This is a genomic window from Rhodococcus sp. IEGM 1330 (assembly GCF_033142445.1).
Taxonomy (GTDB): Bacteria; Actinomycetota; Actinomycetes; order Mycobacteriales; family Mycobacteriaceae; genus Rhodococcoides.
The window spans coordinates 229213-286883 of sequence record NZ_JAWLSB010000008.1 but is presented as its reverse complement, the minus strand read 5'-3'; the positions used below and the strand labels follow the sequence as shown (position 1 = coordinate 286883).

At 65.5% G+C, this 57671-nt stretch carries 45 protein-coding genes and 1 pseudogene (2 of these 46 only partly in view); 27 read left to right on the top strand and 19 right to left on the bottom strand.

Translation table 11 applies throughout. From position 1 onward, the window contains the following. The 6 genes in view from R4P57_RS19570 to R4P57_RS19545 are tightly spaced (each overlapping or abutting the next) and all read left to right on the top strand, a layout consistent with a single transcriptional unit that may run on beyond the window. Window positions 1–866 carry the 3' portion of an FAD-dependent monooxygenase gene (locus R4P57_RS19570; RefSeq protein ID WP_317804493.1) on the top strand. The gene continues 394 nt to the left of window position 1, outside the view, so only the last 866 of its 1260 coding nucleotides appear in the window; the start codon falls outside the window, past its left edge; its stop codon occupies window positions 864–866. After that, on the top strand, window positions 863–2293 hold the full coding sequence (locus R4P57_RS19565) for an MFS transporter (RefSeq protein ID WP_317804492.1): 1431 nt from the start codon (window positions 863–865) through the stop codon (window positions 2291–2293). Before R4P57_RS19570 ends, R4P57_RS19565 begins: the two co-directional genes overlap by 4 nt. Then, the gene (locus R4P57_RS19560; protein WP_317804491.1) at window positions 2293–3144 is read left to right on the top strand and encodes an FAD binding domain-containing protein; all 852 of its coding nucleotides are present in this window, start codon (window positions 2293–2295) and stop codon (window positions 3142–3144) included. The genes R4P57_RS19565 and R4P57_RS19560 overlap by 1 nt, the downstream gene beginning before the upstream one ends. After that, complete coding sequence (locus tag R4P57_RS19555; protein ID WP_317804490.1) at window positions 3141–5507, top strand: xanthine dehydrogenase family protein molybdopterin-binding subunit; 2367 nt, start codon at window positions 3141–3143, stop codon at window positions 5505–5507. The genes R4P57_RS19560 and R4P57_RS19555 overlap by 4 nt, the downstream gene beginning before the upstream one ends. Further along, on the top strand, window positions 5504–6007 hold the full coding sequence (locus tag R4P57_RS19550; protein ID WP_317804489.1) for a (2Fe-2S)-binding protein: 504 nt from the start codon (window positions 5504–5506) through the stop codon (window positions 6005–6007). Before R4P57_RS19555 ends, R4P57_RS19550 begins: the two co-directional genes overlap by 4 nt. Continuing rightward, window positions 6004–6630: an SRPBCC family protein gene (locus tag R4P57_RS19545; protein ID WP_317804488.1), complete on the top strand. Its 627-nt coding sequence runs from the start codon at window positions 6004–6006 to the stop codon at window positions 6628–6630. Before R4P57_RS19550 ends, R4P57_RS19545 begins: the two co-directional genes overlap by 4 nt. Before the next feature lie 4 nt (window positions 6631–6634). Here the strand turns inward: R4P57_RS19545 and R4P57_RS19540 are convergent, their stop codons facing one another. Together R4P57_RS19540 and R4P57_RS19535 are read right to left on the bottom strand one after the other, a co-directional pair. Further along, window positions 6635–7300 (bottom strand): aspartate/glutamate racemase family protein, encoded by a 666-nt coding sequence (locus R4P57_RS19540; protein WP_317804487.1) that lies wholly within the window; start codon window positions 7298–7300, stop codon window positions 6635–6637. Between the two features lie 3 nt (window positions 7301–7303). After that, window positions 7304–8722 (bottom strand): MFS transporter, encoded by a 1419-nt coding sequence (locus R4P57_RS19535; protein ID WP_317804486.1) that lies wholly within the window; start codon window positions 8720–8722, stop codon window positions 7304–7306. 199 nt (window positions 8723–8921) lie between these two features. Between R4P57_RS19535 and R4P57_RS19530 the strand changes: the two genes are divergently transcribed. Continuing rightward, entirely contained in the window at window positions 8922–9596 is a 675-nt protein-coding gene (locus R4P57_RS19530; RefSeq protein WP_317804485.1) for a GntR family transcriptional regulator, read from the top strand. Between the two features lie 16 nt (window positions 9597–9612). On the opposite strand, the gene R4P57_RS19525 is transcribed toward R4P57_RS19530, so the two are convergent. Beyond that, window positions 9613–10731 carry a YbfB/YjiJ family MFS transporter gene (locus R4P57_RS19525; RefSeq protein ID WP_317804484.1) on the bottom strand — a complete coding sequence of 373 codons (1119 nt, stop codon included), beginning with the start codon at window positions 10729–10731 and terminating at the stop codon, window positions 9613–9615. Between the two features lie 155 nt (window positions 10732–10886). On the opposite strand from R4P57_RS19525, the gene R4P57_RS19520 reads away from it, so the two are divergent. From R4P57_RS19520 to R4P57_RS19505, 4 genes are read left to right on the top strand one after another with little or no spacing between them, the layout of a single operon-like run. Further along, window positions 10887–11186, top strand: a complete 300-nt coding sequence (locus tag R4P57_RS19520; RefSeq protein ID WP_317804483.1) for a type VII secretion target — start codon at window positions 10887–10889, stop codon at window positions 11184–11186. After that, window positions 11183–12166, top strand: a complete 984-nt coding sequence (locus tag R4P57_RS19515; RefSeq protein ID WP_317804482.1) for a hypothetical protein — start codon at window positions 11183–11185, stop codon at window positions 12164–12166. The genes R4P57_RS19520 and R4P57_RS19515 overlap by 4 nt, the downstream gene beginning before the upstream one ends. Further along, window positions 12163–13092, top strand: a complete 930-nt coding sequence (locus R4P57_RS19510) for a hypothetical protein (RefSeq protein ID WP_317804481.1) — start codon at window positions 12163–12165, stop codon at window positions 13090–13092. Before R4P57_RS19515 ends, R4P57_RS19510 begins: the two co-directional genes overlap by 4 nt. Then, window positions 13089–13619 (top strand): LpqN/LpqT family lipoprotein, encoded by a 531-nt coding sequence (locus R4P57_RS19505; protein WP_317804480.1) that lies wholly within the window; start codon window positions 13089–13091, stop codon window positions 13617–13619. Before R4P57_RS19510 ends, R4P57_RS19505 begins: the two co-directional genes overlap by 4 nt. Before the next feature lies 1 nt (window position 13620). On the opposite strand, the gene R4P57_RS19500 is transcribed toward R4P57_RS19505, so the two are convergent. The 6 genes and pseudogenes from R4P57_RS19500 to R4P57_RS19475 form a co-directional block, all read right to left on the bottom strand. Next, window positions 13621–14547, bottom strand: a complete 927-nt coding sequence (locus tag R4P57_RS19500) for an ABC transporter substrate-binding protein (protein WP_317804479.1) — start codon at window positions 14545–14547, stop codon at window positions 13621–13623. A 75-nt stretch (window positions 14548–14622) separates the two neighbouring features. Beyond that, window positions 14623–16947, bottom strand: coding sequence for an ATP-binding cassette domain-containing protein (locus R4P57_RS19495; protein WP_411742394.1), 2325 nt, complete (start codon window positions 16945–16947; stop codon window positions 14623–14625). A 262-nt stretch (window positions 16948–17209) separates the two neighbouring features. Beyond that, on the bottom strand, window positions 17210–18019 hold the full coding sequence (locus R4P57_RS19490; protein WP_317804478.1) for an HNH endonuclease signature motif containing protein: 810 nt from the start codon (window positions 18017–18019) through the stop codon (window positions 17210–17212). After that, a complete protein-coding gene (locus R4P57_RS19485; protein WP_317804477.1) occupies window positions 17946–18977 on the bottom strand; it encodes a DUF222 domain-containing protein in 1032 nt (343 codons plus the stop codon). The genes R4P57_RS19490 and R4P57_RS19485 overlap by 74 nt, the downstream gene beginning before the upstream one ends. A gap of 46 nt (window positions 18978–19023) precedes the next feature. Further along, window positions 19024–19275, bottom strand: a complete 252-nt coding sequence (locus R4P57_RS19480) for a DUF3253 domain-containing protein (protein ID WP_230596286.1) — start codon at window positions 19273–19275, stop codon at window positions 19024–19026. Window positions 19276–19290: 15 nt separating this feature from the next. Beyond that, a pseudogene (locus R4P57_RS19475) lies at window positions 19291–19419 on the bottom strand (DUF2256 domain-containing protein); the annotation flags it as partial. Window positions 19420–19441: 22 nt separating this feature from the next. On the opposite strand from R4P57_RS19475, the gene R4P57_RS19470 reads away from it, so the two are divergent. After that, on the top strand, window positions 19442–20008 hold the full coding sequence (locus R4P57_RS19470; protein WP_317804476.1) for a peptide deformylase: 567 nt from the start codon (window positions 19442–19444) through the stop codon (window positions 20006–20008). Window positions 20009–20021: 13 nt separating this feature from the next. On the opposite strand, the gene R4P57_RS19465 is transcribed toward R4P57_RS19470, so the two are convergent. Next, entirely contained in the window at window positions 20022–20462 is a 441-nt protein-coding gene (locus R4P57_RS19465) for a hypothetical protein (RefSeq protein ID WP_317804475.1), read from the bottom strand. Continuing rightward, window positions 20462–20794, bottom strand: coding sequence for a hypothetical protein (locus tag R4P57_RS19460; protein WP_317804473.1), 333 nt, complete (start codon window positions 20792–20794; stop codon window positions 20462–20464). Before R4P57_RS19460 ends, R4P57_RS19465 begins: the two co-directional genes overlap by 1 nt. Window positions 20795–20902: 108 nt before the next feature. On the opposite strand from R4P57_RS19460, the gene R4P57_RS19455 reads away from it, so the two are divergent. Both R4P57_RS19455 and R4P57_RS19450 read left to right on the top strand, forming a co-directional pair. Continuing rightward, on the top strand, window positions 20903–21316 hold the full coding sequence (locus R4P57_RS19455; RefSeq protein WP_317804472.1) for a DUF6992 family protein: 414 nt from the start codon (window positions 20903–20905) through the stop codon (window positions 21314–21316). 141 nt (window positions 21317–21457) lie between these two features. Then, window positions 21458–22726, top strand: a complete 1269-nt coding sequence (locus R4P57_RS19450; protein ID WP_317804471.1) for a DUF4185 domain-containing protein — start codon at window positions 21458–21460, stop codon at window positions 22724–22726. A 52-nt stretch (window positions 22727–22778) separates the two neighbouring features. Here the strand turns inward: R4P57_RS19450 and R4P57_RS19445 are convergent, their stop codons facing one another. After that, entirely contained in the window at window positions 22779–23735 is a 957-nt protein-coding gene (locus tag R4P57_RS19445; RefSeq protein ID WP_317804470.1) for a hypothetical protein, read from the bottom strand. 242 nt (window positions 23736–23977) lie between these two features. On the opposite strand from R4P57_RS19445, the gene R4P57_RS19440 reads away from it, so the two are divergent. After that, window positions 23978–25336 (top strand): acetamidase/formamidase family protein, encoded by a 1359-nt coding sequence (locus tag R4P57_RS19440; protein WP_317804469.1) that lies wholly within the window; start codon window positions 23978–23980, stop codon window positions 25334–25336. 75 nt (window positions 25337–25411) lie between these two features. Here R4P57_RS19440 and R4P57_RS19435 read toward each other — a convergent pair whose 3' ends face one another. Further along, window positions 25412–26029 (bottom strand): TetR/AcrR family transcriptional regulator, encoded by a 618-nt coding sequence (locus R4P57_RS19435; protein ID WP_317804468.1) that lies wholly within the window; start codon window positions 26027–26029, stop codon window positions 25412–25414. Between the two features lie 85 nt (window positions 26030–26114). Between R4P57_RS19435 and R4P57_RS19430 the strand changes: the two genes are divergently transcribed. Then, entirely contained in the window at window positions 26115–27467 is a 1353-nt protein-coding gene (locus tag R4P57_RS19430; RefSeq protein WP_317804467.1) for a cytochrome P450, read from the top strand. 2 nt (window positions 27468–27469) lie between these two features. Here the strand turns inward: R4P57_RS19430 and R4P57_RS19425 are convergent, their stop codons facing one another. From R4P57_RS19425 to R4P57_RS19405, 5 genes are all read right to left on the bottom strand, one after another. Next, window positions 27470–28333, bottom strand: coding sequence for an alpha/beta hydrolase (locus tag R4P57_RS19425; protein ID WP_317804466.1), 864 nt, complete (start codon window positions 28331–28333; stop codon window positions 27470–27472). A gap of 48 nt (window positions 28334–28381) precedes the next feature. Next, entirely contained in the window at window positions 28382–28678 is a 297-nt protein-coding gene (locus R4P57_RS19420) for an antibiotic biosynthesis monooxygenase (RefSeq protein WP_317804465.1), read from the bottom strand. Window positions 28679–28729: 51 nt separating this feature from the next. Beyond that, window positions 28730–29377, bottom strand: a complete 648-nt coding sequence (locus tag R4P57_RS19415) for a response regulator transcription factor (RefSeq protein WP_317804464.1) — start codon at window positions 29375–29377, stop codon at window positions 28730–28732. Next, window positions 29374–30453 (bottom strand): sensor histidine kinase, encoded by a 1080-nt coding sequence (locus R4P57_RS19410; protein WP_317804463.1) that lies wholly within the window; start codon window positions 30451–30453, stop codon window positions 29374–29376. Before R4P57_RS19410 ends, R4P57_RS19415 begins: the two co-directional genes overlap by 4 nt. A 240-nt stretch (window positions 30454–30693) precedes the next feature. Next, complete coding sequence (locus R4P57_RS19405; RefSeq protein WP_317804462.1) at window positions 30694–31632, bottom strand: UbiA family prenyltransferase; 939 nt, start codon at window positions 31630–31632, stop codon at window positions 30694–30696. A gap of 223 nt (window positions 31633–31855) precedes the next feature. Here R4P57_RS19405 and R4P57_RS19400 point away from each other — a divergent pair, with 223 nt between their 5' ends. The 11 genes from R4P57_RS19400 (at window position 31856) to R4P57_RS19350 (ending at window position 56628) form a co-directional block, all read left to right on the top strand. Next, a complete protein-coding gene (locus R4P57_RS19400; protein ID WP_317804460.1) occupies window positions 31856–32020 on the top strand; it encodes a hypothetical protein in 165 nt (54 codons plus the stop codon). Between the two features lie 97 nt (window positions 32021–32117). Further along, the gene (locus R4P57_RS19395) at window positions 32118–40652 is read left to right on the top strand and encodes an AMP-binding protein (RefSeq protein WP_317804459.1); all 8535 of its coding nucleotides are present in this window, start codon (window positions 32118–32120) and stop codon (window positions 40650–40652) included. Continuing rightward, entirely contained in the window at window positions 40649–41569 is a 921-nt protein-coding gene (locus R4P57_RS19390; protein ID WP_317804458.1) for a TauD/TfdA family dioxygenase, read from the top strand. The genes R4P57_RS19395 and R4P57_RS19390 overlap by 4 nt, the downstream gene beginning before the upstream one ends. Further along, window positions 41566–43662 carry a non-ribosomal peptide synthetase gene (locus R4P57_RS19385; protein WP_317804457.1) on the top strand — a complete coding sequence of 699 codons (2097 nt, stop codon included), beginning with the start codon at window positions 41566–41568 and terminating at the stop codon, window positions 43660–43662. The genes R4P57_RS19390 and R4P57_RS19385 overlap by 4 nt, the downstream gene beginning before the upstream one ends. Next, window positions 43659–48002: a condensation domain-containing protein gene (locus R4P57_RS19380; RefSeq protein ID WP_317804456.1), complete on the top strand. Its 4344-nt coding sequence runs from the start codon at window positions 43659–43661 to the stop codon at window positions 48000–48002. Before R4P57_RS19385 ends, R4P57_RS19380 begins: the two co-directional genes overlap by 4 nt. Continuing rightward, complete coding sequence (locus tag R4P57_RS19375) at window positions 47999–49612, top strand: cyclic peptide export ABC transporter (protein ID WP_317804455.1); 1614 nt, start codon at window positions 47999–48001, stop codon at window positions 49610–49612. Before R4P57_RS19380 ends, R4P57_RS19375 begins: the two co-directional genes overlap by 4 nt. 42 nt (window positions 49613–49654) lie before the next feature. Continuing rightward, the gene (locus tag R4P57_RS19370; RefSeq protein ID WP_231893662.1) at window positions 49655–49855 is read left to right on the top strand and encodes an MbtH family protein; all 201 of its coding nucleotides are present in this window, start codon (window positions 49655–49657) and stop codon (window positions 49853–49855) included. Beyond that, window positions 49855–51180, top strand: a complete 1326-nt coding sequence (locus R4P57_RS19365; RefSeq protein ID WP_317804454.1) for an aminotransferase class III-fold pyridoxal phosphate-dependent enzyme — start codon at window positions 49855–49857, stop codon at window positions 51178–51180. Before R4P57_RS19370 ends, R4P57_RS19365 begins: the two co-directional genes overlap by 1 nt. Continuing rightward, window positions 51177–53000 carry a non-ribosomal peptide synthetase gene (locus R4P57_RS19360; protein ID WP_317804453.1) on the top strand — a complete coding sequence of 608 codons (1824 nt, stop codon included), beginning with the start codon at window positions 51177–51179 and terminating at the stop codon, window positions 52998–53000. Before R4P57_RS19365 ends, R4P57_RS19360 begins: the two co-directional genes overlap by 4 nt. Then, window positions 52994–55144, top strand: a complete 2151-nt coding sequence (locus tag R4P57_RS19355; protein ID WP_317804452.1) for an MMPL family transporter — start codon at window positions 52994–52996, stop codon at window positions 55142–55144. Before R4P57_RS19360 ends, R4P57_RS19355 begins: the two co-directional genes overlap by 7 nt. A gap of 44 nt (window positions 55145–55188) precedes the next feature. After that, complete coding sequence (locus R4P57_RS19350) at window positions 55189–56628, top strand: serine hydrolase domain-containing protein (protein ID WP_317804451.1); 1440 nt, start codon at window positions 55189–55191, stop codon at window positions 56626–56628. Window positions 56629–56701: 73 nt separating this feature from the next. Here the strand turns inward: R4P57_RS19350 and R4P57_RS19345 are convergent, their stop codons facing one another. Next, window positions 56702–57671, bottom strand: the 3' portion of a protein-coding gene (locus R4P57_RS19345) for an NAD-dependent succinate-semialdehyde dehydrogenase (RefSeq protein ID WP_317804450.1). The gene runs 407 nt beyond the window's last position; the window shows 970 of its 1377 coding nt (coding positions 408–1377); its start codon lies beyond the right edge, outside the window — the gene reads right to left on this strand; the stop codon is at window positions 56702–56704.

The window sequence follows — 57671 nt, the reverse complement described above, 5'->3', positions numbered from 1 at the left end:
CCGATGCGAAGGTCGTCGAGGTCGACCGCACCAACCCGATGCGGCCCGTCGCGGTGACCGGAGCGGGACGTCGGTACGAATCGGATCTGCTCATCGGAGCCGACGGAATCCGCTCGACCGTACGCGATCTCATCGGTCTGCCCGACACGCTTGTGTTCTCCGGCGAAATGGCATACCGCGCACTCATTCCGGGCGATCGCATCGTCAAGGATCCGGCCACCCGCTGGCTCGTGGACCGATACCAGAGCACCATCTGGTACGGACCCGACCGACACCTGGTGCACTACATGATCCGCAACGGTGAATACCTCAATGTTGTTGCGCTGGCACCGTGTACCGACGAGGTCCGCGACGGCGGACCACGGCTCGTCGGGCCCGAGGAACTGATGGCGACGTTCCCCGACTGGGACGACCGCGCCCACGCGATGCTGTCCAAGGCGGACGAGAACGTACTGTGCCAGGCGCTCTACTACCGCAGGCCCGACCCGCGTTGGACCGACGGCCGCGTCGCGCTGCTGGGCGATGCCTGCCACGCCATGCTGCCGTACCAGGCGCAAGGTGCCTCGCAGGCGATGGAAGACGCCGCCGTGCTGGCCGAGGAACTCGCCACCGTGACCGCAGCAGGCATCGACGAAGCATTGGCGCGCTACGTCTTTCGCCGGGCACGGCACGCGCGGATGGTGCAGGACGCAAGCCTGAAGAACAAGACGTTCTACCACATACCCGATGGACCCGAGCAGCAGAAGCGGGACGCGACACTGGCGTCGTTCGATGGGGAGTCCGACATCTCGTACGACTGGCTGTGGAGCGGTACCCCGCTCGACGACAGTGACGACGAGAAATTCCATTACTCGTTCGTCCGATGACGACCTCGGACCACAACACCGCGCCGGAGGCTGCGATGAAGACTGGTGATCAGGTAGTACAGGAACTCCCCTGGAAATGGGGTGTGCAGGGCAAGATCTTCATCATCGGCGGGCTGGGTTACATGTTCGACGCCTGGGATGTGGCGCTGAACGGTTTCTTGACGCCGCTGCTCGGAAGTTACTGGGATCTGTCCCAGGCCGAGCGCGGGCTCGTCGCCACCGGCAACCTGATCGGCATGGCCGTCGGAGCCGTCGTGTGGGGAACCATCGCAGACCGAGTCGGGCGGAAGCGTGCATTCTCGTTGACGCTGTTGATCTTTGCGCTGTTCTCGGTCCTCGGTGCTTTCGCGCCGAGCTTCGAGATCTTCATCATCCTGCGGTTCCTCGCAGGGTTCGGACTCGGCGGCTGCATCCCGGTGGACTACGCGTTGGTCAGCGAATTCTCACCACGTCGCATTCGCGGCAAGATTCTGTCTGCGATGGACGTCTGGTGGCCGATCGGTGCCACCATCTGCGGCGTCGTGGCAACACTTCTGGTCCCGATCGACGGTGATGTTCGCTGGCGCTACATGCTGCTGTTCATGGTTCTGCCTGCGCTGCTGCTGTTCTGGGTCCGACGCGGCATCCCGGAGTCACCCATCTACCTCGCCAAGGTCGGCCGAGAAGCCGAGGCCCGCGCGGTCATCGACGACATGGTGACGCGCACCGGATCCGAGGCCGTCGAGTACGTCATCGTCGCCGATACCGCACCGAAGGGTCCGGGTGGTATGAAAGCTGCTCTGACACAGCTCAAAGCGGTCTGGCGCTACAGCCCACGCATCACCGCCGCAGCCTGGATGCTGTTCGTGTCGATAATGCTGCTGTACTACGCAGCGCTGAGCTGGATGCCGTCCATCCTCCGCGCCGAGGGCTACGGGGAGTTCGCAGCCTTCGCCGGTACGACGCTGATGACCGGTGTCGGCATCATCGGTGTGCTCACCTCCGCGTTCATCGTCGAGATCTTCGGCCGCAAGTGGGTCATCGGGCTGTCCGGCCCGATCGCGGGTAGTGCGCTGGTCATGTTCGCCGTCATGCTCGACATTCAATCCGCTGCGCTGATCTGGCTCGGCATCTTCGGATTCGTCATTCAGCTGACCATTCCGGTGCTCTACTGCTACGTCTCCGAGCTGTATCCCACCAACATTCGCGCCTCGGGATTCGGGTACGCATCCTCGGTGAGCCGGGTCGCCACGGGCTTCGCGCCACTGCTCTTCGGCTCCGTGATGTGGCCGATCCTGGGTCTTCCGTTGACCTTCGGCATCGTCACCGCGTTCGTGTTGTTCGCGGTGATCTGGATGGCGTACTTCGCACCGGAGACCAAGGGGCGCGAACTCGACACCCTCGTCGACGAACCCACCGAGGTAGTCGCAGGCGAGGCTCGGGTCTGATGAAGCCCGCACAGTTCGATTACCACCGGGCGCGCGACGTCTCGGGTGCAGTGCGGCTGCTGGCCGAGCTGGGCGAGGACGCGAAGATCATCGCCGGAGGCCAGTCCTTGGTCGCCATGATGAACTTCCGCCTCGCCCGCCCTGGGCATCTGGTCGACGTGGGTGGGTTGAACACTCTGCGATACATCCGGCGAGAATCCGACGGCCTGCACATCGGCGCGCTCACCACGCACCACGACGTCGAATCCGGCCACGTGGGAATGGACTTCGCTGTCCTTCGCGATGCCATGCGGTGGGTGGGGCACTACCCGATCCGTACCCGCGGCACCGTCGGGGGCAGCATCGCCCATGCGGACGCCACCGCGGAATGGTGCTTGCTCGCCATCCTGCTCGACGCCCGCATCGTCGTCGAGAGTGTGCGTGGGCGGCGAACCGTCGAGGCGGACTCGTTCTTCTTCGGTTACTACTCCACCGATCTCGCGTTCGACGAGATGATCGTCGAGATCGTGTTTCCGAACCCGGCACCGCACGCTGCGGTGACCGAATACGCAGAACGGCAAGGAGATTTCGCGATCGTCGGCGCAGCAGTGTCCCTCGATCTCGACGGCGTGGCCGTCGTCGGCGGACGCGTTGCTCTCGCGGGGGTCAGCGCGACCCCGACGCGATCTCCGGCAGGCGAGGCCGCGCTCGCCGCCGGTGGAACGTTCGCCGACTGCGCGGACGCCGCAGCCGAAGCACTGGAATTGGAGGACGAGGGCATGTTCACCGCCGAGTACCGCCGCACCCTGGTGCGCACGTTGGTGGCCGAGGCCTGCAGCGACGCACTGGTATCGCAGGGGGTGCCCACGTGAGCGTCGATCAGGTTCTCACGCCGAAATTCGTCGGCACCTCGGTCGCACGCCGGGAAGACCCGCGGTTGCTCACCGGCCGTGGCAGATTCGTCGACGACATCGCGATGCCGGGAATGTTGCACGCTCAGTTCGTACGCAGCACCGTTGCGGCAGGATCGATCACCGGACTGGACGTCGGTGATGTCGCCGGAGTCGAGGGAGTGCGCGGCGTCTTCACCGCGGCGGACTTGGACCTGCGGCCGATCCGCGCCGAATTGTCCCGTCCGCTGAGCGAATTCGTGCCCACCGACATGCCCGTGCTCGCGCACGACGTCGTGCGGTACGTCGGTGAGCCGCTGGCCATCGTTCTCGCCGCCGATGCCTACAGCGTCGAGGACGGGATCGAAGCGGTGCGAGTGTCGTACCGGACCGTCACCGCCGTCACCTCCGCCGATCAGGCCATGTCCGAGGGCGTGCCCCTGGTCCACGATTCGGTTCCGAACAACACCGTCGTGGACGTGCAGATGTTCGCCACCGACGGCATCGACGAGATATTCGACGACGCGCACACCGTCGTGTCCGTGCAATCGCGCACCGGGCGTCAGAACGCGCTTCCACTCGAGACCCGCGGATGCATCGCGTACTGGGACGACCGCGACGAGCAGCTGATCGTCCATATCTGTACGCAGGTGCCGCACCAGGTTCGGACCGTCACCGCGCTATGCCTCGGGCTCGACGAGCGCCAGGTGCGCGTCGTGGTACCCGACATGGGCGGCGGCTTCGGGCAGAAGTGCGTCGTCGGTCGCGAGGAGATCGCGGTCGCCGCGGCAGCGTTGAAGCTTCGCCGTCCGGTCAAATGGATCGAGGATCGCAAGGACGCACTGACGGCGTCGTTCCTGGCGCGCGAACAGCAGTACGACGTGCGGGCAGCGTTCGATTCCGAAGGGCACATTCTCGGCCTCGATGCAGATGTCGTGTGCGATATGGGTGCGTACTCGTGCTACCCATTCACCGCGGGGATCGAGCCGCTCATGGCCTCGGCCGAAATGCCTGGGGTGTACCAGGTTCCGGCATATCGGGTGAGGGGCCGCTCGATCTTCAGCAACAAGGCACCGACCGCGCCGTACCGAGGGGTGTCCCGGCCGCAGTACGTCATGGTGATGGAACGACTGTTCGAGCGAGCGGCTCGTGAACTGCAGCTCGATGCGGTGGAGATCCGACGGCGCAACGTCATCACCGCCTTCCCGTACACCGGCGTCAACAACATCACCTACGATCCGGGCTCGTACCTCGAGGCGCTGAACCTGTGCGAGCAGACCCTCCTCGACGGGGGTTGGTACGACTTCCAGGAGCGGGCGACCGCAGACGGCCGACACATCGGCATCGGATTCTCGTGCTTCAGCGAGCGAACCGGATACGGCAGCAGCGCATTTGCGGCGCGCAAAATGAACGTGGTGCCCGGGTTCGACATCTCGGAGGTCAGGATGGACACTTCCGGCACGGTGGTCGTGACGACCGGAACCATGAGCCATGGGCAGAGCCACGAGACCACCATGGCGCAGATCGTCGCCGATCGGCTCGGCATCGGCGTCGAACAGGTCAAGATCGTGCAGGGCGACACCGACCGCATCACCTACGGCTTCGGGTCGTTCGCCTCCCGCTCGATCACCATCGGCGGCAGCGCGGTGGCGTTGGCGTCGAACAAGCTGGGAGACAAACTGTGTGAGATCGCGGCGCACCTGATGGAGACCCGTGACGACAACGTCGAGCTGGCATCGGGGCGCGTCCGTCAGCGCGACGACCACTCGAAGTACGTCACCTACCGGGACATCGCCGACGTCGCGTATCTGAAGGCACAACTGCTACCGAAGGGCGTCGAACCCGGATTGTCCGCGACGGCCAGCTTCGACGTGTTCAACGACGGCACGTTCTCCAACGCCACTCACGGCGTCGTCGTGGAGTTGCACGAGGGCACCGGCCGAGTGGAGATCCTGAAGTACGTGTGCGTCGAGGACTGCGGCGTCGCCATCAACCCCAAGATCGTCGAAGGGCAGTGCCGGGGCGGGATAGCCCAGGGCATCGCCGGTGCGTTGTTCGAGCAGGTGTCGTACGACGACCACGGAAATCCACTGTGCGCCAGCTTCATCGACTACAAGGTGCCCACTGCCTGCGAAATCCCGGACATCGAGATCCATCACCTCGAAACGCCCTGCCTGTTCACCGAATCCGGAGCCAAGGGAGCCGGTGAGGGCGGCACGATCGGTGCACCCGCCGCCGTGCTGAACGCCGTCAACGACGGATTGCGTTCCACCGGAGTCGAACTGAACGACACACCGATCACCCCCGTGGCAGTACAGGCGGCACTGGCGAAGGGAAGGCCATGAGCAACAAGCAACTGATCGAACTGAACGTCAACGGCACCGTCCATGAGGTGATCACCGAACCACGCCGAACTCTGGTAGACGTACTGCGGCACGATCTGCAGCTCACCGGAACACATGTCGGCTGCGAGCACGGCGTGTGCGGGGCCTGTACCGTGCTGATCGACGGCAAGCCGGCCCGCGCGTGCCTGACGTTCGCAGCGCAGGTGGAGAACTCGGACATCGAGACCGTCGAATCACTGGGCGTCGACGGTGAATTGAACGATCTGCAGCAGGCCTTCGCAGACCACCACGGCCTGCAATGCGGTTTCTGCACACCGGGATTCCTGATGTTGGCCGAGGGCTACCTCGCCGACAACCCCGATGCCACCAAGGAACAGATCCGCGAGGTGGTGGCGTCGAACTACTGCCGCTGTACCGGGTACCAGACCATCGTCGAGGCCATCGACTCGTGCGCCGAGCAGCGACGCTGCGCCGGCTGTGTGAACGGAGTTCGTAAGTGATACTGACCAATACACTCGACATCGACGCCTCGGCCGAGGACGTTTTCAGGCTGATCAACGATGTCGAGAAAGTCGCGACCTGCGTACCGGGGGCCGCCATCACCGGTAAGGACGGCGAGACCTACCTCGGTGGTGTCAAGGTCAAAGTAGGCCCGATCAGCGCGTCGTACGCCGGCACGATTCGGTTCCTCGAGGTCGATGCCGAGACCCGCACGCTCTCACTCGAAGCCAAAGGAGCTGACTCGCACGGCAACGGCGATGCCGAGGCCCAGGTGAAACTGGCGGTCGAGTCGATCGGTGACCGTTCGCGGTTGACCCTGAACACCGATCTGGTGATCAGCGGCAAGATCGTCTCGTTCGGAAAGGGTGCGATCGTCGCGGTGTCGAACAAGGTGCTGCAACAGTTCGCCGTCAATCTCGGTGCGCTGCTCAGTGGTTCGGCCACGGCCGATCCAACCACGCCTGCAGCCGTGAGGACTGCTGTTGCAAGCCCGATCGGCGGCGAATTGAACGCGATGAGCCTGATGCCCGAACCGGTGCGTAAGTACGCACCGATCGCGGGCATCTTCCTCGCCGGAATGGTCGAGGGCTGGCTGGTGTCCAGGGCCTTCGGGCGACGGTAGAGAGCTAGCTGCGTACCGCGTTCGAGATTCTGTCGACGACCATTGCAACGGCACTCGGAACCGGCTCGATGACGTCCACGTCGGTGCGCAGCGCCAGCCGCCGGGCCGAATCGCTCAACGGTCCGCCGCCGATGACGACGGCGCTCGCTCCGGCGGCCACTGCTGCATCGACCGCCGTTCCCAGTTCGACAACGCTCGATGCGAGGTCCTCGGCCAGGACCAACGGCGATGACGCGGTGAGGAACACACCCGCGAAATCGCCGTCGGGCACGGTGGCACGAGTCAGTGCATCGAGTGGGGCGGCGAGATCAGCTGTGGTGGTTGCGATCGCGAAGCGGCGACCGCCTCGTGCGGCGTGCAGGATTCCTGCCTCGCCGATCCCGACCACCGGAGTGTCGACGAGGGTTCGGAGTTCGGCCGCACCGGGATCACCGAACGCGCCGACGATCACAGCGGCCGGGCCATGGTGCTCGATCGCATCGAGGGCCGCTGCTACGACATCCGGTCCGGCAGCACGCAACTGTTCGGTGCCGGTGATCATCGCCGGTCCGGTACCCGCGGTGACCCCGATGACAGTGAATTCTGTGTCGTAGAGCCGACGCCGAGCAATGTCGACGAGCAGCTGCGTCGTTGCAGCGTTCGAGTTGGGGTTGATCAAGAGAATCCTCACGGCTCAGCCATCTTCCGGCATGGGTTGTCCGAAGGTCTCTTTCGGGAACTGCACGGCAATTCCGCACACGATGAACAGGCCGGCCAGCATCGCGAACATGGCACCAACGCCGGACGAGTCCAGTACGGCTCCGGCAATGAGCGGGAACAGTCCGCCGGAGAGGGAGCCCAGCGCCAGGATCACCGACGTCGCGAGGCCACGGATTCGGGTGGGGTACTGCTCGGGTGCGAACAGCCAGATCGTCGTGTTGAGGATGATGACCGAGAAATTGAACAGGGCACCGAAGAACAGTACGAGGCCGACGGACGTTGCGAAGAAGCCGAATCCGAGCCCGGCGACAATACCGAGTACAGCGCCACCGGTCAGTGTCACCTTGCGCGGGAGTTTGCGAGCGATGAGCGCAGCGGTCAGCGCGCCGATCAGCGATCCGGACTGCATCACGAGGGTGTACCAGAGCGCACTCGAGATCGACATTCCTCGCTCGGTCAGGATGACGGGGATCAGCGTGAGCATCGAGATCTGTGCTGCGTAGGACATGCAGACGGCAATGCCGAGGGCGAGAGTGCTTCTGCGGTAACGCTGCCCGAACATTTCCGTCCACCGTGCGCGCGGTGCGGCGTGATCGTCGACCGTGGTGTCGACGTTCAAGTACTGAACCTCGGAGTCGAGCGCGCCGCGAAGCTTGCCCTGCGCCAGGCGGTTGATGACGGTATTGGCCTCGGCCACACGGCCTGTCGCCGCGAGGAAGCGAGGTGTTTCCGGAAGCGAGCGGCGATAGAACACGACCGCGAGTGCGGGCAGTACGAGCAGACCGAACAGCCAACGCCAGCGGTCGTCACCGGTGAAGATGGCGAAGACGATGACCCCGAACAGTGGGGCGAGCATGTTGCCCAGACCTGCAGCTGCGACGTTGATCATGCCGACCGCGGTACCGCGATGCTTGGCGGAGAAGAACTCGGAGAGCATGATCACCGCTACGGCGATTTCACCGCCCAGTCCGAGCCCGACCAAGAATCGAGCGCCCACCAGCACCTCGTAGTTGGGTGCGAATGCGCACAGTAGCGAGCCGAACGCGAAGACGAGAAGGTTTGCACCGAGGAGGGTTCGACGGCCGAAACGGTCCATCACCGCTCCGGCCAGGATGCGCCCGAGTGCGACGGCGGTGAACGTCGCGGTGTTCAGCAATCCGATCTCGGTTCCGCCGAGGCCCCAGGATTCACGCAGGAGCGGCCCGGTGATGCCGACGGCATTCTGTTCGACGGCGTCGAAGAACACACCGAACAGGACCATGGCGACGATGCCGAAGTGCGCCGTGGTGAGGCCGATCTTCGAGTACGACGCCTCGATCTGTTCGCTGAGGCTGCCGGCCTCGGGCGGTGGGTCGATCGGTGACGGCTTCTCGTTCCTGGTCGGGACGCTCATCCCAGTGCCTCTCGCTAAGTGGTATACCAACAACGGAGAATTTACGGAGTCACGCGTCGCGGAAGGTTTCTCGGCGGTAACACTTGTGTTTCCAGGTCCTCTCACCTGCCCCTTCTTGCCTAGGTCTTCGTTGAGCAAGATCCGCCGACGATCCCTGCGGATGCGCGGTATACCTTCGGTTCGCTGGTATACAAGCATCATGGCATCCACGGAAGGTCGCGAGTCGCTGTCGCGTTCGGTGTTCGACGCGATCAGAACTCGCATCCTCGACGGCCGCCTCCGGCCTGGTGAAACGCTGAGCGAGCGCAATCTGGGAACCGAGCTCCAAGTGTCGAGGGTGCCCATTCGGGAGGCACTTCCATTGCTCGAAGCAGCCGGGTTGGTGACGCTGTCGCCGAGACGCCCTGCGGTGGTGACGGGAGTGACCAGAAGTTCTGTCGACGAGTTGTACGACATCAGGTCCGCGCTCGAGCCACTCGTGGCTCGACGGGCAGCGTCCGCTGTGGCGGCGGGCGCGGACTCGTCATCGTTGGTCGACGCCGTGTCCCGTGCAGGTGCAGCGCTCGACCGGGGCGATCTACTCGAATTCCATCACGCGAGCTCCGGAGTGCACTCGGGGATCGAGGCACTGTCCGCCAACCGGCTGTTCCCGGTCATCATGGAACCGTTGCGGGAGCGCAGCAATCGACTCAACATGGCCAATCTCGAACGGGATCCGTCGCTGCGACACGGGGAGCATGTTTCCCTCGTCGACGCCATCGCCAAGGGGGACCCGGAATTGGCTGCCGCTGTTGCGTTCGCACATGTGGAATGGGGCCGAGCACGAACGTTCGAGACTCTGGCGCAAGTTCCGGGTTACGACCCACAGCACTGAGCCGAGCGAGCCGTACTCAGCGCGACGCGGTCAGTCTGGACATCTGTACGGCCCCGGCAGTCCCGAGCACGAGCACCCCTGTCGCGACAGCGAAGGCGATCGAATAGGAGTCGCCGATGGCAGGTGCGACGATCAGTGGGCCGAGTACCTGCCCGACGCCGTAGAACGCAGTCAGTGTTGCTGCGGTACGTCCGATGGGCAGTGACTGGGCGGTGCTCATCGTCAGCATCGTGATGCCCATGAACGTTCCGCCGAACAGCAGAGCCGAGAACACAGCGGCGACGGTGTTCCCGGTCAGGGCGGGGAGTAGCGCTGCGATCGACTGCAATGCGAACGCTGCCACCAGGGCGTTGCGCATGCTGGTTCGACGGGCGACTGCCTGCCACAGCACCGTCGCCGGTACCGCCGCAAATCCGACGACGATCCACACCGCCGGACCAACCGATGTGCTGCCGTGGCCACCGACCGCCGCCACGAGAAACGTACCGACGATGATGTAGCCGAGACCCTCGAGGAAGTACGCGAACAACAATGTCCGCCATACGGTCCGGGTTCTGCGGTCGATGTCGCCGGGCACCGCCCGCGTTGTGGGCTCGGGATGTACCCGTAGCGTCCACGCCGGGGCGATGAGGACCGCTGTCAGTAGCGCCGAGCACACCCACAGCGCCTGCCAGGACAGGTGCGGTCCGACGAGCAGCGTCAGAATCCCCGACGCCGCGATGCCTGCGCCGACGCCGCCGAACGCGATACCGGGGGAGGCGCCGTCGGCGCGATGCTTCGTCACGGTGCTCGCGCACGCGATGAAGACCGCTGCGCTCGCCAGGCCCGCCAGGAATCTCAGGGCAGAGAACGCAGCGGTGGAATGGACAGCGGCCATGGCCAACTCGCTGGCGACGAGGACCACTGTCCACCATCGGAAAGATGTCGTCGTGTTGATCGACGGGCGTACGGACAACACGATCGCGCCGACGAGATAGCCGGCGTAGTTCGCGGTCGCGATGACGGCACCGCTGCTCGGCGTCACCTCGGCCGCATCGACCATGATCGGCAGGAGCGGCGTGAACACGAATCGCCCGACGCCCATCGCCGCCGCGAGTCCGGCCGCGGCAGCGAACGACAGTCGACGGCCGTTCATGGCGAACACCCCCTATGTCGTTAGCCGGGCCAACGGTACCCGCCGCATTCGCGACTCCGGAATCGGACCGGACGGAACCGATCCGAGCCCACAGGCGTCCAACCCGATGACGCCGATTCACCGGGCGTCGATACGGTGCGACTCGGGGGAGCGTCATGACAGTGAATGTGGATCCAGCGATCCTGCGGCAGTTCTCGAATGTGTTGTCGGCGACTGGCGGGGTGATCCGTGAGATGGATGCTCTTGCTCCGTTCCGTGAATCGGAGAATGCGTTGCAGGGTAGTGACTTCCGTGCAGCATGTGCGGCGGCGGCAGCTGCAGCGGCCGGAGCAGTTGCAGCTCTGGCGGGGCGGGCCGAATGCGTCGCAGACATCGCCCGCGGCGTCGCGCAGAACTACGAGATCGCCGACGACGAACTCGCCCGCCGCCTCGCTGCGATGGACCAGCCGAAGTGACACCCACCGTGCCGCACGTCGCGGGCTGGGAGCCGGAGTCGATGCGCAAGACGATGATCGAACTGTCGGAGATCGTCGAGCGCGTCAACGGCCAGCGCACCGGAGTGCTGGAGGAGCAAGACACATTGGCCGAGACGTGGACCGGCGAAGCAGCCGACGCCGCAGCCGAACGCGTGGTGACCGAATGCTCCCGGATGAGCTCGGTGTGCGGTGAGATCGATTCACTCGGTAAGGCATTCGAGACCGCAGCAGGAATGGTCGACGCCGTGAAGGCACACCTGCAGGCGCAGGTGTCGGCGGCAACGGTGAGTGGGTTCGCCGTTGCCGCCGACGGGACGGTGAATCCGGACGCGATGATCGCACTCATCCCGGACAGCCTCGGCGAGGAGAAGACGCGCCGGGCCGACGAACTGCGCTCCACTGCAGCCCAACTGACGCTGGATATCCAGAGGGCGTTGTTACAGGCCGAGCGCGCTGCGGTCGACGCTGCACAGCAGTTGGCGGAGCCGACGCGGCTACTGACCGAACTCGCATTGACAAGCCCGACCGGGAAGTTCGTCGAGAACCCGGACGGATCGTTCTCGTGGATGCCGGACTGGCCGCCGACCATCGCGTCGGGCGTGATCAAGACCATGACCGACGTGACGAAGCGGGCACTCGAATTGCCCGGTGTCGATTCCGTCGACGACGTAGCCAAGAACATCGGGCGCGGATTGGGAGCGTTCGGTGCCGTGGCCGGAGCGGCCCCCGGAATCGCCGACAGTATCGACGACGGGATGGACCCGACCAAGGCTGTCATCGTCGAGGCAGCACCCATCGCTGCCGGGGCCGCCGCGACATGGGTGTTCGGTGTCATCGGAGGCGCGGCGGGTTCGGTCGTTCCAGGTCCGGGAACAGTGGCCGGTGCCGCCGTCGGGATCGCTGTGGGAGGTCTCGTCAGCTATACGGCCGACAAGGTGATCGAGAGGGTGTGGCGATGACCGAGCGTGAATCACACTCGTATTGCGTCGCTGATCTTCAGCTGAAACGGCCCGAGTGGGTGCGCACGTGGCGCAGCGTCCATCTCGGATGGCTCGTGGTGTTCGTCGCCCTGACGGCTGCACTTGCCGCGACAATCGTGACTCCGGTTCTGCTGTTCGGGACGCGTACCGCGGAAACCTTTCTCTTCATGTCGTGGCTTGTGCTGGTGGTGCTGATCCCACTCACAGCAGCTGTGGTGTTGTCCGGCATCGGATCTGCACGGCTGTCGAGTTTCGTACGACCGGTGAATGTCGCGGGAGTCGGGCAAGGTGTTGCAGTGCCGGGGCGGGGGAGCGTGTTGTACCGGAGCGGAACTCTCGCACTTGCGTTGTTGGCCGGCGTGTCTTACTTCCAGTGGAGAGGCGACGAACCTGTAGGTCCAGCGCGTCACCAGCTCAGAATTCTGGTCATGTCGCACGTCGGCGCTCCGATATTCTTGCTGTTCTTCGCCCTGAGTGTGCTCATCGTCAACCGGACCAGGATTTCACTGCACCCCGACGGCATCGTGCAAGAGATCTATCGCCGCCGCGCCTGGAAGGTGTTCCGCGACATCACCGTCGTCCCGTGGAACAAGATCATCGATCTGCAACCGCACGGCCACTCGAATCCGGCCATGTCGCATCCGCACTGGTACCCCACTGTCCGAGTCGTGTACCGCGGCGAAGGCGTCGAGCCGGATCAGGTGCTGGTACTGATGGCGTGCGAGAAAAAGGTCGAACCGAACGCGTTGTTCGCTGTGTTGCACTGGTGTCGCGACAATCCCTGGGCTCGAGCACAACTGGGCCACGACAATGCGCGTGAATTGCTGCGTCCGCCCAGTCTGCTCGAGCGCATCCGGGCCGACCGCGCCGCATCGACTGCCGTTGAAAGGAATGCTGTCCGGTGACGGTTCGAGAGAGGACGATAGAAACCTATCTCCAGCAAGAGGGTCTCGAACTGGCGTCGGTGCACCGCGGTGAATGCGACAGGTTCGGGCTCGAGCTGCCGACGCTCCCGGACTGGGAGGTCGTTCCCGAGCACCTCTTCCCACACGCCACCGCGGTGCTGCATTCACCGGTGAACGCAGTCGAGGGATTCGTACCGAACGCGGTGGTTCTGGTCGGCAAGCTCAGTCGATCGGTCCATCCGGAATCGTTGCTGGACTGCGGCTTCGGTGACTCCCGGGCGCTGCCCGGCTGGGTCGAGATCGGTCACGACCGAGACTCGTTCCGTGGTCTGCCTGCAGTCTCGATCGCAGGTCGCTACGACTGCGACGGTCGGTTGCTCTTCGCCAGGACCCGGTACGTCGTCGTCCACCACATCGTCGATCACTATCTGGTTCAGGTGACGGTCACCGTGCCGGATTCGCTACGGCAGAAACTATCCTGCAGTGCAAACGAATTCATCGACGACGTGCGTATCGGGCAGGGGTGATCTACTCGGGAATCTGCTGCACCACGGCGGCGACGGCTTCCACCTGGTCCGCGATGCGTGGCCCCCACCGACTCGACAGGTCCTCGTCCATCGGGAAGATCCTGCCGTCTCGGACGGCGGTCATCGAACCCCACCCCGGCCGAGCCGCGACCGATTCTGCTGTGACGCCACAGCATTGGGCGTCGGCGAGGAACACGATATCGGGATCCGCGGTGATCACCGATTCGGCGGACAGTTGTGGGTAGTCGCCTGCGCCGGAGCCGTCGGCGATACTCGTGAGGCCGAACAGGCCGTAGATCTGGCCGACGAAGCTCGCGCTCGACACCGTGTACAGCGTGTCGTCGAGTTCGTGGAAGTACGTCAGCGGCTGATCACGATCCGGAACGCTCGCCACGGCAGCGTCGATCCGGGACCGCATCTGCGCGACCACTGCGTCGCCGTCGGCGTCGTGCCCGGTCGCATCCGCGACGCGCTCGATCTGGGAGTACGCGTCGTCGAGGCTCGTCGCGGCCGGGACCAGCAGCGTCGGAATGCCGGCCTCGGCCAGAGTGGACGTCACGAGGCCGAGGTCGGTGGAGGTGATCACCAGATCGGGGTCGTACGCGACGATCGCCTCGAGGCTCGGCGTGAACGCCGACAGCCCGGTCTTAGGAGCATCGGCGGGATAGTCCGACTGATCGTCGACGGCCGCCACCTGCTCACCCGCCCCGACGGCATACAGGGTCTCCGTCGCCGTCGGGCTCAGCGAGACGATCGAACGAGGCATCGCGTCGATGGTGACGGTCCCGCCGTCCGAGCCCGACGCGATCGTCCTCGGAAACTCCCCGCTCGACGCCGTGGCCGAGGTGGTGGTCGGCGGGGAGTCCGTCGTCGTGCTGCCGCATCCGGTCGCGACCAGCGCGATGACCGCGAACCCGGCTGAGATCATTCGTGCTGATCGACGCTGCACTGCTACTCCTGTGTTTCCGATGCCTCTTCGAGCGCCAACACTATCGGGTCGCGGTCAGCGCCCCAGGCTCCGTGCCAGGTACGTGCCGGTGTGGGTGTCGGAGACCACCAACTCGTCCACGGTTCCGGTGAACGTGATCAGACCGCCGTTGTGCCCGCCGTCGGGGCCGAGGTCGATGACCCAATCGGCGGCGGCGATGACGTCGAGGTTGTGCTCGATGACGATCACCGACCTGCCCTCGTCGACCATCCCGGACAGCAACGCGATCAGGTTCGACACGTCCGACGGGTGCAGACCGGTCGTCGGCTCGTCGAGGACCAGCACCGGCGACGACCCGACCAGTTCGGTGGCGAGCTTGAGCCGTTGACGCTCGCCGCCGGAGAGCGACGACAGGTTCTGGCCGAGCGAGAGGTAGCCGAGCCCGACGTCCCGGCACCGGCGGAGGATGTCGCGGATCTTCTTGACTTCGAAGAAGTCCTGAGCGTCCTCGACGGACATCTCGAAGATGTCGGCGATGCTGATGCCGTCGACGGTATGCCGGATCGCGCCCGACCGAAACCGCCTGCCCTGGCACGTCTCACAGGTGCTCGTCACCGGGTCGGTGAACCCGAGATCGGTGAAGATGACGCCACTGCCCTGGCAGTCGGGGCATGCGCCGTCGGAGTTGGGTGAGAACAGCGACGGCGGTTGCCCGGTCTTCTTGGCGAAGTAGGCGCGGATCGGATCGAGCAGACCGGTGTAGGTCGCGGGGGAGGAGCGGCGCGATCCGCGGATGGGTGCCTGGTCGATGATGACGGCGTCCGGCGCGGCCTCACGGAGGTGGCCGTGGATGAGGCTCGACTTGCCGGAACCGGCGACGCCGGTGACGGCGGTCAGAACTCCGAGCGGAACGTCGACGCTGACGTCGCGCAGATTGTGGGTGTTGGCTCCGGTGATGCTCAGCCAGCCCGAAGGGCCGCGGGGAGTGCGCAATTCGACGCCCTCGCGCCGCAGCTCGGCACCGGTCCTGGTGTCGGCGCGGCGGAGTTCGTCGTAGGTGCCCTCGAACACGACTGTGCCGCCGGCCTTTCCCGCTCCGGGGCCGATCTCGACGATGCGGTCGGCGATGGCCATGACCTCGGGGTCGTGCTCGACGACGAGGACGGTGTTGCCCTTGTCGCGCAGCGCGAGCAACATGTCGTCGAGACGGTGGACGTCGCGGGGGTGGAGGCCGGTGGTCGGTTCGTCGAAGACGTAGAGCATGTCGTTGAGGGTGGCTCCGAGGTGGCGGACCATCTTGATGCGCTGGGATTCACCGCCCGACAGCGACGACGTTGCCCGGTCCAGGCTGAGGTAGCCGAGGCCGAGATCGACGAGTCTTCGCAGTTGCGTGACGATTTCGGCGGTGACGCTGCCCAGGCCGTTGACCTGCCACCCGTCGATACGGTCGGCGAGTTCGGACACCTGCATCGCGAACGCGTCGGGCAGAGACAAGCCCTCGAGGGTGGCTCCGCGGATGGTCTCGTTGTAGCGGGAGCCGCCGCAGGACTCGCAGACGCCGCGCGTGACGATGCGCTCGAACGCGAGCTTGGCCTTGCCCTTGAGGGCATCGGCGTCCTTCGCCAAGTAGCTGCGCCGGAACCGGGACACGATTCCCTCGTAGCTCTTCATGACGGCGTCGGGGTTCAAGACGTCGACCTCGCCGGGTTTGGCGTCGAAGAAGATGTGGCGCTCGCGGGCGGAGTACTGCTCGATCGGGACGTCGAGATCGAAGAGGCCCGAGTCGGCGAACACCCGATACGGCCATTTGCCGACCTCGAAATCGGGATGCTTGAACGGCCCCTCGCGCAAGGACTTCGACTCGTCCACCAGTTCGCCGAGGTCCGCGACCTTCGCCTCGCCGAGTCCCTCGCACTCGGGGCACATGCCGGCCGGGTCGTTGAACGAGAACGCGTTCGCGAACCCGATCGTCGGGGTGACGCCGCGGGACCAGAGCATGCGCAGCCAGTCACCGATGTCGGTGATGGTGCCGACCGTCGACCGCGGGCCACCGAACAGGCGCTTCTGGTCGACGATCACGACGGCCGACAGGTTGGCGATCAGATCGGCGTCGGGGCGACCGTAGGACGGAAGAAATGTCTGCGCGAACGCGGTGAACGTGGAGTTGATCTGCCGTTGAGCTTCGGCAGCGATGGTGTCGAAGACGAGTGATGACTTCCCCGACCCGGAGACGCCCGCGAACACGACGAGCGAACGCTTGGGCAGGTCGAGGTTCACGTTGCGGAGATTGTTCTCGCGGGCTCCGCGAACGAGGATCGTCGATAGTTTCTCGGCCGGTGTTGTCGACTGGGCCTGGGTCATGTGCGCTTCGGTCGCCTTTCGCCGTGCCCTGACGGGCATGCACCGACGGTGGTTCGTGCAGTGCCGACGCAGCTTACCGTACGGTGTACGGAAACGCCACCAGGGGGCTGAGCGTGACAGTTCGTGCTGAAGACGGAGGTACCCAGCAACTGTGTCGACTTCGGATGATGGACACTGCCGTCATCCGCATTACCGGCTGAGGGGGCGCTCGAGTGGGGGCACCCCGTTGAGCAACACTCGACGACGAGTCGCCACACGTGGGCATGGGTCTTCGTGTGTGCGCTGGGTGGTTTTCTCGTTGTCAGGCTGCACGCCGTTTTCGTCGGTGGTAGCTGGGGATGGGTTGTCTCGAGGGGTCGATGGATTCGGGTGGGATGGCGTAGGGGTGTCCGTCGTCGCCCATGATCAGTTGCCAGTCGCCGTGGTGGACGAGGCGGTGGCATTCTCGGCAGACCAGCGCGAGGTTGTTCAGGTCGGTGGGGCCGCCGTGTTCCCAGAATTTCACGTGGTGGGCTTGGCACCACTGTGCGGGGCGGCCGCACATCACGCAGCATCTGTCGCGGATGGTGAGGGCGATGCGTTGGTCGTCGCTGGCGAGTCTGGTGGTGCGGCCGAGCGCGAGGGGGACGCCGTGGTGGTCGACGATGACCGGGGTGAGGTCGGCGTCGCAGGTGAGAAGTTCGGCGAGGGAACGACTGATCGGCCCGGTCCAGTCGAAGTGGAACGGCCACTCGGCATCGCCCGGCTCGGGAGCGGACTTCTCACCGGCACCACCACAGTCAGCGTCACTAACGACAGCGTCACCACCGGCAGTGCTGCGACCGACACGATCGCCGCGAGAATCGCCGCTTCGTGCACTGTCGCCGGCACCAGCACTGCCCCCGCTGCCACGATGACCGCCGTCAGCATCAGTATCGGGACCCGCGCTGGCGTCGCCGGTTCGGGCACTGCCGTCGGCACCAGCGCTGCTCTCGCTGGCGCGGTGACCGGTGCCACGATCGGGACCGGCGTCGGTATCACCGGTTCGGGCAGCGCCGTCAGCACCGGCACCGTGTGCCGTCGAACCCGTTGGTGTGCGTGCGGATCGGTCTCTGCCACCGTCGGTGAGCAAGTCCCGCAGCGGGACGACCAGATGCACCGACGCCCGCGACCCAACCGCCGGTCCGCGGCTGCTGCCGCGCAGGTGCCGGTCGAGAATCTGATCGAGTGCATTCGGCACGGCGCTTCGACGGACAACGAGGATCACGCTCACCACCGGGACCCGGGCGCGGAGCGGTCAACCCCGACAACGCGGTGAGCAACTTCTCGGCCAGCAACCGGTCGACGTTGCCACCGATCTGGACGCGGCCGCTGGACAGCGGATGGACATCGAAGCGGTTCAGGTCCGGGTTCTCCGACACCGGTACCGGCGGCGGCCCCGATGGAACGGGTTCCGGCCCAGCAGGTTCGGGCTCGCCTGAGCCGCCTGCATCACTCGAGTTCCCTGAGTCACCCGAGCCACCTGCATCACTCGAGCCACCTGCATCACTCGAGTTCCCGGCATCGGCTCGGCCCGCCCACTCCCGTTCCTGTCGTTCTTTTTCGGCCTGCTCGTGTCGGGCTCTGGCGTCGTCCGCCGCAGAATGCGCGAGAGCCTGCCCACGGGAGGCGACCTGCCCGGCGGTGCTGCGCATCGCGGTCTCGAGCAGTTCCGCAACAACAGCGTCGCGGCGCTGTTCGTCGAGGGTGGGGTCGGCGACCACCACGACGGCGTAGCCGTCGGAGATCGCCGACGCGTGTGCCGCGTGAATTTCACCACCGGCGAGGGCGTCGAGCACAGTGGGCCGGTCGGTGAGCCACTGCCCCAGCTCCATCTGACGGGCAGCGGACCCGTCGGTGATGCGTACCGACCGTGCGTACCAGCGGGTGACCGTCGAATGCCCGAGTTTCATGGCCAGACCACGTCGTTCGATCTCCGCCAGCATCGTGTATTTGGCTGCGGCGACGGTACTTTCGTGGGAGGACACCTCAGCGAGCGCGGAGACCAAGTCCTGGTCCCCGAGCCCGAACACATCCCCCCATGTCTTCACCCCACGAAAGCTATACCCACCCACCGACAGCTTCTTTTGTCGCAGGTCAGCGCTTCCATCGGATGCGGATGGGCCCCTTCGCGGTCGACGGATCGACGACGGATCCTTTCTGGGTGATCTCGACTTCTCCCGCATCGACCATCCGGCGAGCGGCGCGGCGAACCGGTTCCATCAACTCCCGCCAACCGTCGTCGGACAGGGCACGGGCGACGTCGGAAGGGCAGATCGTGGAGTCGCGGGATCGGGCGTCGAGCAGGGAACGGATCTTGTCTTCGAGTTCCTTGTCGGTGGTGCTCACCTTGTGACGCCGGCATGCGTCGCTGCAATATTTGATGTCATCCCAGTTCTTCTCCCACTTCTTGCGCCATTCGATTCGCCGCCCGCACGATGCGCAGACCTTCTCCGCGGGGTGAGCCGTGGGGGAGCGACGGGAATGAGCCATGCTTCGACAGTAACCTCACCGCATGGCGATTCGACCCATTCTCATTGCCGGTGACCCGCGGCTGACGACGGTCGCCGAACCCGTCACCGTGTTCGACGCGGAGTTGGCAGCGTTCGCGGAGGACCTGTTCGAGACCAACACTGCGGCGCATGGTGCCGGTCTTGCCGCCAATCAGGTCGGCGACCCGCGTGCAGTGTTCGTCTACGACCTGAGGGACGGCGGAGTCCGCCATCGCGGGCACGTGGTCAATCCAGTGCTCGAGACGTCGGCGATCCCGGAGACCATGCCTGACCCCGAAGACGGTGAAGGGTGTCTGTCGGTCCCGGGGGAGCGGTACCCGACCGACCGCGCGGACTGGGCCCGCGTGACCGGTGTCGATGTTGAGAACACTCCCGTGTCGGTCGAGGGGCACGGTTACCTGGCTCGGTGTCTGCAGCACGAGTCCGACCATCTGGCCGGTCACCTGTACCTCGACCGTCTGATCGGCCGCAATCAGCGCGCTGCGAAGAAGATGGTCAAGGCCCGAGGATGGGTCGGACCCGGCGACAGTTGGCTGCCCGGGTCCGACTCGGACCCGTTCGGATGGTGACCTGAACCGGCGATCAACACACCCCGGTGAGTGCGCATGCCGCCGCGCGTTCCAGCTTCCAACGGCCTTCGGAGACAACGAAGCCGATCGAGGACACTCGCCCGACGGAAGTGCCGCTTGCCTCGACCCGGCCGGGTTCGACGACGTCGATACGGTCGAACGAAGCCTCCGACATGATCCCGCCGCTGTCGAACAGAGGTGTGTTCTCCTCGGCCGTACCTTCGAGTGCGTCGGCACGGTCGGACCGCTCGGCGGTCCAGTCGAAAACGGTACGGAAGATGGCTGTCGCTTCGTCGGGGGTCGGGATGGCGGTAGGCGCGACGGAGGGAGGAGGGGGCGGGAACGACGACGGTGCAACGTTCACCGCCGCGTCGATTCTCGGCTCGGGTTCCGCTGTGGCGCAACCGGTAAGAGCGACAAGAGCCAGTCCGCAGAGCGCGCGCCCGATGATCATCAGAACGGGTTGTAGACGTAGAGCGTCCGGTAGTCCCACTCCGACGATCCGGCCGGGATTCGAATCTGATTCAGGACTCGCCCGTTCTGGGTGCACCAGCTCTGACCGTGGAACGACGAGCAGTCGATCTGCTGGCTCGTGCCGAACGGGCTGACGATCAACGACTTGGTGCCGTCGGTGCCGTATGCCGCAGGGTCGAAGGCGCTCACGAAGTTCGCGGTCGAATCCTTGGGCCCGAACGGGTTGTCGTCGGGTGCTGCGGACGCTGTCGGCGCGACGAGCACTGCTCCGCCGATCGCCAGCGCGACTCCGGCGAGGACCTTCTTCAGCATGGTGGCTCCGTTCGTTTCGAGCACAAATGCTCAGTGCTCATGGAATCGGCCGCAACCGACCGCGCGTTACGAACCGGCTCCTCCCTCGAACGCGGCACACTGGAGTCCATGACAGCACTCGAAGCGCCCATCGTTGCCCAGCGGCTCGGCCGTCGCCTCGCGGTGTGGGGCGGTGGAAGTGTGCTCGCCGGAACAATGTTGGCGTTGCGCGGGTCCTCGCCTGCCCGGCGGGCGTTCGGGTTGCAGACGGCGGGGTGGGGTGCGACCGATCTGGCGATCGCGGGTGCAGGCGCGCTGAGCTCGAAGCCCCCGACGGCCGCGAGTTTGAGCCGGCTGCTGTGGATCAATTCCGGTCTCGACGTCCTCTACATCGCGACCGGTGCGCACATTGCCGTCAGGAAGCCTCGGTTCGGCGGCCGGATCACTGCTGACCAGGCGCTGGGCCACGGCGCTGCCGTCGTTGTGCAGGGCGCCGCTCTTCTCGCGCTGGACACGACTCACGCCCGCATGATTGCCGGCTAATCACACGAGTGTGATTCCGCCGTTGGCGTTTTGTCAAGTACCGACACGCCTGATTTGTTGCGCGATCAGTAGATTTGCGTAACACTCGTCCCATCAGTCACATCAGTATCGTGGGTCACACGGGAAACGGTGGGTTCGTCCATGCGTGTACGTAGTCGGCAGATTGCTGTCGGGGCTGTCCTGGCACTGGCAGTGAGCGGACTCAGCGCTCTGACCGCGCCCACCGCGTCGGCCGAACCGTGCGGTGGGCTCGGTGGGCCGGGCTCGTCTCCGCTGTTCGGGTCGTCGGGCAGCGCCGGGATGTCGGGCAAGAACCCGCAAGGCCCTCAAGGGCCGCTTCCTCGGATCACCGGGAACACACAGAGCATCGCCTGGGTCACCGGTCCGCAGAGCGTGAACAACACCTACAACGACCTCGCGATGTCCGGCACCGACCTCGGGATCAGCTGGGACAACGGTGCAGGCCAGATTCTGATGGCGTTCGGTGACACGTTCGGAGACTGCTCCTCCGGTAACGCGCAGTGGCGCAGCAACGCGCTCTTCCGGTCGGACAAGGCGTCGACGAACTTGGCGCAGGGCATCAAGATCGGTCCAGCAAACCCTGCGGACAACACCTCCGGTGCCGTCGTGCGGGCCGGCAGTCCGAACTATGCGGCCGAGATCATCTCGAGCGCAAAGCTGCCAAGCGTCGAGGACACGACGATCCCCACGGCGGCCATCGCGATCGGCAACACCCAGTACATCAACTACATGTCGGTGCAGAGCTGGGGCACACCCGGGCGCTGGATCACGAACTACTCTGCGACGGCGAAATCTACTGACAACGGCCAGAATTGGTCGACGGATCCCAAGGCGATCCGTGTCAACAAGGGTGTCACCATCCCGGGCTTCACCAACGTCCACGAAAGCCAGGGCAAGTTCCAGCAGAGTGCCTACGTGCTGGGTCGCGATGGCGAGTACCTATTCCAGTTCGGTACTCCCAACGGACGATTCGGCGACGCCTTCGTCTCACGAGTGGCACCGAGCGACATCGAGAATCTCGACGCGTACGAGTACTCGACGCAGGATCCGGATCCGACGAAGCAGTGGTCGAAGAACATCGGCGACACGGTTGCCATCGTCAAGGGCCCGGTCAGCGAGATGTCGGTTGCGTGGAACGACTACCTCGGCCGCTACGTGATGATGTATGGGGACGAGAACTCCCGAACCTTGGTCGCTCGCACTGCAGACAATCCCGAGGGTCCGTGGAGTGCTCCGAAGACGATCCTGGACGCCAATCAGACGGCCGGTGGAATCTATGCGCCGTTCATTCACCCGATGTCGAGCGGAAAAGACTTGTACTTCACTGCTTCTCGGTGGTCGGACTACAACGTGCTGCTACTGAAGACGAACCTCGATGCGTTGAAGTGATGTTCGGGGCGTGATCGGCGCAGTAGCGTCGAGAGCTGTCGGAGCTGACCGGTCACTCGGTCTCGAACAGCTGCCGGTATGCCTCGGCGAGCAGGTCGGCCGCGAGGTCGTGGTTGTGTGACGCTGCGCCCGTTGAGTTTCCGGATCGCATCAGCCTGGCGTTGAGGCCGTAGGCGAGGTCGTCGAACGTGTCGTCGTCGATGCCGAGGTCGACGTCCACGTCTTCTTCCAGCAGTGCACCGAGGTCGATCGACCACGACCACACACGTTCGTCCCGGTAGGGTCCGCGCCCGGCGCTGACGGTCTCGTTGGAGACCTCGAGTTGCTCGTCGGTACGGTCACGCGGAACGTTGGTGTTGATTCGAAGATCCAGTTCGATCGTGTCGTCGTCGTGCACGATCTCGTCGATGCGGAGCGTCTCGAAGCCGCCGCACGTCAGCGTCACCAAGTGTCGAGGCCCGGTGTCGGAGGACTCGTCGGACAGGGCAGCGATCTGCCACAGGTACTTCGCAGTGTTCGCCGGGTCGGGGATCGAGGAGTTGATGTAGTCGGCCACGATGCTGCGGATGGCGGGGTACGCGATGTGGTCGGACAGTTCCCAGAACTGCTTGCGCGCCTTGCCGACAGCCGTGTCGAGCAATGTCGCCCGCTTGGCTCTTTCCTTCGGCAGTGCGGATTTCGCGCTCGGCGCGTCGTCGATCGCAGTTGGCTCCGAGGGGCGTTCGCGGAGGCGGGTCAGGCGTGACACGAGATTCTGCAACTGCTCGAGTTGGTCTCCTGTTCCGGCGGTGAAGTCGAGTGCCTCGATGTCGGTCCACGCGTCGAGGTCCGCGGCGAACTGCGCGGCGACCGAATCTGCGTAGCCCACGTAGGCCGAGCCGTCGGTGAAGTGCAGGACGTAGAGACCGGCTCGGTGTTCCTTGGCCGCGAAGACCGTGGCGATGGATCCGGCGTCGGTGACGTCGAATCGTTCGAGGGCGAATCCGTCGGGTGTGGACGCTGTCGGCATGGCTGTGAATCTACCGATGTGAGTGGGAAGCACCTACTCTGTGCATCCGCCGTCTGCCCCGAAGCGTCGATGCGGGGGCGGATCATGCTCGACGGCCCGGCCGCGGTCACTGCGCTCTGGTGGTCCGCGATAGGCGGGAGCGATCCCAGTTGAGCTGCTGAGCAATTGCGGCGACGCGTGTTCGTAACTGCCGAGAAACACCTCCGGTCTACGTTCGAGATTCGGACAATTCAGGAGGCATCATGGCGCGGTCGATGGCAGAGCAGGCAGCGGAGACGATCACCAAAGGGATCGGTCGTCGCGGTTTCATCCAAGCCGTGGCCGCGCTGGGAGCAGGCGTCGGAATTGCCGGTACGGCAGCGTGTTCGACGTCGTCCTCGAGTACCGCCCCATCGAGTTCGTCGGCGCCGGCACCGGTCGGCATTCTTCAGCCCGGTGCAGGCGACATCTCCGGCGATCACTACCTGAGTTCCGAAGTCGACAAGGTCCTGTGGGGGTACGTCCCGACGGTCGAGTCCGAATCGGTGCTGCAGATGAAGTCCGGTGAGACGGTGACCATCGATGCACTCAGCCATGAGGGAATTCTCGAAGACCAGGGCCGCGATCCCGTCGAATTCTTCGGCGGCAAAGGCGTATCGGAATCCGATGTGCTGCAGGACGCCATCGACATCGCCGGCGGCTACGACCGGACGGTCCGCAACTTCGACGTCGACGGTCCGCATGTGGTGACGGGCCCGGTGTTCGTCGAAGGCGCGCAGCGCGGCGACGTGCTCAAGATCGAGACGCTCGAGGCGATTCCCCGCGTGCCGTACGGCGTGGTCTCGAGTCGGCACGGCAAGGGTTCCCTGGCGGTCACCGCGTCCGGTGAGGCACCTTCAGGTATCAGCCTGGACGAGGTCATGCCGCCGATCGGCAGCGACGGCAGGCCGTCGGGTGATCCGACGCAGTACGGCAACGTCTCCACGTTCACCGCCGTCGAGGACGGGCAGGGTGTGATGCGCTACGGCGATGCGGCCGTGCGCTTTCCGTTGCGTCCGTTCATGGGCATGATGGGCGTTGCGTTCGCCAGCGACCCGGGTCTGACCTCACCCAATGCGAATTCGATTCCTCCGACGCTCGGGGGCGGCAACATCGACGTCGGCCTGCTCGGCGTCGGATCGACGTTCTACCTCCCGGTGTTCGCGGAGGGAGCGTTGTTCTACGTCGGCGATCCGCACATGGCGATGGGCGACGGGGAGGTGGCGCTCACCGCGATGGAAGGTTCTCTGCGCGGCACCTTCCGCCTCACGGTCTGCAAGGCGGGCAGCGGGGATGCACCGTCCGTCGCGTACTCGTATCCCTTTGCCGAGAACGAGGACTCGTGGATTCCGATCGGCCTGTCCGACCCGGACGGTGCCGTCGGCGGCCAGAGTTCGGACCTGAACGCCGCCATGCGTCGCGCCGTGGTCAACGCGCTCGACTTCCTCGAGACCGACCTCGGCATGGACCGGGCGACGGCCTATGCGTACCTCTCCGCGGCCGCGAACTTCACCGTGTCGCAGGTGGTCGACAAGACGGTCGGCGTGCACGGTCAGATCTCCAAGGCACACTTCGACCGGTAGGAGTGCGCCTTCGGCGCAGTGGTGCGTTCAAGTGCCTCAGCGGGCACCTGATCACGCCACTGCGGGTAGCGCACTTCAGCGGTGTGCTGTCGCGACGAAGTGGCGGGTGGCGGCGTCGACGATGTCTGCTGGGGCGACGTCGATCTCGTCGTTCAACCATGCGATGACCAGTTCGGCGAGTCCGCCGATGAACAGCAGGCCGTTGATTTCGGATTCTGGTTGCGGCCAGGCCTGTTCGCCGAACAGCTCGCGTGACTGCTCGGCTACCAGATGTGCGAACGCGCGCATGGACTTTCGTCGATAGTCCCGCAGTGAGTCGACGGCCAGTGACTCGATCATCGCGACGCGGCCCTTGCGGCGGTCGTCGGTGAGCACGCCGACGAACGCGGCGACGGCGTTGCGCACCTGTTCCTCGACGGTGGGGGCCGGGGAGTGCAGCGCCTCCAGAGCAGCGGCCCGGATCTCGTCGGATACCGACTCCACCACCTTCTCGAGCAAGTCCTCCTTGCTGGAGAAGTTTTGGTAGAAGTAGCGCTCGGTCAGCTTCGCCTCCGCGCAGATCGCGGTCATCGTCGTGTTCTGGGCACCGGCCCTCGAGAACACTTCGAGTCCGGCTTCGAGCAACCGCGCGCGACGGTCGGCGGTGCGATCGTCGGCGCTCATGCCGTTGTAGCGGCGCGTCGTGGAAGCCATGGGTAGATCTTGACAGAGGAAGCAACTGTGACGCAGACTACATCTCATCTGACAGGACGCTCTGTCAGATTGACGGAGGTAGACGATGGCACGTGCTCTGGCTGCTCCACCTGCTGATTCAACGCTCCAACCGGTATACGGCGACGGCGGCATGCCCGTCGTGGGCCACACCCTGGAGTACATCCGTGACCCCTTGAAACTGCTCGGGAGTCGGTGGGAGAAATACGGCGAGGTGTCGTGGCTGACTATGGCCGGGCAGAAGTGGATCACCGTTCTCGGTCCGGACGCATGCCAAGAGGTGTTGCAGAACGCCGACAAGGCTTTCGCGAACGGTGACGGCTGGTCTCTGCTGATCGGCCCGTTCTTTCACGGCGGATTGATGTTGCTCGACTCGGACGAGCATCTGAAGCATCGACGAATCATGCAGCAGGCCTTCACGAGGGACCGACTCACCAAGTCCGTCGAGGCATTGAATCCTGTCACCGCAACGGGTTTGGACGCGTGGCAGGGCGGGCGCGACGTCCAGGTCTACCCGGCGCTCAAGGCGTTGACCCTGGAGGTGGCAACGAGCATCTTCATGGGCGGCGCCGAGGGCAGCACCGAAGCCGAGATAGCCGAGCTCAACTCGAGTTTCGTGGCGTGCGTTCAGGCCGCGACGTCGATCGTGCGCTATCGAGTGCCGGGAACCCGATGGAAGCGTGGCCTCGATGGCCGGGTCATGCTCGAGCAGTTCTTCCGGCGCTACCTACCAGCGCGGCGAGCCACCGAGACCGACGACCTGTTCTCGGTTCTGTGCCACATCGAGGGGAACGACGGCGAGCGTTTCTCCGACGACGACGTGATCGACCACATGATCTTCCTGCTGATGGCCGCGCACGACACGTCGACGATCACGCTGTCGACGATGATGCAGTACCTCGGCCAGCATCCGGAGTGGCAGGACAAGTGCCGTGCCGAGTCCGAGGCGCTCGGCACCGATGCTCCGACACTCGCGCAACTCGACGAACTCGCGAGCGTAGATCTGGTCATGAAGGAATGTCTGCGGTTGGTCTCGCCCACGCCGGTGGTGGCGCGACGCGCTGTCAAAGACACCGAGGTGCAGGGAAAGTTCGTACCCGCGGGGACGTACGCGTCGGTCGCGCCGCACTTCACGCACCACATGGAGCAGTACTGGCCCGACCCCGAGAAGTTCGACCCCGGCCGGTTCGCCGACGACCGCCGTGAGGACAAGGTGCACCGCTACGCGTGGGAGCCGTTCGGCGGAGGCGTGCACAAGTGCATCGGCATGTTCTTCGCGGGTGCGGAGATCAAGACGATCATGCATCATCTGCTGCTGCGGTTCGACTGGTCGGTCGACCCCGATTACGTTGCGCCGCTGAACTTCACGTCGCTGCCCTTCCCGGAGGACGGGCAGCCCGTGCAGCTACGAAAGCGGTAGGTCTATCCGGTGCGGTCGGTGAGCCAGCCGATGATGTTCGCGGTGATCTCGTCTCGGTTGGTCTCGTTGAGGATTTCGTGGCGAGCGCCGGGGTAGAGGGTGACGGTCACGTCGCTCATCCCGGCCTCGCGGTACCGGGCGGCGAGGGTCTCGATCAACTGTCCGCCGCCGGCGAGCGGGTCGTCGGTTCCCGAGGTGATGAGTAGCGGTAGGTCGGAGCGGATCTGCTCGAGGTTGTGCGGGTCGGCCAGCTTGTCGGCCTCACCGAACAACGCGGGGACCGTCGACTCCGGGAGGTCGAAACCGCACAGAGGATCGGCGACGTACGCGTCCACTTCTGCCTCGTCGCGGGTGAGCCACTCGTATCCGGTGCGATGCTCGAAGGCGGCGTTGAACACGCTCAGGTCGCCCGCGGGGGAGTCGGCCATTCCGGCCGCGAGGATGTTCAACGTCGTCGAACCCGAGAGCACCACACCCTCGTACAGATCAGATCGTTCGATAAGAACATGCTGCGCGGCAAACGAACCCATCGAATGGGCGAACAAGAACAGTGGCAGGTCCGGGTACTCGGTCAGCAACGACTCGCCCAACTGCTCGATGTCGGCCCACAACCCCGCGAACGCGGCGGCACCGAAATCGCCAGGGGTGTCGACGATCGACTCTCCGTGGCCGCGATGATCGGACGCGACGACGTGAAATCCGGCGTCGTTCAGTGCAGCGGCGAATCGGGCATAGCGGCTGCCGTGCTCGGCGAGTCCGTGCGCGATCTGCACGACGCCGCGGGCAGGATCGGCCGAGGTGGTCCAGGTGTAGGTGCTGATCTCGATGTCGTCCTGCTTGGATACGAACGACGAAGCGTTGGCCACGAAAATCTCCTCGGAGCGGGCGACGGGGACGAGACTCGAACTTATCTCCTAGGCGTTCTCTATCGGGTCGAAATGCTCGACGACGGGGAAGGGTTCGTAGAAGTGATGCAGCAGCGTCTTCCACTCCTGGTACTCGGCTGACTGCCTGAAGCCCTCGGTGTGGTCTTCGAGGCGTTCCCACTCCACCAGCAGCAGATACGTATTCGGCTGCTCGATGCCCCGTGAGAGTGTCAGGTTCACGAACCCCGGCATCGAGGAGATGATCGATTTCGCGTCGGCGAAGGCGACCTCGAATTCCTCGGTTCGGTGGGGAATGACATGCAGCAGGGCGTGTTCGACGATCATCGGGACAGTATGCGAGGCGCAGTCCGGAACCGGTTCGGCGGGCCTGCGGCTCTAGACGCCCGGAATGCCGAACGCCGTGGCCTTACGGACGCAATCCACGCGTGACACAGCACCGAGCTTTGCGTAGATGTTGGTCAGGTGGCGTTTCACGGTGGATTCCGTGATTCCGAGTTCTCGCCCGATCTGCCAGTTGGAACGTGCCTCGGCCAAGAGGTGTAGAACTTCGAGTTCTCTGGGCGACAACAGGTTCGGCGGTCCGGGCGTCTCGGAGTCGAGCGCGTGGCTGATCGAATCGCGAGACGTGGAGAGCAGTACGTTGTCCGGACTTCGCTGGACCGAGTGCAACCCGGCGATCAGCTGATCTCGCGCGACGGTTTTGGAAAGAAATGCCGATGCCCCAGCATCGAGCAGGCTGCGCAACAGTTCGGCATCCTGATGCATCGACAGGACGACGATGGAGACGGTCGGTGCTGCGGCGCGAATCGCCGTCACCACCGCGTGCGCTCCTGGGCCCGGCATTTCGATGTCGACCACGGCGATGTCCGGAACGTCTCGAGTGATCACCTCGATGGCGCTCGTTCCGTCCGGGCACTGCGCGACCACCGTGAACGCGGGGTCGGTCTCGATCAACGCTGCGAGACCGTCGCGGAAGAGTGTGTGGTCGTCGGCGAGGATCACCCGGATGGCGTGCCCGGTCACCACCGGTTCCTCCCGAGCGACTCGGCGGTGCGGTCGAGCAACGGCAGCTGAACCTCGACCGTGGTCCCGCACCCCGGATCGGCTGTGATGACGGCGCGCCCACCGAGCAACTCGGCGCGTTCGCGAATCGACGCCAGTCCGCCCACGATCTTGATCGCGGTGACGGCTCCGACGTCGAAGCCGCACCCGTTGTCGCGGACGACGGCGCGCAGTCTGTCCTGCTGGGTGGCGAGTTCGACGGTGATCGCGTCCGGCTTCCCATGGATGATGGCGTTACGGATCGCCTCTCGGAGTAGGAGGTAGAGCTCCTGAGCAACTTCGTCCGCCAGGCCCGGTTCCTGCCCGTCCACCGTCACTTCGGAGACCGTTCCTTCGGGGACGGTCGATTCCAAGTAGGACGCCAACGACTGGCTCAGTGATTCGTCGCCCAAGCGAACCCACAGATCCGCCGACACCTGCCGAGTGCTGTCGAAGCTCGACTTGATCGACTCGCGTGCGGTGGAGAGGTGGGCTTCGGCTCGAACTGGATCGCGCGTGCGGTAATGGTCGTAGAGGTCGAGTTGTTGGAGGGCGGCACCCATTCCGTGCGCAATACGGTCGTGTAGGTCGCGGGCGATCCGACTACGCTCGTCCTGCTGCGAGGACAGGAGCTTGGTCAGGAGATAGTTGACGTACGGGATCGATCCGACCGCCAACCGTTCCTGGATCTCACGTTGCAGAGCGGTTCCCAGGGCGACGACGGTATCGGTCGCGGTCGGTGGGTCGACCGCCTCGACGAGTACGGGAAACAGGGCTTCGAACATCAACGTGGCCGCTGCCAGCGATTGGGTCGGGTGAATGCCTGATCTGGCGCGCTGCTCACCGATCGCTTCGCTCGGATCGGGCGAGAGCAGCGTCGATGTCGGTGTGCCGAAAGCGTCGAACGCTGTAGCGACGACGCGCACCACGGCTTCGGCCTGACGCGTCAGCTGCAATTGCAACGATCGATCGGTCAGGACCGGGCTTCCCGAACCGTCGAGAAGGGTTGTGTACGCCGCGACCGCGCGCTCGACGAGTCGATGTGGCTCGACACTCACTTCGTTCGCCCCCGCCCTGGAGAACCGGACGGATCAGGCCCTGAAAAGCCTGATTCGCGACGCCGATCCCGATCGCGTCATATTAGCGGGACAAACAGCGCAATTGGTACCGAGTGCGCGCATACCCGCACGTCGAGACGCTTCCGTTCGGGACTTCGCCCGAAGCGGTTCACCTGTCGGTCACCGGTGGTTCGCTGCGTAGTCGGGTCGGACATCGAATCCGGTGCTACCGGGTGTCGATCACAGCAGCATGCACAGCGCGCCCGTGTGCGCACCGTATTGCGAGTACATGAAGGCGTTGTAGGGGGTGCGCGCATGCCATCGACGCGATCGTTCGGCTACGGCGCATGCGGCTGTCGCCGCTACTCCGCAGCCCAAGACGAGTGCGGGGACGATGAGACGTTCCTCGACTGTCCACGCCGAGACGACGAATGCGACGCAGATGATTCCGGCCAGCGACGCGATGACCAGACAGGTACCGCGTTCGCTCCACATCGCCAGCGTCGACCGGCCGGCGGCCCTGTCACCCTCGACGTCGGACAGGTCCTTGGCCAGACCTCCCACCCCCATCCACGCGGACATCGCAATCGCGAACACGATCACGGCCGGCGAGACTTCGGTGCCGGCCGCACAGACTCCGGCGGCATAGGTCGTGAGCCCGCCTCCGAACACCGAGATCTGGACCCCCCACACGCTGTTCTTCAACGGCGCGGGCCCGGCGGAATACAGAAAGCCCAGGGCGAGCATGATCAGCGCCGGCACCAGGACCGATCGGCCGGCCGACGAGCACAGAATCACACCCGCGCACGCCAGGGCAGGAACCAGCTGGCGAGCCACTCCTGCATCGAGTGTTCCCTGCGCAAGTGGTCGCGAGGATCCGTTCACCCGATCCTCGACTCGGTCGGCGAGACCGTTGAGCAGATAGATCGACCACGTGATGCACAGCCACCCCGCACAGCACAGTGCGACGGCCGTCCACCGGGGAACAGCTCCGGCGTCGAGCGAAGCCACGGCGACGACCGCGATTATCCGAAGCTGGAAGATGATCTGCACCGCGGGGCGAGCTTCGGACCAGGCGGAGCGGATCGACGACCGCAGCGGCCGATCCGGCGCAGCGGCGGCGGCGAGGTGACTCGGCGATGCAGTGCTGGGACCGACTGTTCCGCTACCGGTGGCCATGCGTCGATCGTCTACGGCCGGGTGACGCACGTCTATGGCCCGAGGGTCGTAGTCCACTACGACCTTGGTCGTAGTGGAGGGTGCACCTTCGCGGCGACCTCATTGGCTTTCCGCTTTCTGCCACTTAGCTTTTGAAGTGCAACACCGCATTCGACGGAATCGGAACCCGGCGCACGAGAACGACAGTCGCCGACTCTCATCGGCCTACGAAGGTGGAATGCTCGTGAACACGGACTATGTCTGGTTGGCCCTCGGATGGATGGCCTTCATCGCCATCATCATCGTGGTGGTCGTCGTTGCACTGGTGGTCCTGGTACGCGGACGCCAGACGGCATCCCGATCGGCCGATCACCGCACGGTTCCGGCGAAGAACGACCCGGCGGAGTAGAGCCCCGGACCAGAGCTGTACCCCGCATTGCACCGTCGGAGCCGATGCGCGTCGCGCCTTCGGTGATCTCGACGCCAGCCCATGGGAGATCTGCGAGATGAATCGATTGACCGCCGCTCAGTCGGCGATGCTGTTCGACCAGATCGCCGAACCCACGGATGTGGGGAACAACGTCGTGGCGTCCGTCATCGTTGCGAGTGTGGCATCGGCGTCGGCGCACCGATCGGCGTGGGAGGACGCCCTGCGACGCCACCCGGTTCTGACGAGCCGAATTGTGGCTCACGACAGCGGGTTCCGATTCCAGACGACCGACCGGTCGATGTCGGTCGACGTTGCTCAGGTGCCCGATGTGCGAGACCGGAGCGTGCGAGAGGATCTCGCGCTTCGTGCGATGCAACCGTTCGACCTGTTCGCCGGCCCCCTCGTCCGCGCGGCAGTCCGTTGTGACGGACACCGTGCCGTGGTGTCGCTGGTGGTTCATCACATCTTGATCGACGTCGCGAGCGCACCACTGATTCTCAACGAATACTTCGCGAACCTGCGAGCGCTCGAATTCGGCGAACCGGGAACGACGATCGATCCCGGAGCGAACTTCGAGCAGTTCGTCGACGCCGAGCAGGCCTACCTGCGATCCGCCGACGCGGAAGCAGACCGAGCGTACTGGCGTGCTGCAGTAGAGGGCTACTCGAACGATCCGTTGGCCGATCTGCCGACCTCGACCGACCCCGCTCACGACCCTCTCGAACCGTTCGTGCGATTCGAGGCCGAGCCCGACGTCGCCGAAGCTCTTCGCGCGCATGCGAAGACGGCCGCTGTGTCGCCGGCCGCACTGTTCCTCGCAGCCTTCCAACGCGCTCTCGCCGCTGTCTCGACCTCCACCGTCGCCGACGTCGCTGTCGGAATGCCGGTGCTGCAGCGCGACGAACGACATCTGACGACGCTGGGCAGCTTCACCCAACTCGCAGTAGCGCGTTCGCGTGTCGGGCTGTCGTTCGACGACGACCTTCGTGCAGCAGGCGCGGCCATTGCGGGGGCCAGGCGCCACGGACGCCTTCCGCTCTCGGAATACGCACAGTACGCCGACGAACCGTCACACCTGACTCGCACCACCTTTCTCTACGAACCGTCGCATCTGGCGTTCGGCACTGCCTTCGTTCTCGGTGATCGATGGGAGTTCGACCTGTCGGGTTATCGGGCAAACCCGTATCCGGTGCCCTCGCAGACCGGCCAATTCGATCTGAGATTCCAGGTCGGACTGGTGCACGGAAGATACGTCTGTGCAGTGCATTTCGGACCGCGGTATCACCGTGCCGCGGTGCTGATCGCCGAACACATCCGAGACGATCTCCAGCGCATATCGGGACCGGCGTCCGTCGCTTTCGTCGAACCGGGTCGATTCGGTTCGGGTTGGGTGCATCCGGCCGATCGCGAGCCTGCCCCGCCACCTGCCGATGTGATCGCACGAATCGGCGACATCGCACGTTCGCACCCCAACCGGTCCGCAGTGTCGGCCGGTTCGGCCAGGCTGAATTACGCAGACCTGTGGCATTCGGCGAGTCGGGTGGCCCGTCTGCTGAGCGGTCGACGGGGCGAGCTCGTGGCCGTGTCGATGCCCAAGGAGCCCGACACCGTGGCCGCAATGCTCGGGGTGATGTTGTCCGGCAACGCTTTCGTCGTCGTGGATCCGACGTATCCCGAGCAGCGGCGCGCCATCATGCTCGCCGGTATCGACGTGGTCGTCGTCGCTACCGGTACCAGGGGCGCGATTCCCGAGACGTTCGCAGGGGCCGTCGTCGAACACGGCGGAGCGGTTGGGAGTCCCACGGCCGGTGCGCTCCCGATACCCGACCGCACACCTCCGACGCGTGCTGCGTACGCCGTTCACACCTCGGGATCGACCGGACGGCCGAAACGGGTGCTCGTCGGTCGCACAGCTCTGGCGTACTCCACGGCTGCGCGTGATGTCGTGTACGACGAAGAGCCGCAACGCTTTCTGCACCTGTCATCGCTGTCGTTCGACAGTGCATACGCCGGTCTGTTCTGGACGTTGGTGCGCGGCGGTGAGCTGTTGCTCGTCGACACGGGGCAGCCGCGCTCGACCGCAGAACTGGCCGATATCGTCGCCCATCGTGGTGTCACCCACGTACTCGCCATCCCGTCGCTGTACGAGGCACTGCTCGACGAGTCCGCGAGCCTGTTCTCGCTGCGACAGGTGATCGTCGCGGGCGAGGAGTGCACCGAGGCTCTGGTCGATCGACACGATGCGAGACTTCCCGGTGCCACGCTGACCAACGAGTACGGGCCGTCCGAAAGTGCGATCTGGTCGACCGCCGATCACGTCGCGGCGAGCGAGCCGGTCACGATCGGGCGAGCAGTCCCCGGTATCGGTACCCGCGTGGTCGATGAATCCGGTCGCCCGGTCCTGGCAGGATCGTCCGGAGAACTTCACCTGACCGGCACACTGGCGTACGGATACGACGGCGACCCGCGCACAACGGCCGACAAGTTTCGGCCCGATCCGTGGGGGACCGGCGGACGGCGGGTGTACGCAACCGGGGACCGAGTGCGGATCGGATCCGACGGTCGGCTGGTGTTCGACGGCCGAGTCGACGAGCAGTTCAAGATCTCCGGGTTTCGTATCGAACCGCGCGAGGTCGAAGCGGTGGTGCGTCGGATCACCGGGCATCAGTGCGTCGCGGGTGTCGCGACGGGGCCTGGTGGGCGCCGCGACCTCGTCATCGCCGTCGACGATGCCGTGTTCGCCGACCTGGATGTCGAATCGATGCTCTCGCGTATTCGCGAGGAGGTGCCTGCACATCTCGCGCCGCGCGCTGTGAGGGCCGTCGAGTCCATCCCGCGCAGTGTGAACGGCAAGGTGGACAGGCGTGCGGTTGCGGCACTGTTGTCCGAGGTCGCGGTCCCGACGACCGAGCGCGATGCGGCCGATGTGCCGTCGACCGACACCGACGGCCTTCTCCTGGATGCGGTTCGGCATGCGTTGTCGCGTGACGTCGACGCGAGCCGAACGTTCGTCGAACATGGCGGTGACTCGATCGCCGCTATGCGGGTCGTGGGTTTTCTGCATCGACGGGGTGTGCAGCTGTCACCTCGCCGACTCCTGGCACCGGTACCGCTACGCGAACTGTCGCTCGTCGCCGGCCAGGAGGTGGTTCCCTCCGTACGGCCCACCGGCGATCGGACGGATGCTCTCGCCACCAGCCGTGCTCAACGAGCGATGCTGCTGCAGACCGCGCAGGCGTCGTCACCGGGGGTCTACGTCGAGCAATTGGTGCTCGAACTGTCGGGTGATGTCGACGTTGTCCGTCTCGCCGCCGCGTGGCGAGCAGTGTTCGACGCCTTCCCGATCCTCGGTGCGCACGCCACTGCGGCCCCGTACCTCACCCTCGACACCGGACGAGCAGGCACCGTTCCGATCGACGTCCGTCACGAGGTCGTGAATTGGACCGACGTGCTGACCGAAGATCGTGCGCGCGGCTTCACCCTGCCGGTCGACCCTCTCTCGCGGGTGATGATCGCGCCGGGCGCGGACGGTGTGCGGGTCCTGTGGACTCATCACCACGCAATCGCCGACGGTTGGTCCCTTCCGGTGATCGTCGCCGGACTCGCGGCCGCGTACCACTCGGGCGACGTCGGCGAGAGACAGGCCGGATTCGAGTCGTCGGCGGACGAGTCCGTTGCCGCCCATCGATCGAGTGCACGCCCTCTGGTGGAGAGGCTGTCCTCGCCGACGGAGCACGAACTCGGTGCCACCCGGACCCACACGATCACTCCACCAGTCGATCTCGACGTCGTGGCCGACCGACTCGGCATCACCGAGGCCGCACTGGTCAACACGGTGTGGTCGCTGGTGCTCGGAAGTGTCTTCGGAGTCCAGACCGTCGAGCACGGCATGGTCGGCAGCGGCCGTCACATCGGCACACCGGGGATGGATCGCGCGGTGGGCATGTTCGTGCGGATCGACCCGATCACCTCGACGTGGACCGACGCCACCGAACTCACCGACCTCGGTGCTCACGTCGCCGATCAGGTGGCCGCCGCGATGGACGGACCTGTTGCCACCGGATGGGCACCGGAGACCCTTGTCGTCGTCGAGAACTATCCGCTCGATCCGTCGGCGCTCTCGTTCGGACCGGGGATCGAGACGGCATCGGTTGAGCTCGTCGAACAGACCGAGTTCGCACTGGTTCTGCAGTACCGGACATGGCCGACGAGCGCGCTCCACCTGCATGTCGACACCACGACGGTCTCGCCCGCGGCCGCAGCTGCCGTGGCTCGACGAGTTCGAGCCGTGCTGTCGGGGCTGGCCACTGCCACGGGTGACACCCCGGTGGCGGCTATTCTGGCCGCCCCCGCGAACCGAGAGGTCGATCACGCTGTCGAACAATCGGTTTCGATGGTCGAGAGATTCGCCGAGAACGCGCGGATACATCCCGCTCGGATTGCCCTGGTCGACGGTCGCGTCCGCTCGACCTACGCCGAACTCGACGAGCTTCGTCGACACGACGCGGCTCGATTGCGTGCGGTCGGTGTCGCGCCAGGGCACGTGGTGGCCGTCCACGCACCGGCGTCCGTTTCGCTGGCCCGTACGCTTCTCGCGATCGCGACGGTGGGTGCCACCTGGATGGTTGTCGACGACGACCTTCCGGCCCAGCGAGTCGACGCCATGCTCGCCCGATCCGGTGCGCACTGGTCGTTGGTGCCGGGCGAGCAGGCCGTGCGGTCGACCGTGGCGCTGCCGAGATCCGAGGCGAGCTCGGCCGACCATCTCGCGTACCTGATCTTCACGTCCGGCACCACCGGTGAGCCCAAGGTGATCGCCGTGGAGCACGGCGCACTTGCTCGCCATCTTTCCGGTACGTGCGCGCGTTTCGACTATCGGCCGACCGACGTCGTGTTGGTGTTCGGCTCGGTGGCGTTCGATGCGTCGCTCGAACAGTTGTTGGGTGCACTGTATGTCGGCGCGACGGCGGTGGGCAGACCGAAGAACATCGTTGCGCCGATCGAACTCGCCCAGTTCCTGAACGAGTTCGCCGTCACTGTCTTCAATCCGCCCACGGGCTATTGGACCCAGTTCGTCTCCGCCGCGCTGCCCCCTACTGTGCGCACGGTCATCGTCGGGGGAGAGGCGTTGCCGGCGTGGGCAACTCGCGTACCGGACGGTGTGGCGCTCTGGAATGCCTACGGCCCGACGGAGGCGGTGGTGACGGCGCTCGCCCACCGCGTCGACGGCCGGTCGATCGATCCGCTCCCGATCGGCACGTCGCAGCCGGGCCGCGGTTCGGCGGTCCTCGGCCCCGACCTGCTGCGGGTCGCCGACGGCGTGATCGGCGAGATCTGGCTGACCGGCATTCTGGCAGCAGGCTATCTGGGAGACCCCAGAAGTACGGCCGATGCGTTCCGGCCGAACGCGGCCACCGGAGCATCGGCGGGCGAACGCATGTACCGCACTGCAGATCTGGGGTTCAGGGCTGCGGACGGTTCGATCACGTTCGTCGGCCGGGTCGACCGTCAGGCCAAGGTTCGAGGATACCGAGTCGATCCGGCCGAGATCGAGACCGCGGCTGTTGCGGTGGACGGCGTGGTCTCGGCGCGCGCACTGCTCGTCGCACCCAGCGACGGTGTGGCGGTACGCATCGAATGTGTTGTCGTGGTTCGAGACAGGGACGCTCGGTCCGTTCGTGCGGCAATGGGGACGACCCTGCCTGCCCATCTGGTGCCGGCGCGTGTGCACGTGGTCCCCGAGTTGCCGCTGACCCGAAACGGGAAAGTGGACGACGTCGCGTTGCGGACTCGGATTCTCGCCGGTACCTCAGCCGTGGGTGACCCCGGCGACGCCGCCGACATCGACGGCATCGTCACCTCGGCGGTGCGGGAGGTTCTCGGCGTCACCGATCGCACCATCGGGTTCGTTTCCGCCGGTGGCGATTCGCTGCGTGCGCTGGAACTGTCGGCGATAGTGCGGCGCAGCGGTGTCGTACTCGACGTACAGGTAGCCCTCGCCGATGGCACCGTCGATGCCCTGGTGGCAACCGCATCCGTCGACCCGTCTGCCATGGCCGACGGTACCCAGCCGAATCGCAGTCGACTCCTACCGCCGGCAGTGCACTGGTTCAGGGATCGCGTGTCGAGCGAGCCGATCTCACAGTGGAACATGGCAATTCGTCTCGATCTGGACTTTCTGCCGGACAGTGCCCTCGTGGATGCGGCAGTGGCCGAGGTGCTTCGCGTGCACCCCATGCTTCGCGTCCGACTCGAAGAAACGGACTCGGTTCGAGAGTTCGTTCTCGCCGAGGCATGCCCTGTCCTCTTCTTCTTCGACACGGTCGACCACGAAGTGACGAACGCGTGCAAGCGGGTGTTCAACCTGCTGACCCGCCGAGTCGGCATCGACAACGGCACCCCGATCGGTTTCGGCGTCGTCCGAGCGATGGACTCGGGTGCGGCCACGATCATCGTGCTCGCGCATCACCTCGTCATGGATGTCGTGTCCCTGCACATCGTTGCGGGCGACCTGATCGAGGCCATCACGCACGGCAAGGACGGCGCTCGTCTTCCGTCCGAGCGCACCAGCGTTCACGAGTGGGTGCAATGGCTGGCCTCCGACGCGAGCGCGCCCGGCGCGTACGAGCGATGCCGCGCGGCCTACCGAGGATCGACGCCGACGGGCGCTGATGCCGGACGCATCGACGCGGGCACCGAGGGCGACGCGGTCTCGGTACACCGAAGTGTTCCCGCCGCGGTGATCGATGCGGCGACGGCAGCCGTCGGCGCCAGCGTCGAGGAGATCCTGCAGTCGGCGGCGGTCACGGCGTATGCCGAGACAGCAGGCGCATCGCCGGTCGTCATCGAAGTCGAGACGCACGGACGTGAGCTCGATGCGGAGGGTATCGACCTCACCCGAACCGTCGGGTGGTTCACCGGACTGTCCGCAGTTCCGGTGCACCCCGCGACACCGGGTGAGCAGATCGCGGAGATCCGAGCACGGCGAACGTGTCTCGGCACCACTGGCCAGCTGCCCACGGTCTTGCGGTACGTCCTCGGGTCGGACCCGTGCCCGGGAGTGCGTCCACACGTCGGCGTGAACTACGTCGGGCGACTCGACGCCGATCGGACACGCTCGGCGAGTGCGTACGGCGAGGGGCACCTGCGTGCCGCTCACGCCGCGCGACCGGTGGCCGTACAGATCGACGCCTGGTTCAGAGGCGGGGAATTCGTCATGGCGGTCGAACACGTCGACGGTGAGTCGGCGGAACTGCTCGCGGATGCGATCGTCGCGGCGGTGACAGCCGCGTCGACGGCCCGGCCGATTGCGGTCGAGGCCGGACTGTGCGCGATCGATCTGCGCGGCAACACCATCGACGACGTACTTGCCTCCGGGCCTGTCGAGGCCCTCGCGCCGCTCACCGAGGTACAGGAGGCGATGTACCTGCGCAGCGGTTCCGATCCCGGTGCTGCGTACGTCGAGCAGATCGTTCTGAGACTGCCGGACGACGTCGAGGTCGACCGACTGTGTGCAGCCGTCCGATCCGCGGTCGCGGTGATGCCCCTTCTGCGCGGCGACATCGTATGGGAGGGGCTCGCCGATCCGATCCTGGTGGTGCGAGCGCACGCCGAACCGGTCTTCGTGTCCGACGCCCTCGATGCGGGGGTCGAAGTCGATTCTCTTGCAGAAGGTTCGGCGCTCTTTCGAGCCACCATCTCGACCGGTGCGTTGGCCTTGACCTTCCACCATCTCGTCGCCGATGGCTGGACTGTCCGAATGCTGCTGCAGCACATCGACGATCGCTACTTCGATCGACCGGTGCCGACGGAGGCCGATCACCGAATGCTTCTGCACATGGTGGTTTCGGCGAATCGGCAACGACCCCCCTCTCTCGACCGTTCCCCGGCCACGTTGCTGCCACCGCTCGATCCGGACGCACCCGCGGCGGGCCACGGGAACATCGATCTGACCCGCTCCATCGAACCGGGGGCTGCTCGGCAGCTACGGCGGGCTGCCGCCCGACGCGGTGTCACTCTGGCATCACTGGCCCACGCCGGCTGGGCACTGCTGCTCGGCCGGTCCGGTCGGCACGTGCGGTTCGGCAGCGTCGGACAACACCGTCCGGCAGGCCACGACGATTCGCCCGGCATGTACATCGAAACCCGCACGCTCGACGTGCGACTGCCCGCCGATGTCGGCGTTCTGCTGAAGTCGATGCACAGCGCTCTGCGAACAGAGCCCGAATCCGATGTTCACGAACATGATCCGGACGAAGCCGTCATGGCCGGTGTCGGTGCGATGTACGAGACAGCGGTGATCGTCGACGACGCGCGAGGAACCGGTGCGGCCGCAGAGTTTCTCGGTCGCCCCGTCGATGTGCTGTCGACACGTGAACGCACGGGCCTTGCGCTGACCGCGTCGGTGATCGACCACGGCGGCGCGTCGTGCATCGAGGTGACCCTCAACTGCGATCTCGAGCAGGTGACGGAGCAGGACGGACACCGCATCCTGAGTGATCTTCTCGCGATCCTGGCCGACCTCACCGAGCCTTCCGATTCCACGGACCAACGCGTTCCCGATCTGCCCATCAGCACCACAGCCGACTCTGCACCGAGGAGCACACGTTGACCACCACCACCAGCACGGCGATCGACGTCGGGGCCGACGCGACCGCGTGGATCGATTCCCATCTGATCGAACTCCGCGAGATTCTCACGACCGAGGGCGTGCTGCGTCTGCGCGGTCTCGGAGAGGCTGTTCGCGAGTTCGACGCGATCACCGAAGCCGTAACCGGTGCTGCGCCGCTCGAGTACCACGGTGGCGCAACGCCGCGCACCCGAATCGATCGAAACGTGTACTCGTCCACGGATTTCCCGTCCGAGTATGCGATCGATCTGCACTCTGAGATGGCGTACTCGCGAACCTGGCCGCTCTATCTCGCATTCTGCTGTGCTCAACCTGCACGTTCCGGCGGGGCCACTCCGCTTGCATCGACGGTGGAGATCGCCGAGCGAATTCCGAGCGCGCTTGCCGAGCGGCTCCGTCTCCTCGGCATCCGGTACCGGCGCGCCTTTCACCCGCTTCTGGGTACCGACTGGCGCAGCGCGTACGGCGTGAACGACGAGGCCGAGCTTCTCGACGCTGCCGCCCGACGCGGAGAGAACGTACGGATCGACGGTGACGTCGTCACGTCGTCGTGGACCCTGCCTGCATACCGGGACTGCGAGGGCGGCGTCGAGTCGTGGTTCAACCAGATGGTCGCGTTCAACGTGCGCACGCTGCCGTCAGGGGTGCGAGAGGACTTGCTCGACGTCGTGGGTGAGGACGGAATTCCCAAGAACACGCTGCTCGGTGACGGCACGCCGTTCGTCGAATCCGACATCAGCGCGGTGCGCGATGCGGTCGACGCGACGTCCACCGCTGTGCCCTGGGAGGCAGGAGACCTGACCATCGTCGACAATCGCCGCTTCGCACACGGACGGCAGCCGTACACCGGCTCTCGAGAGGTGCGGGTGTGCATGACCGGAGAGGGGAGTTGGGCATGACCGCCGATACGTTGTTCGCTCGTTTGGCCGGGGCCTGGGTCGCGGTCGACGACAGCGCGAGCCACGAACCGAACGGGGTGACGGCGCATGTGGCCGACACCTCCCTCGATGCTGTCGAGACCGCAGTCCATGCTGCGCTGACGCCGTTTCTGTTGGGGGAAGGCACTATCGGTTCGCTGCAGACGACACGCACCGGCACCGGTTGGGTGGTGGAGGCCGGTGACATCACCATCACGGCCACATCCGATCGGGTGGAGGTCTCCAGTCAGGTGGACGGGTGGACGCTCGATTCGTTGGTCGCGTCCTCCATCGCGACCGAAACGGCACGCCGACTCGATGCGGGTATCGCCGGTCACGAGTCCTTGCCCGCGGCGGGAAAGTTCGAGAACGTCGATGTCGTCGAGCGCATCCGCGCGCACGCCCGAATCACACCCGGCCGCATCGCAATTCGATCCGTTTCCGCGACGCTCGACTACGCGGACCTGATCCGTGCCGCCGAGGTGCGGGCCGACGAACTCGATGCATCACGAGCCGGTCAGGTGGTTGCGGTGCGATTCGATCGGTCGATCGGCTCGGTGGTGGAACTGCTCGCAGCCCTGATCTCGGGGCGCGCCTATCTGTTGTTGTCCTCCGACGACGAATCCGGTTATGCCCGTATCGCATCGACCATCGTGTCGGGTCAGGAATCGGCCTCCGGCGAGTTCGATCGAACGTCGGCCTCTGCCGCCGCGTACGTGCAGTTCACGTCGGGAACGTCGGGGAAGCCGAAGGCGATCGTCGTCGAACGGGCTCAGTTGTCGGCCTACTGTGCCTTTCTCGAGGCCGAGGACCTCTGCGGTCCGGGAGTGACCATGCCGGTCCTCAGCGCTCCCGAGTTCGACGCCATCGTCAAGCAGATCTGGGGGCAGCTCACTGCCGGGGGAACGGTGGTGCTGCCCGAGTCGGGCGACGTACTACGGGAGATCGACCGCGCTACTGCAATCGACAACGTGTCGATCAACACGGTGCCGGCCGTGTGGAATCAATTCCTGGACGTGGCGACGCAACATCCGATCACGACGCAGGGAACGCTACTGCTCGGTGGTGAGGCCCTCGATCCGGTTCTGGTCGACCGCACCCGGGCCCTGTGGCCGGGCGTACGTGTCGTCAACCTGTACGGACCATCCGAATGCACCTCCAACGCAACGTGGTTGCGCGAGGTCACCCGCCGGCGCGATCGCACCCCCATCGGCACCGCGATCCGTGGTTCGGTCGCAGTCGTACTCGACGACCTGCTCACCGCCGTGCCCGTAGGCGCGGTCGGGATCCTGCACATCTCGGGCGACAGCGTTGCACGTGGTTACCACGGCGACACGCGTCGCACCGCGGCCTCGTTCCTGCCGATGGCAGTGGACGGCGGAACCGGATCGGGCACCAGGATGTACGCGACCGGCGACCGCGTGCGAGCCACGTCCGACGGGCTGGTCTATCTCGGCCGTACCGATGCCGAAGTGAAGGTCAACGGAGTCCGCACCGACCTCGAGGCTCTGCGCAACGACGTTGCCGTCGTCCCAGGAGTGACGAGAGCCGCCGTGGTCGTGGCGGACGGCGGAATCGAGGTCGTCGTCGAATGCTCACCGCAAGAGCGGGACGAGGTGGTCGCATCGGTGCGAGAACGAGTCGACACCACCTGGCGACGCGAATTGCGCACCAGCCGGGTGCGCTGGGTGGCCGAGATTCCTCGTACCGAGGTGGGCAAGGTCGATGTCTCGGCCCTCGCCCGGCACGCGGACAGGCCGGCGGTGTCGGAAGGCCTCGAACCGACGGCAGCAGCCGCATCGTCCGCTGCACCGCACCGCGTGCTCGAAACGATCTGGACGTCCGTGCTCGGATCCGAGCCGACTCGGTCGTCGTCCATCGTTGCGCTCGGCGGCGATTCGATGAAGCAGCTCAAGATCGTCGCGCTGTACCGGCGCATTCTCAAAGTGGATGTCTCGCTGCACGATTTCAAGCAACGCGACACCCTGGGTGAACACGAGGACCTACTTCTCGAGCGCGTCGATGTCGCCCACCTCGACCGAATGGCCGCATCGTTGAACGGGGCGAAACGGTGAGCGACATCGATCTCCTTCTCGCTGTCGCAGACACGGGCGTCGAGGCGAAGGACGCCACAGACCTGCGGGCACCGAGCCCGTATCAGGAACGGCTCTGGAGAGCGCACTGCGCTGCACCGTCGACCGCATATTCGGTGCCGTGTGTGTTCGATCTGGACGGCGGAGACAGCGCACGCGTGCTCGCGGCGATCCTCGAGGTCCTGGCATCACACGACGTGTTCGCCACGCGCATCGTCGACGCGGACGGACCCGGCTTCGCGCTCGAACCCGTCGGTCCGATCGTTCCCGAGATCGCTGTCGTGGACGACATCGACACCGCGACCGAGGAACTGCTTGCACGTGGGTGGGCGCTCGGACCGTTGGTGCGAGTCGCCCTGTTTCGCCGAGAGGGACGCTCGGACCGCATCGCCATGGTGTTCCACCATGCCGTGATCGACGGCCATTCGGTGTCGCTCCTGATCACCGACATCGCCCGGGAGCTCGCCGAACCGGGTGTGTCCTCGATTCGGACTCGTCCCCGGTACCGCGATGTTGCCCGCGTACGGCGTTCGTCGAGGTCGTGGTGGACGGACCACCTGTCGACGGTGCCGTATCGCCGGGCCTGGCGGCCGTCCGAGCCCGGCGAACCCGTCGTCAGCCGCGGCCCGGTGACGGCCGGTCGCCGGGATGCCGCGAGCTGGTTCACTGCAGTGGCCGTCACGCTGTCGAGGCTGCTCGGCTCGGAGGTTCTGTGCATGTCGGTGCCACTGGCCAACCGTCGAGAGGTCGAGGAATTCGACGTGGTCGGCCCACTCGTGAGCACCGTGCCTGTGGTCGTCGAGGTGTGCGAGTCCGACAGTCTCGGTACGGTTCGTAGCCGCATCGAAGCACTGGTCGAGGATGCGAGCGGGCATGCCGACGTGGATCTGGCAGGCGTGGTGGCCGACCTCCGCCGCGATGACCCCGAGTTCTTTCTGCCGACCGAGGTGTTCGTCAACGTCCAGAGCGCCGATCGATCCGACATCGCACTGGGCGGCGCCACAGCTCGGCCTGTCGCAGTGCACACAGGCGAGATGAAAGCCGCACTGACGGTGAGTATCTCGGCGACCGAAACACCGGAGGTGCAGATCGAGTCGGCGCTGCCGGGTTGGTCGGCGGTGACACACGACGGCATTCGAGACGTTCTGCTCACCGTTCTCGCCGCAGATTCGTCCGTATCCGTCGCGGAACTTTCGGTCGGACTCACAGGTAGGACGGCGTCTCGATCGACGGTCGACACCTCGATTCTCGCGCCGCTGCTGTCCGCGGCCGACGATTCCCGAGTAGCGCTGGTGGCACCCGATCGGACCCTCACGCGCGCGGAGCTGGTTCGGGAAATTCGGGTGCGTGCAGGAGTTCTGACGCAGCACGGCGTGGTCCCCGGAGACGCAGTGCTGTTGTCGGTCGAGCGCGATCACGAGTTCGTGGCATGGGCGGCTGCGATCATGGCGCTCGGAGCAGCGTATGTTCCGGTGGACACTCGGCACGGAGCAGCCCGCATTGCTTCCATTGCGGCACAGTCGAATGCGAAGTCGGGTGTGTTCTCGGACGTCACCCATGCTCCGCCCGGTCTCGACACGATCGACCGCGCACCGGTGGTTCCCGAGGTCGATGCGGTCGATGCGGTCGAGCTGCCGACGGTCGTTTCAGGTCTCCCCGCGTACGTGATCTTCACCTCGGGCACCACCGGCACTCCCAAGGGTGTCCCGGTCACTCACGCCAATCTGTTGGCGCTCCGCGATGCCACTGCCTCGATCATCGAGCCGGGCGACATCGTCTCCGCCGTGCACGCGTTCACCTTCGACTTCAGTGTGTGGGAGATATGGACGGCGCTCTCCCTCGGGGCGCGCGTGGTGATCTACGAGGAGGGCGTCGCTCGCGACCCCTTCGAGTTGGCCGTACGGCTGAACGAGGACAGTGTGAGCGTTGTGTCGCTGACGAACTCGGCGTTCGGATCGCTGATTGCGGCGCGGCCGGTCCTGCCGTCGTTGCGACGCGTGGTGCTCGGCGGCGAGCAGGTCTCGTCCGGCTACGTGCAGCAGTGGCTCGACGCAGTCGAACACCCGGCGGGGCAAGTCGACGTCATCAACATGCTCGGTGCCACCGAGACCACGGTGCACACCACTCAGCGGGTGGTCACCCGAACCGATCTCGAGGCCTCCGCCGTCCAGGTGGGAGAACCGCTCGCACATCTCGACGTCGTCGTGATCGACGCGGCCGGGCGGGCACTGCCGAGGGGCCTCGAAGGCCAGATAACCGTTCGTGGTGCAGGTCTGGCTCTCGGCTATCTCGGACGCGGTCGGCTGACGGCGTCGCGCTTCGTCCCCGATCCGTTTCCCGATGCTCTGCCCGGTTCGAGGCTCTACCTCACCGGCGACAAGGGGCGGTGGCTCGCGCCACGCGAACTGCACGTCGACGGTCGCATCGACTCACAGGTGAAAGTCCGCGGACACCGGATCGAAACGGCCGGGGTCGAGGCTGTGCTCGAGCAACTCTCCGGTGTTCGGCGTGCCTGCGTCGTCGCCCACGAGAACCGGCTGCTCGCGTTCGTCGACGCCGCCGCCGACTGCGCCGATCTGTACGCCGGTGCTGCCGCTGGTCTGGCTGCCTACGAGGTACCCGACCGAATCCATCGCGTGCGTGAGTTCCCGGTGACGGTCAACGGCAAGCTCGATCGTCGAGTGGAATCGCTGACGGCTGTGGCGCTCCAGCCGGAGGTGCGGCAGCGTGGCGAATCGAACTCTGCCCGAGAGTGGTTCGAGCGCGCACTCACCGATGCGCTGGGAGTTCAGGCGCATGACGAAGACCGCTCGTTCCTGGCCAACGGAGGCGATTCGATCCTCGCCGTCCGTCTCGTCAGCGATGTCCGCTCGCGTGGAACAGAACTCGGAATCGGCGATGTACTCGGCGCATCGAGTCTGAGAGAGCTTGCCGCACTCGTTGCAGATCGTGGGCCCAGGACCGAGCCCGAAGACGAAGAGCTGCTGCCGTTCTCGCTGATCGACGCCGACGTTCGTGACGGCCTGCCCTACGACGTGGCCGATGCGTACCCGTTGTCGGCAGCGCAGGAGGGCATGTTGTTCCATATTCGCTCCGATTCGGCCGTTGGGGTCTACCACAACACGGTCAGTGTGCGCATTCGCGGCGGGCTCGATCCATTGGCGTTTCGAGTGGCACTCGCCGATACCGTGCGCAGACACGAGGTGTTGCGCACCTCCGTCGACGAGTGGAGTGCAGCGGAGCCCGTGCAATTGGTGCATCGGCATGTGGCCACGCCCCTGTCGGTGGTCTCGGTGCCTGCCGGTTCGGACGCCGATGCGGTGATCGACGAGATCGTCGCCGCGGAACGAGTGCGCCCGTTCGACCTCGACCGGGCACCGCTGTTTCGTCTCACGCTGGTTCGCGTCGCACCGGGGGAGGACCAGCTGATCATCAGCGACAGCCACCTCGTGCTGGACGGGTGGAGTTGGACCTCGACCCTGGCCGAGGTCGTCGACAGGCACAATGCTCTGCTCCGACGAGATCAGGCGTACGACACCGCGTACCCACCCGTACCCGTCAAGTTCGTCGATTTCGTTGCAGCCGAACGACGTGCGCGATCGTCCGCAGCGGCATCGCGGGCCTGGGCCGAGCACCTACGCGGCGTCCGGCCGCGACGGGTGGCCGATGTTCGCAGCATCGTTGACAGAGACGTCCGACGCACCGAGATCAACGCCGATGCGCTGCGTGAACGTGCCGCAGCCGCAGGTGTTTCGGTTCGTCACCTCGCGATGGCGGTGCACGTTCACGCGCTTGCCGACGTTTTCGGCGATCGTGAACTGGTCACCGGTACAACCGCGAACGGCCGCCTCGAGAGGGAGGGCGGTGTCGACGCCCGCGGGATGTTTCTGAACATGCTGCCGCTGCAGCTGCGTGCCCTGGCCGATCCGATCGTGACAGCGGAGCAATGCGCTCGCATCGAGGCAGCCTTGATGCCGCATCGACGCCTGCCGAACGTGGACATCACGACGGCCGTCGGCAAGGGGCCGTTGTTCGACTACGGATTCAATTTCGTTCGTTTCCATCGTCTTTCGGACATCGAGAAGACGCACACGTTCGGCTCGAAGGACGACGATTCCCACTTCTCGCAGGAGGACACCGACTTCGCCCTGATGGCGACGTTCTCTATACACCCACCCGAGCATCGGCTCGCGTTGATGCTCGTCGTCGACACCGCCCGTGTGTCACCGCCGCGGCATGGACGGATCATCCAGGCGTACCGCGCAGCACTCGCCGACGCGGCCACCGCGGGCGACGCCACCGAAGGAGACACCTCGTCATGAAAACACTGCTCGCAGTTCTACTTCGAGGCGGTCGCGGCATCTCGGCCCTGGCCGTGATTGCGGGAATCGTCACCGGCGTTGCCACCATAGTCATGGTTGCGACCATCACCAGCGCGGTGACCTCCGACACCGGACTCGACGCATTGCCACCGTTCGTCGCGGCGGCCGTCGCGGTACTGCTGTCCGGTGCGTTGGCGTCGAACGCGTTGGTGCGGGTGACGCAGAAGTCGGTCGACCGACTGCGCACGAGGCTCGTCGACGACCTTCTGTCGGTGCCGCTGCGCGGATTCGAGTCGTTCCGCACTGCCCGCGCGATGGCGGTGCTCACCGAGGACCTCGCCGCCGTGGGGCAGGCCGTGCAGTCCTTGCCGTTGCTGCTCATCAACTCGGTGATCGTCATCTGCGCATTGGGCTATGTGGGCATACTCTCGCCCGTTGCGCTGGGAGTGTTGGTGCTGGTCATCGTCGTCGGCGGCAGTGCGTACGCGTTCGCGAACGGCAGAGCCGGAGCTCACATGTACCGAGCCCGGGAAGCTCAGGACGGACTGCACGAGACCTACCAGGCCATCACGCACGGCTTCAAGGACGTCAAGCTCAGCTCCCGGCTGAGGGCATCCCTGGTGGAGCAGGACCTGCGTCGGCAATCGGCCGACTACGCACGCAGTGTCGTCAGAGGTTCCACCGTCAGCCTCGTCACGGGGTACTGGGGGCAGATGCTCTTCCTGGCGTGCGTCGGTGCCGTCGCCTTCGGCGGGGACGCCCTCGGTATTCCGGCGCAGGATCGGGTCGGTGTCGCACTGGCGGTTCTGTACCTCAACACCCCGCTCGTCACCGTGCTCAACATCGGACCGGTTCTGTCGCGCGCCGTCGTGGCACTGCGCCGAATCGGCGAGGTCGCGACACTGCGCGAGGACAGCGAAATCGTCGTCGACGTCGAGCGACCCGCAGTGGTCGACGAGATCGGCGTCGAGGGCATGACTTTCGCGTACAACGCTGCCTCGCCAGGGGAGGCCTTCGCGATCGGACCGGTGACACAGCGGTTCGCCCGCGGAACCATCACCTTCCTCGTGGGCGGAAATGGCAGCGGCAAAAGCACGTTGGGCCGTGTGCTGGCCGGTTTGTACACCCCTGACGGTGGTTCGCTCGAGGTCGACGGCAGTGCGCTCACACCGAACGAGATCGTCGCCTATCGGGAGAACGTCTCGGCGTGCTTCGCCGACTCGTACGTGTTCGGTCGGTTGCGGTCGTCCGATCCCGAGGTCGCCGCGCGTGCCCGCTACTGGTTGCGCGAGCTCGGACTCGACGCGGTAGTCGAGCTCGACGGGGAACGGCTGATCTTCGAGGGACTGTCCAGCGGACAGCGCAAGCGGCTCGCACTCGTGGAAACACTGGCCGACCCGCGCGATGTGGTGGTGCTCGACGAGTGGGCCGCAGAACAGGATCCGGAGAACCGCCACCGCTTCTACACCGACATCCTTCCGCGTATTCGCGACGAAGGCCGCATCGTGATCGTCGTGACCCATGACGATCGCTACTTCGACCTGTGCGATCACCTCGTCAAGCTCGAGCGTGGCGCTCAGGTGCTCGTCGATCAGCCCGTACACAACTGACGCAAGCCATCACGCAACCAGTCGAAGGAACAGGGGATCACAGTGCAGGACAACATTTCCGAATGGACCGTCGTACGGAACGACGAGGAACAGCATTCGATCTGGCCGGCGAAGCGACCACTGCCGCTGGGGTGGTACGAGGTCGGATTCACCGGTGATCGTGAGGCGTGCCTGGACCACATCGAACTGGTGTGGACCGACATTCGCCCTTTGTCCCTACGCCGCGCGCTGGGGGTGGCATGATGACCGTCCTCGACACCGTGTCGGGAGTCCCCGCGTCACTGGCCCGGACTCTCGTGGGCGATTTCCTACCGATGACCATCGACATCGAGCGTTCGTGCGGTTCCTACCTCTGGGACGAGGCAGCCGGGCGACCGGTCCTGGACATGGGGATGTTCTTCTCGTCGTCCCCGCTCGGCCACAACCCCACACCGCTCGCGCACATCGAGGCCGAGCGAAAGCTGTTGGCGGCAGCCAAGATGAAGCCCTCGAATCCGGATTTCGCCTCCCGGGTCCTGGCCGATTCGGTCGAGACTTTTCGTCGCCTGCTGATGCCGGAGGACATGCCGCATCTGTTCCTCATAGACGGTGGTGCGGCTGCAGTCGAGAACGCATTGAAAGTCGCCTTCGACTGGAAATCCCAGCGAGCAGGCACCGACGAAACGAATCTGCAAGCGCTGCATCTTCGTTGGGCCTTCCACGGTCGTAGCGGCTACACCATGTCTCTGACCAATACCGATCCGGCCAAGACGGCGCGGTTTCCCAAATTCGACTGGCCCAGAATCGAAGCCCCGGCTCGCGGTGAGGACGGTGGTGACGAAGCCGACCGAGCCGATCTCAGTGAGGCCGAACGCCGGACTCTCGCCGAGATCGAAGCGACTCTCGTCGCCGACGGTGACAAGATCGCGTGCTTCGTCTACGAGCCGATTCAGGGGGAAGGCGGCGACCGACACCTGGGTGCTGCATTCCTCAGGGCCGTGCAGGCGTTGTGCATCGAGCACGACGTCCTCACCGTCGCGGACGAGGTCCAGACCGGTGGCGGCACAGTCGGCACCCGGTGGGCGCACGAGGCGTTGGGGCTGCATCCCGACTTGGTGGCATTCGGGAAGCGCTTGCAGGTGTGCGGAGTCATCGGTGGCCGTCGCGTCGACGATCTCGACACCAATGCGTTCGCCGTACCGGGACGGATCAGCTCGACCTGGGGTGGTTCGTTGGTGGATCTGGTGCGCTTCGCACTGCTCTACGAGTACATCGCACGAGAGAACGTGATCGCGCGAGCGGCGGCAATGGGCCCCTTTGTGCGCGCCGGACTCGACGCGATCGTGAGTTCCTCGGGCGGTCGTGTCACTTCGGCCCGTTCACGGGGCCTGTGGGGGGCCGTCACACTGTCTTCACGCGAGCTGCGCGACGCAGTGCTCGGCACCGCATTGGACGACTACGACACGGTACTCCTGCCGTGCGGGACGAGGTCGATTCGTTGGCGTCCGTCCCTGTTGGTCACCGAGCAGGAATTGGCGCTCTCGTTCGACGCAGTGACTCGGTCGCTGACGGCGGTGGGTGGCTCGTGACAGCCTCCGTCGACGATCTCGCGTTCACCGGGCTCTCTGAGCGCTTCGGTGAGCGTCCCGTGCAGGTCTGCGTGGACGGTGAATTGGGCGTCACCGCCCTCGAACAACGGAGCGCGCAGGTCCGCGACGCCTTGACGCGTGCCGGTGTCGGCCGCGGGCACGTCGTCGCAGTGAAGGGCCGTCGCGACTCCTGGTTGCTGCCGACATTGCTGGGCATTCTCGGTGCGGGCGCCGCGTACACGGTGATTCCGTACAACAGTCCGCAGGCGGTCGAGGCGCAGCTGCTCGAGACCGTCGAGCCGGCCGCCATGGTGGTGTGGGAGGACCTGCATCCGGCGTCCTGGCGCGGATGCACTTCGGTTGCACTCGGCGACGCCGTCGTCTTCCTGTTCGGTTCGTTCGAGCCGGCTTCTCCCGCACCGCGCAGCATCGACGACCCCGCGTACATCATCACCACGTCCGGGACGTCGGGCACACCGAAAGCCGTTCTGGTGCCGCACCGAGCCGTCCTGGCTTTTCTCGACGCGGCCTGCGGTGTCGTTGCCCTGTCGAGATCCGATGTGGTGGCAGCGCGGTCGTCCGCTGCCTTCGATCTGTCGGTGTGGGAACTGTTCGCATCGGTGGGGGCGGGCACCACCGCAGTCCTCGTCGTGGAAGGTGTTGCGGCCGATACTGCTCGGCTGCACGAGCTGCTAGCGCAGACAGGTGCGTCCGTGCTCTCGACCACACCGTCCGCGGCGTATCAACTCGGCGCATACGACGAGGCAATCGGTGGCGGGCTGGCGCTGCGACAGTTGCTCGTGGGCGGCGAAGCCTCCGACGGCGGCAGGCTTGCCGATGTCATGGCCGCACCGTCTTTCGGCCGGTGCCGGCTCGTCAATTGGTACGGCCCGACGGAGGTCACGGTGTCCTGCACCGGCGGCGAACTCGTCGAACAGGATCTCGCCGAGCCGAGGACGCCCATCGGGCCCGCTCTGTCGGGTGTGAGAACGGAGGTACTACCGGTTGCGGACGGTGTCGGTTCGGTCGAGGGCCTCGGACAGCTTGCGGTGGGCGGCGACCAGCTCGCACACGGATACCTCGGGAACCCTCGCGCGACCGCAGCAGCGTTCGTCCCGGACCCAGCCGGTCACGGTGATCGGCTGTATCTCACCGGGGACATCGTCGGTACCGACGCCGGCGACCGCTTCGTGTATCACGGCCGCGCCGACGACCAGATCCAGTTGCGGGGGTACCGGCTCGAGCTCGGCGAGGTGGAACGAGCGATTGCGTCCCACCCGGGGATCCGGTGGTCCCATGCCACTGTCGGCGGCACGGACCTCGATGTTCTCGTCGCATATTTCGCCACCTTCGAGGATGTCGATCGTGCGGAGTTGTGGTCGCAGCTCTATCGCACGCTGCCGCGCCACGCAGTGCCTGCCGCTCTGGTGAACGTGGCCGAGGTTCCGGTGACCGTCGGCCAGAAGTTGGATGTCGCGAAGTTGCCCGCGCCGGTGATCACCGACTTCGTTGCCGGTACGACCGCGGGCCGGGCGGCGGAAACCGATACCGAGGAGCGGCTGTTGACGCTGTGGCGACGTCTGCTGGGAATCGAGGAGATCGGTACCGATCACCATTTCTTCGCGCTTGGCGGCCACTCCTTGTTGGTCGCGCGCTTGGTCAACGGCATCGCCCGGGAGTTCGGGGTGCGGTTGCAGTTGGCGGATGTAGTGGAGGGACTGACCGTGCGCGAGATCGCGTCGGTCGTGGACAGAGAAACGAATCGTCTGGCGGTCGGCGCATCGGCGTCGAGCCGTGGACAGGAGGAGATGTCATGGTGACCACGAGGGAGAGGCCCCCGATCGAGGGCGCGACGAGGGATGGCTCCATCCTTGAGCGTTTCGCGGGAGTGGCCAGGTGGAGCTACCGTCATCGTCTCGCAGTGCTTGCGGGATGGCTTGTGGCGCTGGTGTTGTCGGCCGGTGCATACATGGGACTGGGTATGTCCGAGTTGTCTCCGGCGGACGGGTTCGTCGGAGAGTCCGGCGCAGCGGAGCAATGGGAAACGGGCTCGGACTTCCTGTCCTCGCGCACCGAAACGATTCTGGTGCAGGGCAGCTCGGCGGAGGACTCCGATCGCATCGCGGACGAGTTGGCCGCGGCGCTGGCGGGGACGGCGCAGGAGCCTCCGGAGAAGTTGACGGCCGCTGCCGGGGACCAACGGGTTCTGCAGGTGCTGCTGCCCGATGAGCAGGCGTCGCCGTCCGAGCGCGTGCAGGGGATCGAGTCTGCGATCGAGAGCGCCCGCGAGGCCAATCCGGGTGCTGCCATATCGGCTACCGGACCCATCTCGGTGCAAGCAGACGTCACCACCAGTTACGGTGAGCGACTGGTGTTGCTGGAAATGCTCAGCCTCCCCGTCACGGCCGTCGTGTTGTTCCTCGTGTTCGCCGGTCTGATCGCCACGTTGATCCCGCTTGTCACCGGCCTCGCCGTGGTGGCATTGGCCGTCCTCTGGAGCGGTCCGACGTCGTTGTCGGTGCCCATGGAAAGCAACCAGATGAGTGTCATCCTGCTGATGGGTCTCGCTCTGGGCGTGGACTATTCGTTGTTCTTCGTCAGGCGCGCCCGCGAGGAGTTCGCCCGGTCCGGTGACGCCGACGCGGCCGCGACGATCGCGGTGTCGATGACGGTGCGCTCGGTTCTGACGGCCGGTCTGGTGACCGGTGTGTCGGTGATCGCAGCCTTCCTGACCGAATCGCCGATTTTCCACTCGCTCACACTCGGCATCATTCTCGTTGTCGTCGCAGCGATGCTTGCGTCGATCACCTTGCTTCCGGCGTTGTTGGCGCTGGGGCGTCGGCGAGTTGTCCGGCAGCTGTTCGGCAAGACTCCGGACGACGCAGCGGAGGAGACCGGGTTCTGGGGTCGTCTGTCGGGCACGGTCGTTCGACGCCCGGTGCCTGCGCTGCTCGCCGGACTGGCCCTGATGGTCTTGTTGGCAGCACCGGTCGCAACCATGAAGTTGCAGTTCCCGGGAACCGACGCCATGCCGCGCACCTTCGAGACGCTGCGCACGCTGGACGACGTCTCCGAGCAGTTCCCGCTGTACGGCGTCAGCCACACTGTGGTCACCGAGACCGGCGGTGACGTCGCCGGTGCCTCGGCCGTACTCACCGACATCGCCGAGGACGCGGCCGGGCTGCCCGGATTCGACGGGCAGGTGCGTGACGTTCAGATCTCCACGGACGAGTCGGTGGCGCGCATCGAGATCGGCACCGACGCCGACGGTATCGACGCACAGTCGGCGAGAGATTCTCTGAACGAGTTGCGTGGCAACGTCGTTCCGGAGTTCGCCGGCGATCGTGAGATCCTCGTCGGTGGTGAGACCGCAGTCAGCGTCGATGTCTCGGAATCCACGTCGCGTGATCTGCTGATCGTCATACCGATCGTCTTGCTGGTCGCTTTCGCGCTGATCTACCTCGCCTTCCGCAGTGTCGGGCTGGCCGCTCTGAGCGTGGGCCTGAATCTGCTGTCCGTTCTCGCGTCCTACGGCATCCTGGTGCTGTTGTTCCAGTACGGCTGGGGTGCACCGGTGTTCGGCTCGGAGTACGTCGGACCGGTGGTGACTCTGCTGCCGGTGATGATGCTGGTCATCCTGATCGGCCTGTCGATGGACTACCACGTCTTCATCCTCACTCGGGTGCGCGAAGCATTCGGTCGTGGCCTCGCCGTCGAGGATGCCGTCCGGCAGGGTGTGGTCCGGTCCGCGCCGCCCGTCACTGCGGCTGCGGCCGTGATGGTGGTGATCTTCGCGATGTTCACCCTGTTGCCGACGCCGGAGATGAAGCAGCTCGGCGTCGGGCTCGCCGCGGCAATTGCACTGGACGCGACTGTCGTTCGTGGCATTCTCGTCCCCGCTGCATTGCGACTGCTGGGGGCGAGCGTGTGGAAGCGCTCACTCGACGGCGCGGGGCATCACTGATCACGAAACCGGCCGATCACACCACGGACAGGAGTTCGAGAAGGATGGCGACCGACACGGTATTTACCCGACGACTCGTCGTGGGAGTGCTGGTGACCCTGGTCTTGCTTCTCGGGCTCGCGCCCGGTCCTGCTGCGGCAGTGTCGCTCTCGACCTCGGATCTGCAGAATGCAGTGGACGGGTGGGCAGCCGAGATCGGAGCCCCGGGAATGTCGGTTCGGGTCCTCGATCCGGACGCGGTGGTGGCGGAGGCATCGAGCGGTGTGGACGGCAACGGCGAGCCCGTCGATGCCTCCACACCGTTCGTGTGGGGCTCGGTGTCCAAGCAGTTCACGGCGGCCACCGTCGTCGGGCTGGAACGGCAGGGTGTACTCGACGAGTCCACGCCCGTCGTGGACATCGTCCCGCAGGCGCGGGACATGCTGGGCGACCCGGCAACGACTGTCGGCGACCTGGTGCACCACACCAGCGGCTTGCCGCACGACATCACGGTCACCGACGACTGGTCCCGCCGCGGCTCGGCCATCGACGCAGTCACGACCATCTCGCAACCGGCGGAGACGACCCAGCGTGGGTCGTTTCGGTATTCGAGCCTGAACTATCTGCTCCTACAGGCAGTAGTCGAGAAAGTGACGGGGGAGTCGTTCGCCGATGCCCTCGACGCCGAGGTCCTCGCGCCTGCAGACACGTCCGCCATCACCGATCCGGAGCAGTTCACTCTCGATGTTCCACCGGGTCATGTGCCGTTCTTCGGCTCGGCTCGACCCATCGACGTCGGTGTGGATTCGGCAGGTCTGGGCTACGGCTACCTCGCGGGCTCCACGGGCGATCTCGGTCGCTACGCATCATGGCGACTCGGCCAACTGCAGGGCGGCGAGGACACAGCTCCCGAGGTCGATACCGGCGAGGGCACCGAGTACGGCGACGGACTGTTTCACGAGACGATCGCAGGCCAGGACGTGTGGTGGCATTCCGGAGCCGTCCCCGGTTACTACACTTACGTGGCATTCGTGCCCGCTCTCGACAGGGCAATGGTGTTGGCCACCAATCGATACGGCGAGATCGAAGCCGAACACATCGCCGCGGTGGGAAGAAATCTCACCACGCTCGTAATCGACGGGTCGACCACCGGCCTACCGTCGTCGTCGGCTCCGATGGTGTTGGGTGCCATCTTCGCGGCCGTGGCGGTCCTGCTCGCCATCGTCGTCTGGGTCACCGTTCGGCTGTTCACCGGGCAGGTCCGACAGCGTTCGCTCGGCGGTGCGGCGCTTCGGATCGCGATCACCACGGTGTTGGGCGGGTCGGTGCTGATCGGTGCCTACATCGGGGTGCCGTCGATCGTCGGTGCGTCACTGTCGGTCATGGCGCTGTGGGCTCCCGACGTCACCCTGGCGTTCTGGATTCTGCTCGGCACGGTGTTCCTCGCGTCTGCCTTGGTCGTGGCTGATCAGGTGGTCAACTACAGCCGAATTCGGCAGACCTAGCCGATCGGACGTACCGACAGACGCGCTGCTCCCCGGCCGTGGGGCCGGGGAGCAGCGTCGGTCGAGGTCGTGCTTATTTCGCGGAGACGCGCACCAGCTTCTTGTTCACGAACTCGTCCATGCCCCACGGTCCCAGCTCACGGCCTACGCCGGAGCGCTTGACGCCGCCGAACGGCAAGCCGGGGAGGGTGGTGCCGTGCTCGTTGACGAAGGCCATACCGACCTCGAGCTGTTCGGCCACGTCGCGAGCCTTGTCCAGGTCGGCGCTCCACACCGAGCCGCTCAGGCCGTATGGCGAGGAGTTCGCCAATTCGATTGCCTGCTGCGGGCTTTCGACCTTGTAGATCACTCCGGCCGGTCCGAACAGCTCTTCGCTGTATGCCCGCATGTCCGGGGTGACGTCGGTCAGCAGTGTCGGCTGCACGAATGCACCCGGTCCGTCGATCTTCTTGCCGCCGGTCAGCAGTGTCGCGCCCTTGGCGACGGCGTCGTCGATCTGCTCGATCAACGTGTCGGCGGCGGTCTGCGACGACAGCGGCCCGAGGGTGGTGTTCGCGTCCAACGGGTCGCCCGTCTGCACGGCCTCGAAGGATGCGACGAGCTTGGTGACGAAGTCGTCGTAGAACTCCTCGGCGACGAGGATCCGCTTTGCGGCGTTGCAGGCCTGACCTGCGTTGGAAAGCCGCGCCCGGGTCGCGGACTCGACTGTTGCGTCCATGTCGTCGGAGTCGAGCATGATGAAGACGTCCGATCCGCCCAATTCGAGGACGACCTTCTTGAGGTTGCGTCCTGCGGTTTCGGCGACGGAGGTTCCGGCTCGCTCGCTACCGGTGAGCGAGACGCCCTGCACGCGTGGGTCGGCGATCATGTCGGCGATCTGCTCGTTGGTCGCGAAGATGTTGATGTACGCGTCCTGGGGGAGTCCGGCCTGCTGGAAGATCTCTTCCATCAGCAGTGCCGACTGCGGGCAGTTCGGTGCGTGCTTGAGCAGAATCGTGTTGCCCACCATCAGGTTCGGGCCTGCGAACCGGGCCACCTGGTAG

What these genes read in the sequence shown, in the direction of transcription:
- R4P57_RS19565 (WP_317804492.1), top strand. Translation starts at nt 863, where the DNA reads ATGACGACCTCGGACCACAACACCGCGCCGGAGGCTGCGATGAAGACT.
- R4P57_RS19560 (WP_317804491.1), top strand. Translation starts at nt 2,293, where the DNA reads ATGAAGCCCGCACAGTTCGATTACCACCGGGCGCGCGACGTCTCGGGT.
- R4P57_RS19550 (WP_317804489.1), top strand. Translation starts at nt 5,504, where the DNA reads ATGAGCAACAAGCAACTGATCGAACTGAACGTCAACGGCACCGTCCAT.
- R4P57_RS19535 (WP_317804486.1), bottom strand. Translation starts at nt 8,722, where the DNA reads ATGAGCGTCCCGACCAGGAACGAGAAGCCGTCACCGATCGACCCACCG.
- R4P57_RS19530 (WP_317804485.1), top strand. Translation starts at nt 8,922, where the DNA reads ATGGCATCCACGGAAGGTCGCGAGTCGCTGTCGCGTTCGGTGTTCGAC.
- R4P57_RS19525 (WP_317804484.1), bottom strand. Translation starts at nt 10,731, where the DNA reads ATGAACGGCCGTCGACTGTCGTTCGCTGCCGCGGCCGGACTCGCGGCG.
- R4P57_RS19520 (WP_317804483.1), top strand. Translation starts at nt 10,887, where the DNA reads ATGACAGTGAATGTGGATCCAGCGATCCTGCGGCAGTTCTCGAATGTG.
- R4P57_RS19510 (WP_317804481.1), top strand. Translation starts at nt 12,163, where the DNA reads ATGACCGAGCGTGAATCACACTCGTATTGCGTCGCTGATCTTCAGCTG.
- R4P57_RS19500 (WP_317804479.1), bottom strand. Translation starts at nt 14,547, where the DNA reads ATGATCTCAGCCGGGTTCGCGGTCATCGCGCTGGTCGCGACCGGATGC.
- R4P57_RS19495 (WP_411742394.1), bottom strand. Translation starts at nt 16,947, where the DNA reads ATGCCCGTCAGGGCACGGCGAAAGGCGACCGAAGCGCACATGACCCAG.
- R4P57_RS19470 (WP_317804476.1), top strand. Translation starts at nt 19,442, where the DNA reads ATGGCGATTCGACCCATTCTCATTGCCGGTGACCCGCGGCTGACGACG.
- R4P57_RS19465 (WP_317804475.1), bottom strand. Translation starts at nt 20,462, where the DNA reads ATGATCATCGGGCGCGCGCTCTGCGGACTGGCTCTTGTCGCTCTTACC.
- R4P57_RS19460 (WP_317804473.1), bottom strand. Translation starts at nt 20,794, where the DNA reads ATGCTGAAGAAGGTCCTCGCCGGAGTCGCGCTGGCGATCGGCGGAGCA.
- R4P57_RS19455 (WP_317804472.1), top strand. Translation starts at nt 20,903, where the DNA reads ATGACAGCACTCGAAGCGCCCATCGTTGCCCAGCGGCTCGGCCGTCGC.
- R4P57_RS19450 (WP_317804471.1), top strand. Translation starts at nt 21,458, where the DNA reads ATGCGTGTACGTAGTCGGCAGATTGCTGTCGGGGCTGTCCTGGCACTG.
- R4P57_RS19445 (WP_317804470.1), bottom strand. Translation starts at nt 23,735, where the DNA reads ATGCCGACAGCGTCCACACCCGACGGATTCGCCCTCGAACGATTCGAC.
- R4P57_RS19440 (WP_317804469.1), top strand. Translation starts at nt 23,978, where the DNA reads ATGGCGCGGTCGATGGCAGAGCAGGCAGCGGAGACGATCACCAAAGGG.
- R4P57_RS19435 (WP_317804468.1), bottom strand. Translation starts at nt 26,029, where the DNA reads ATGGCTTCCACGACGCGCCGCTACAACGGCATGAGCGCCGACGATCGC.
- R4P57_RS19430 (WP_317804467.1), top strand. Translation starts at nt 26,115, where the DNA reads ATGGCACGTGCTCTGGCTGCTCCACCTGCTGATTCAACGCTCCAACCG.
- R4P57_RS19420 (WP_317804465.1), bottom strand. Translation starts at nt 28,678, where the DNA reads ATGATCGTCGAACACGCCCTGCTGCATGTCATTCCCCACCGAACCGAG.
- R4P57_RS19405 (WP_317804462.1), bottom strand. Translation starts at nt 31,632, where the DNA reads ATGGCCACCGGTAGCGGAACAGTCGGTCCCAGCACTGCATCGCCGAGT.
- R4P57_RS19395 (WP_317804459.1), top strand. Translation starts at nt 32,118, where the DNA reads ATGAATCGATTGACCGCCGCTCAGTCGGCGATGCTGTTCGACCAGATC.
- R4P57_RS19385 (WP_317804457.1), top strand. Translation starts at nt 41,566, where the DNA reads ATGACCGCCGATACGTTGTTCGCTCGTTTGGCCGGGGCCTGGGTCGCG.
- R4P57_RS19375 (WP_317804455.1), top strand. Translation starts at nt 47,999, where the DNA reads ATGAAAACACTGCTCGCAGTTCTACTTCGAGGCGGTCGCGGCATCTCG.
- R4P57_RS19365 (WP_317804454.1), top strand. Translation starts at nt 49,855, where the DNA reads ATGACCGTCCTCGACACCGTGTCGGGAGTCCCCGCGTCACTGGCCCGG.
- R4P57_RS19355 (WP_317804452.1), top strand. Translation starts at nt 52,994, where the DNA reads ATGGTGACCACGAGGGAGAGGCCCCCGATCGAGGGCGCGACGAGGGAT.
- R4P57_RS19350 (WP_317804451.1), top strand. Translation starts at nt 55,189, where the DNA reads ATGGCGACCGACACGGTATTTACCCGACGACTCGTCGTGGGAGTGCTG.